57 protein-coding genes and 1 pseudogene (1 of these 58 only partly in view) are annotated in these 57,671 nt (G+C 46.6%); 9 read left to right on the forward strand and 49 right to left on the reverse strand.

Annotated features, from left to right (window positions below):
* Both ABEA66_RS09110 and ABEA66_RS09115 read right to left on the reverse strand, forming a co-directional pair.
* Window positions 1-158 carry the beginning of a helicase C-terminal domain-containing protein gene (locus ABEA66_RS09110; RefSeq protein ID WP_345587305.1) on the reverse strand. The gene continues 2,119 nt to the left of window position 1, outside the view, so only the first 158 of its 2,277 coding nucleotides appear in the window; its start codon is at window positions 156-158; the stop codon falls past the left edge of the window.
* A 75-nt stretch (window positions 159-233) separates the two neighbouring features.
* Entirely contained in the window at window positions 234-488 is a 255-nt protein-coding gene (locus ABEA66_RS09115; protein ID WP_345587306.1) for a hypothetical protein, read from the reverse strand.
* Between ABEA66_RS09115 and ABEA66_RS09120 the strand changes: the two genes are divergently transcribed.
* The 5 genes and pseudogenes from ABEA66_RS09120 to ABEA66_RS09140 form a co-directional block, all read left to right on the forward strand.
* Window positions 482-1,297 carry a DUF6597 domain-containing transcriptional factor gene (locus ABEA66_RS09120; protein ID WP_345587307.1) on the forward strand — a complete coding sequence of 272 codons (816 nt, stop codon included), beginning with the start codon at window positions 482-484 and terminating at the stop codon, window positions 1,295-1,297. The genes ABEA66_RS09115 and ABEA66_RS09120 overlap by 7 nt on opposite strands.
* 99 nt (window positions 1,298-1,396) lie before the next feature.
* Complete coding sequence (locus ABEA66_RS09125) at window positions 1,397-2,530, forward strand: epoxide hydrolase family protein (protein WP_345587392.1); 1,134 nt, start codon at window positions 1,397-1,399, stop codon at window positions 2,528-2,530.
* The gene (locus ABEA66_RS09130; protein WP_345587308.1) at window positions 2,530-3,636 is read left to right on the forward strand and encodes a winged helix DNA-binding domain-containing protein; all 1,107 of its coding nucleotides are present in this window, start codon (window positions 2,530-2,532) and stop codon (window positions 3,634-3,636) included. The genes ABEA66_RS09125 and ABEA66_RS09130 overlap by 1 nt, the downstream gene beginning before the upstream one ends.
* Window positions 3,637-4,290, forward strand: coding sequence for a DJ-1/PfpI family protein (locus ABEA66_RS09135; protein WP_345587309.1), 654 nt, complete (start codon window positions 3,637-3,639; stop codon window positions 4,288-4,290).
* A gap of 161 nt (window positions 4,291-4,451) precedes the next feature.
* Window positions 4,452-4,701, forward strand: a pseudogene (locus ABEA66_RS09140) (amidohydrolase family protein); the annotation flags it as partial.
* Here ABEA66_RS09140 and ABEA66_RS09145 read toward each other — a convergent pair.
* From ABEA66_RS09145 to ABEA66_RS09200, 12 genes are all read right to left on the reverse strand, one after another.
* Window positions 4,691-6,013, reverse strand: coding sequence for a WD40/YVTN/BNR-like repeat-containing protein (locus ABEA66_RS09145; protein WP_345587310.1), 1,323 nt, complete (start codon window positions 6,011-6,013; stop codon window positions 4,691-4,693). The pseudogene ABEA66_RS09140 and the gene ABEA66_RS09145 overlap by 11 nt on opposite strands.
* Window positions 6,006-6,551 carry an RNA polymerase sigma factor gene (locus tag ABEA66_RS09150; RefSeq protein ID WP_345587311.1) on the reverse strand — a complete coding sequence of 182 codons (546 nt, stop codon included), beginning with the start codon at window positions 6,549-6,551 and terminating at the stop codon, window positions 6,006-6,008. Before ABEA66_RS09150 ends, ABEA66_RS09145 begins: the two co-directional genes overlap by 8 nt.
* Window positions 6,552-6,711: 160 nt before the next feature.
* Complete coding sequence (locus ABEA66_RS09155) at window positions 6,712-6,840, reverse strand: histidine phosphatase family protein (protein WP_345587312.1); 129 nt, start codon at window positions 6,838-6,840, stop codon at window positions 6,712-6,714.
* A 478-nt stretch (window positions 6,841-7,318) separates the two neighbouring features.
* On the reverse strand, window positions 7,319-8,662 hold the full coding sequence (locus ABEA66_RS09160) for an FAD-dependent oxidoreductase (protein WP_345587313.1): 1,344 nt from the start codon (window positions 8,660-8,662) through the stop codon (window positions 7,319-7,321).
* 12 nt (window positions 8,663-8,674) lie between these two features.
* Complete coding sequence (locus tag ABEA66_RS09165; protein WP_192703922.1) at window positions 8,675-9,532, reverse strand: carbohydrate ABC transporter permease; 858 nt, start codon at window positions 9,530-9,532, stop codon at window positions 8,675-8,677.
* Complete coding sequence (locus ABEA66_RS09170; RefSeq protein WP_345587314.1) at window positions 9,522-10,439, reverse strand: carbohydrate ABC transporter permease; 918 nt, start codon at window positions 10,437-10,439, stop codon at window positions 9,522-9,524. Before ABEA66_RS09170 ends, ABEA66_RS09165 begins: the two co-directional genes overlap by 11 nt.
* Window positions 10,440-10,449: 10 nt before the next feature.
* The gene (locus tag ABEA66_RS09175) at window positions 10,450-11,139 is read right to left on the reverse strand and encodes a beta/alpha barrel domain-containing protein (protein ID WP_345587315.1); all 690 of its coding nucleotides are present in this window, start codon (window positions 11,137-11,139) and stop codon (window positions 10,450-10,452) included.
* 66 nt (window positions 11,140-11,205) lie between these two features.
* The gene (locus tag ABEA66_RS09180) at window positions 11,206-12,534 is read right to left on the reverse strand and encodes an ABC transporter substrate-binding protein (protein ID WP_225948364.1); all 1,329 of its coding nucleotides are present in this window, start codon (window positions 12,532-12,534) and stop codon (window positions 11,206-11,208) included.
* A 108-nt stretch (window positions 12,535-12,642) separates the two neighbouring features.
* Window positions 12,643-13,407, reverse strand: coding sequence for a response regulator transcription factor (locus ABEA66_RS09185; RefSeq protein ID WP_345587316.1), 765 nt, complete (start codon window positions 13,405-13,407; stop codon window positions 12,643-12,645).
* On the reverse strand, window positions 13,385-15,226 hold the full coding sequence (locus tag ABEA66_RS09190; RefSeq protein WP_345587317.1) for a cache domain-containing sensor histidine kinase: 1,842 nt from the start codon (window positions 15,224-15,226) through the stop codon (window positions 13,385-13,387). Before ABEA66_RS09190 ends, ABEA66_RS09185 begins: the two co-directional genes overlap by 23 nt.
* 252 nt (window positions 15,227-15,478) lie before the next feature.
* Window positions 15,479-15,652 (reverse strand): hypothetical protein, encoded by a 174-nt coding sequence (locus ABEA66_RS09195; RefSeq protein WP_345587318.1) that lies wholly within the window; start codon window positions 15,650-15,652, stop codon window positions 15,479-15,481.
* Window positions 15,653-16,043: 391 nt separating this feature from the next.
* On the reverse strand, window positions 16,044-17,225 hold the full coding sequence (locus ABEA66_RS09200; RefSeq protein WP_345587319.1) for an MFS transporter: 1,182 nt from the start codon (window positions 17,223-17,225) through the stop codon (window positions 16,044-16,046).
* Window positions 17,226-17,538: 313 nt separating this feature from the next.
* Between ABEA66_RS09200 and ABEA66_RS09205 the strand changes: the two genes are divergently transcribed.
* The gene (locus tag ABEA66_RS09205) at window positions 17,539-18,129 is read left to right on the forward strand and encodes a TetR/AcrR family transcriptional regulator (protein ID WP_345587320.1); all 591 of its coding nucleotides are present in this window, start codon (window positions 17,539-17,541) and stop codon (window positions 18,127-18,129) included.
* Between the two features lie 335 nt (window positions 18,130-18,464).
* Here ABEA66_RS09205 and ABEA66_RS09210 read toward each other — a convergent pair whose 3' ends face one another.
* From ABEA66_RS09210 to ABEA66_RS09230, 5 genes are all read right to left on the reverse strand, one after another.
* Complete coding sequence (locus tag ABEA66_RS09210; protein WP_345587321.1) at window positions 18,465-20,996, reverse strand: right-handed parallel beta-helix repeat-containing protein; 2,532 nt, start codon at window positions 20,994-20,996, stop codon at window positions 18,465-18,467.
* Window positions 20,997-21,247: 251 nt separating this feature from the next.
* Window positions 21,248-21,643 carry a hypothetical protein gene (locus ABEA66_RS09215; protein ID WP_345587322.1) on the reverse strand — a complete coding sequence of 132 codons (396 nt, stop codon included), beginning with the start codon at window positions 21,641-21,643 and terminating at the stop codon, window positions 21,248-21,250.
* A gap of 118 nt (window positions 21,644-21,761) precedes the next feature.
* The gene (locus ABEA66_RS09220) at window positions 21,762-22,100 is read right to left on the reverse strand and encodes a VOC family protein (RefSeq protein WP_079912006.1); all 339 of its coding nucleotides are present in this window, start codon (window positions 22,098-22,100) and stop codon (window positions 21,762-21,764) included.
* 330 nt (window positions 22,101-22,430) lie between these two features.
* Window positions 22,431-22,955: a GNAT family N-acetyltransferase gene (locus tag ABEA66_RS09225; protein WP_345587323.1), complete on the reverse strand. Its 525-nt coding sequence runs from the start codon at window positions 22,953-22,955 to the stop codon at window positions 22,431-22,433.
* Between the two features lie 54 nt (window positions 22,956-23,009).
* Entirely contained in the window at window positions 23,010-23,444 is a 435-nt protein-coding gene (locus ABEA66_RS09230; RefSeq protein ID WP_079912004.1) for a GNAT family N-acetyltransferase, read from the reverse strand.
* 125 nt (window positions 23,445-23,569) lie between these two features.
* On the opposite strand from ABEA66_RS09230, the gene ABEA66_RS09235 reads away from it, so the two are divergent.
* Window positions 23,570-24,499 (forward strand): LysR family transcriptional regulator, encoded by a 930-nt coding sequence (locus ABEA66_RS09235; protein ID WP_179136089.1) that lies wholly within the window; start codon window positions 23,570-23,572, stop codon window positions 24,497-24,499.
* 177 nt (window positions 24,500-24,676) lie between these two features.
* Here the strand turns inward: ABEA66_RS09235 and ABEA66_RS09240 are convergent, their stop codons facing one another.
* The gene (locus tag ABEA66_RS09240; RefSeq protein WP_079912002.1) at window positions 24,677-25,159 is read right to left on the reverse strand and encodes a hypothetical protein; all 483 of its coding nucleotides are present in this window, start codon (window positions 25,157-25,159) and stop codon (window positions 24,677-24,679) included.
* Window positions 25,160-25,328: 169 nt separating this feature from the next.
* Window positions 25,329-26,294: an aldo/keto reductase gene (locus ABEA66_RS09245; RefSeq protein WP_192703931.1), complete on the reverse strand. Its 966-nt coding sequence runs from the start codon at window positions 26,292-26,294 to the stop codon at window positions 25,329-25,331.
* A 242-nt stretch (window positions 26,295-26,536) separates the two neighbouring features.
* Between ABEA66_RS09245 and ABEA66_RS09250 the strand changes: the two genes are divergently transcribed.
* Complete coding sequence (locus tag ABEA66_RS09250) at window positions 26,537-27,943, forward strand: hypothetical protein (protein ID WP_345587324.1); 1,407 nt, start codon at window positions 26,537-26,539, stop codon at window positions 27,941-27,943.
* Window positions 27,944-28,058: 115 nt separating this feature from the next.
* On the opposite strand, the gene ABEA66_RS09255 is transcribed toward ABEA66_RS09250, so the two are convergent.
* Window positions 28,059-28,565, reverse strand: coding sequence for a hypothetical protein (locus ABEA66_RS09255; RefSeq protein ID WP_345587325.1), 507 nt, complete (start codon window positions 28,563-28,565; stop codon window positions 28,059-28,061).
* 81 nt (window positions 28,566-28,646) lie between these two features.
* Between ABEA66_RS09255 and ABEA66_RS09260 the strand changes: the two genes are divergently transcribed.
* A complete protein-coding gene (locus tag ABEA66_RS09260) occupies window positions 28,647-28,868 on the forward strand; it encodes a helix-turn-helix domain-containing protein (protein WP_345587326.1) in 222 nt (73 codons plus the stop codon).
* Between the two features lie 96 nt (window positions 28,869-28,964).
* Here the strand turns inward: ABEA66_RS09260 and ABEA66_RS09265 are convergent, their stop codons facing one another.
* The 27 genes from ABEA66_RS09265 to ABEA66_RS09395 form a co-directional block, all read right to left on the reverse strand.
* Window positions 28,965-31,991 (reverse strand): NACHT domain-containing protein, encoded by a 3,027-nt coding sequence (locus ABEA66_RS09265; protein WP_345587327.1) that lies wholly within the window; start codon window positions 31,989-31,991, stop codon window positions 28,965-28,967.
* 62 nt (window positions 31,992-32,053) lie between these two features.
* Window positions 32,054-34,480 (reverse strand): DUF2357 domain-containing protein, encoded by a 2,427-nt coding sequence (locus tag ABEA66_RS09270; RefSeq protein WP_345587328.1) that lies wholly within the window; start codon window positions 34,478-34,480, stop codon window positions 32,054-32,056.
* Window positions 34,452-36,671, reverse strand: coding sequence for an MrcB family domain-containing protein (locus tag ABEA66_RS09275; protein ID WP_345587329.1), 2,220 nt, complete (start codon window positions 36,669-36,671; stop codon window positions 34,452-34,454). Before ABEA66_RS09275 ends, ABEA66_RS09270 begins: the two co-directional genes overlap by 29 nt.
* An 18-nt stretch (window positions 36,672-36,689) precedes the next feature.
* Window positions 36,690-37,082: a hypothetical protein gene (locus ABEA66_RS09280; protein ID WP_345587330.1), complete on the reverse strand. Its 393-nt coding sequence runs from the start codon at window positions 37,080-37,082 to the stop codon at window positions 36,690-36,692.
* Window positions 37,083-37,101: 19 nt separating this feature from the next.
* Entirely contained in the window at window positions 37,102-37,776 is a 675-nt protein-coding gene (locus ABEA66_RS09285) for a restriction endonuclease (protein ID WP_345587331.1), read from the reverse strand.
* 393 nt (window positions 37,777-38,169) lie between these two features.
* Window positions 38,170-38,739, reverse strand: a complete 570-nt coding sequence (locus ABEA66_RS09290; RefSeq protein ID WP_345587332.1) for a Swt1 family HEPN domain-containing protein — start codon at window positions 38,737-38,739, stop codon at window positions 38,170-38,172.
* 10 nt (window positions 38,740-38,749) lie between these two features.
* Window positions 38,750-39,412: a DUF5343 domain-containing protein gene (locus ABEA66_RS09295; protein ID WP_345587333.1), complete on the reverse strand. Its 663-nt coding sequence runs from the start codon at window positions 39,410-39,412 to the stop codon at window positions 38,750-38,752.
* A 356-nt stretch (window positions 39,413-39,768) separates the two neighbouring features.
* Window positions 39,769-40,068 (reverse strand): PfkB family carbohydrate kinase, encoded by a 300-nt coding sequence (locus tag ABEA66_RS09300; protein WP_345587334.1) that lies wholly within the window; start codon window positions 40,066-40,068, stop codon window positions 39,769-39,771.
* A 227-nt stretch (window positions 40,069-40,295) separates the two neighbouring features.
* Complete coding sequence (locus ABEA66_RS09305; protein WP_345587335.1) at window positions 40,296-40,523, reverse strand: hypothetical protein; 228 nt, start codon at window positions 40,521-40,523, stop codon at window positions 40,296-40,298.
* Window positions 40,524-40,547: 24 nt separating this feature from the next.
* The gene (locus ABEA66_RS09310) at window positions 40,548-42,653 is read right to left on the reverse strand and encodes an ADP-ribosylglycohydrolase family protein (protein ID WP_345587336.1); all 2,106 of its coding nucleotides are present in this window, start codon (window positions 42,651-42,653) and stop codon (window positions 40,548-40,550) included.
* 16 nt (window positions 42,654-42,669) lie between these two features.
* Window positions 42,670-43,830, reverse strand: coding sequence for an ADP-ribosylglycohydrolase family protein (locus ABEA66_RS09315; RefSeq protein WP_345587337.1), 1,161 nt, complete (start codon window positions 43,828-43,830; stop codon window positions 42,670-42,672).
* A gap of 105 nt (window positions 43,831-43,935) precedes the next feature.
* Window positions 43,936-45,393: an extracellular solute-binding protein gene (locus ABEA66_RS09320; protein WP_345587338.1), complete on the reverse strand. Its 1,458-nt coding sequence runs from the start codon at window positions 45,391-45,393 to the stop codon at window positions 43,936-43,938.
* A gap of 33 nt (window positions 45,394-45,426) precedes the next feature.
* Entirely contained in the window at window positions 45,427-46,311 is an 885-nt protein-coding gene (locus ABEA66_RS09325; RefSeq protein WP_345587339.1) for a carbohydrate ABC transporter permease, read from the reverse strand.
* 15 nt (window positions 46,312-46,326) lie between these two features.
* Window positions 46,327-47,211 carry an ABC transporter permease gene (locus ABEA66_RS09330; protein ID WP_079911990.1) on the reverse strand — a complete coding sequence of 295 codons (885 nt, stop codon included), beginning with the start codon at window positions 47,209-47,211 and terminating at the stop codon, window positions 46,327-46,329.
* Window positions 47,212-47,383: 172 nt separating this feature from the next.
* Complete coding sequence (locus ABEA66_RS09335) at window positions 47,384-48,292, reverse strand: helix-turn-helix domain-containing protein (RefSeq protein ID WP_345587340.1); 909 nt, start codon at window positions 48,290-48,292, stop codon at window positions 47,384-47,386.
* On the reverse strand, window positions 48,289-48,600 hold the full coding sequence (locus ABEA66_RS09340; protein ID WP_345587341.1) for a DUF4387 domain-containing protein: 312 nt from the start codon (window positions 48,598-48,600) through the stop codon (window positions 48,289-48,291). Before ABEA66_RS09340 ends, ABEA66_RS09335 begins: the two co-directional genes overlap by 4 nt.
* Window positions 48,597-49,970, reverse strand: coding sequence for an acyclic terpene utilization AtuA family protein (locus tag ABEA66_RS09345; protein WP_079911987.1), 1,374 nt, complete (start codon window positions 49,968-49,970; stop codon window positions 48,597-48,599). The genes ABEA66_RS09340 and ABEA66_RS09345 overlap by 4 nt, the downstream gene beginning before the upstream one ends.
* A gap of 265 nt (window positions 49,971-50,235) precedes the next feature.
* Window positions 50,236-50,940: a FadR/GntR family transcriptional regulator gene (locus tag ABEA66_RS09350; protein ID WP_079911986.1), complete on the reverse strand. Its 705-nt coding sequence runs from the start codon at window positions 50,938-50,940 to the stop codon at window positions 50,236-50,238.
* 132 nt (window positions 50,941-51,072) lie between these two features.
* Window positions 51,073-51,495, reverse strand: a complete 423-nt coding sequence (locus ABEA66_RS09355; RefSeq protein WP_345587342.1) for a DUF3995 domain-containing protein — start codon at window positions 51,493-51,495, stop codon at window positions 51,073-51,075.
* Window positions 51,496-51,638: 143 nt separating this feature from the next.
* Window positions 51,639-52,151, reverse strand: a complete 513-nt coding sequence (locus ABEA66_RS09360; protein ID WP_345587343.1) for a TetR/AcrR family transcriptional regulator — start codon at window positions 52,149-52,151, stop codon at window positions 51,639-51,641.
* Window positions 52,152-52,266: 115 nt separating this feature from the next.
* On the reverse strand, window positions 52,267-52,632 hold the full coding sequence (locus tag ABEA66_RS09365) for a hypothetical protein (RefSeq protein ID WP_345587344.1): 366 nt from the start codon (window positions 52,630-52,632) through the stop codon (window positions 52,267-52,269).
* A 170-nt stretch (window positions 52,633-52,802) separates the two neighbouring features.
* Window positions 52,803-53,435 (reverse strand): TraX family protein, encoded by a 633-nt coding sequence (locus tag ABEA66_RS09370; RefSeq protein ID WP_345587345.1) that lies wholly within the window; start codon window positions 53,433-53,435, stop codon window positions 52,803-52,805.
* A 124-nt stretch (window positions 53,436-53,559) separates the two neighbouring features.
* Entirely contained in the window at window positions 53,560-54,879 is a 1,320-nt protein-coding gene (gene hisD / locus ABEA66_RS09375) for a histidinol dehydrogenase (protein WP_345587346.1), read from the reverse strand.
* Between the two features lie 312 nt (window positions 54,880-55,191).
* Window positions 55,192-55,929, reverse strand: a complete 738-nt coding sequence (locus ABEA66_RS09380; RefSeq protein ID WP_345587347.1) for a sporulation initiation factor Spo0A C-terminal domain-containing protein — start codon at window positions 55,927-55,929, stop codon at window positions 55,192-55,194.
* Window positions 55,930-56,028: 99 nt separating this feature from the next.
* The gene (locus ABEA66_RS09385) at window positions 56,029-56,160 is read right to left on the reverse strand and encodes a hypothetical protein (RefSeq protein WP_256865421.1); all 132 of its coding nucleotides are present in this window, start codon (window positions 56,158-56,160) and stop codon (window positions 56,029-56,031) included.
* Between the two features lie 129 nt (window positions 56,161-56,289).
* The gene (locus ABEA66_RS09390) at window positions 56,290-56,844 is read right to left on the reverse strand and encodes a hypothetical protein (protein WP_345587348.1); all 555 of its coding nucleotides are present in this window, start codon (window positions 56,842-56,844) and stop codon (window positions 56,290-56,292) included.
* Window positions 56,845-57,026: 182 nt separating this feature from the next.
* Window positions 57,027-57,599 carry an RNA polymerase sigma factor gene (locus ABEA66_RS09395; RefSeq protein WP_345587349.1) on the reverse strand — a complete coding sequence of 191 codons (573 nt, stop codon included), beginning with the start codon at window positions 57,597-57,599 and terminating at the stop codon, window positions 57,027-57,029.
* Window positions 57,600-57,671: the final 72 nt, after the last annotated feature.

Below are 57,671 nucleotides of genomic sequence, written 5' to 3' on the forward strand. Positions count from 1 at the left end.
TCCTTGAGGTCCGAATCTCCATACGTCTTTTGCAGCTTCTGATGCGCAAGCGTCCCTTCTGAGAACGTAGGTGCTGCATGAAAGCCTGACTCCAGACTGCCTCTGCGAAACGCGTATTCGACCAGTGCACGTACGGAAATGCGAATAATCGGTAGCATTGCTCTCACCCGAAATCATGTTAATTTACACATTAGCATACCATGTTTTGTACCGAATGCAAACAAATGTTCCTACTAATGGTTATGATAATCGGATTCTCCGAACTTCCGGGCAGCAATGTGCCCCTTCATCGGCAGCTGGGAAGCATTGACTCCTACAAGCACATTCGATATGGCTACCGCGGCTGTGAGAATACCTGCAACCTCTTGATCTCGATCATTGCGCTGCTCGCACTCGCTGTGCGGCATTCTTTTATGGGATCTTACAACGATCTGGTATAATGGAACGGAAGAAACAATGAGACAGAAAGGACTGAACAGCAATGCCATTTCAGACCTATTTCCCCCGGCCTCCTTTGTCTTCCTTCATCGCATACTTCTGGTCCTATACAGGAAAAAATCCGCCGCACTCGAGAAGGCTCACCCTACCGGACGGCTCGATCGATCTCGTCATTGATCTGTATGATCGTAAAACCCGTATACACAATCGATATGACAGCGAGACGACACTAGCAGCTTCCGTGATTAGCGGGCCTCACACCGATTATTATATAACGGATTCTTCAAGCGAACGGTCCATGATTGGCGTACATATCAAGCCCGGCGGTGCTAGGCCGCTTCTAAAGCTGCCTTCTATTGCGTTAAAGGATACGCATGTCTCGTTGGATGATTTATGGGGGATAGCGGCTGCAGATCTGCGCGATGAGCTGCTTTATTCCAACACGGTAGAGGATCGATTTCGTATCCTTGAAAAATACTTTCTGTTACGAAGCGATTGGTCAAGGCCATCGCATTCAGCCGTTCAGTTTGCGATTGCCTCCTTTCAGCAGCCGCAATACACCGAATCCATTACGAACATGGTTGAACAGGTTAACATGAGCGCCAAACGATTCATTCAAATTTTCAAGGATGAAGTGGGACTAACACCCAAAAGGTTTAGTCGTTTAATGCGGTTTCAAAAGGCGGTACGTCTAATCAGACAGAGCAATGATATCGATTGGGCCGATCTTGCCATGTCTTGCGATTATTATGACCAGTCCCATTTCATTAAAGAATTTCAGTCCTTTTCCGGCCTCAATCCGACCGAGTATCGCGCTATAGAAAGCCTGCACCCCAATCACATTCCACTCACGGACTAGATCTCGGGAAAAAATATACAATACAGTGTCTCCTTCGTTCCCTTACAATGCAGAAAGCAGCTATTACATTCTGTAGATGGAAAGGGGAGATCAGCTATTATTACTCCATTTAAAATCAATGTTCCGCAATCAGATCTTGAAGACTTGAATACGCGGCTGGATCATACACGGTGGCCCGACGAAGCGGCCGGCGAAGGCTGGTGTATGGGTGCAGATCTCGGTTATATGAAGGAATTAATCGATTATTGGCGAACGCAGTATGACTGGCGTATTCATGAAGCCAGATTAAATGCCTTACCGCAATACAAGACGGTTATAGAGGGTACGAACCTTCATTTCGTGCATGTCAAAAGCAAAAATCCAAATGCGGTGCCGCTATTGCTCGTTCATGGCTGGCCCGACAGCTTCTACCGATTTCACAAGATGATCCCTCTGTTATCCGACTCCTTCGATCTTGTCGTGCCTTCGATTCCCGGTTTTGGATTTTCGGATCGAAAAACCACAGCACCGAAGCGAGTCGCCCACCTGTTTGCCAAGCTGATGACAGAAACACTTGGATACGAGGGCTTCGCGGCTTGCGGCGGGGATATCGGCACTGGCATCGTGACCATGCTATCCATACATCACTCCGACGTTGTGAAAGCGATCTTGTTGACGGACGCTGGTTATCCAACCGGAAAAGAGGATAGTACTGAAATGTCCCCTGCCGATCGGCAGTTTATGTTAGACACCCAGGCCTGGGTTCAGTCAGAAGGCGCCTATCTGAAGCTGCAAGCTACCAAACCGCAAACGCTTGCCTATTCACTTAACGATTCGCCGGTTGGCTTGGCATCTTGGATCGTCAGCATGATCCGTTCGGGAGCTGGCGACAAGACCGTAGATGATGCATTCGGCGGAAGGGACGAACTACTCACGAATATCATGATCTATTGGCTGACCGAGACGGCCGGATCTGCCGCACGCATGTATCGGCTAATTGTAATGGCCAATCAAGCGAATGAAGATAACGCTCCGCTGATCACAGCGACACGAAGCGTACCGGCAAGTATCGTGCTCTTCCCGCGCGAAATCCAGTTCCCCGCAAGCTGGGCTGAACGTTCGGTACATGTGAGAAGCTATAACAAAATGCCCCGTGGCGGTCATTTTGCAGCGCTGGAAGAACCCGAACTGCTGGCCAATGAACTGATACGATTTATCCCTATACATTATTCTGATTCGGGAGGAAGCTCATAATGGAATCCATGAGGGAACGAAGCATTTCCTATCGACGTATGCACAATCTGCTCATAGCTGGCAGGAAGATGGACAATTGCGAACATGTTGTCCAGCACCTCGGCGCCCTGCAGGCGCAAGATTATCATCAGGCCCTGTGGGCTGTTGGAATGCGTACGCAATCTGCTACTGTGGCGGATATTGAGCAATCCATCGAGGATCGTAAGATTGTTCTGACTTGGCCGATGCGCGGTACGATTCATTGCGTGCATCCGGAGAACTTAAGATGGATGCTCCAACATTTGGCTCCGCGTATTTTGGCACAGGATGGGCGAAGACAGGCTCAATTGGAGCTTAATCAGGAGATCATCGAGCGCTGCAGGCAGATCATTTATGATGCCCTGCAAGGGAACAAGCGGATATCTCGTCCCGATCTTATGCAATTGCTGGAAGATAACGGATTTCACACGAAAAACCAGCGAGGCTATCACCTTCTATGGTATCTTGCGCAGAGCGGCCACATTTGTCTCGGGCCGAGGGAAGGCAAGCAGCAAACCATTGTTTTGCTAGATGAGTGGGTGCCTGCCGCCAAGGAGTTATCCCGGAGCGAAGCGCTCGCCTTGCTTGCGGAACGATATTTTGCGAGTCATGGGCCGGCAACCGTACAAGATTTAGCCTGGTGGGCTGGGATCACACTCTCTGACGCAAGACAAGGCGTAGAAGCTGCGCAATCCCGGCTGGTGTCGGAGAAAATCGGCGGGCAGGAATATTGGACAACCGATAACGCCCCGGCATTCGTAATGGATGAAGAACCGAGTGTTTATCTGCTTCCGGGATTTGATGAATATTTGCTTGGCTTCAAAGACCGGAGTACGGTATTAAACGCCGCGCATGCCCGCCATGTTGTCCCGGGCAATAACGGCGTATTCATGCCTACCATCGTTATTGACGGCCAAATCTCCGGCCTATGGAAACGAACCATTAAGAGTAAAGGGATCGACATCGAATTTCATCTATTCGCACCTCTAAAGGAGAGAGAAGAGCGCGTAATCGAGGCTGCCGGGCGATATTGCAAGTTTATAGGACTGCCTCTAGCAACAACATCCTTTCAACTGGTGGAATCATAGATGACCAAGGAGGAAGTTATGAAATACGCTTATGTTTATGTACTGGATACGATGGCGGACTGGGAGCTTGGCTTGGTTACTGCAGAGCTCAACTCCGGTCAATATTTCAAACATCGCGGGAGTCGCCTTCCCGTACGAACAGTCGGAGCTTCCAACCGTCCTATCACGACAAAGGGCGGGTTGACAATCGTGCCGGAACTGACAGTAGATGAGATCACTCATGAAACATCGGCGATATTGCTTTTGCCGGGTGCTGACAATTGGAAAGATCCCATAAATGGGCCAATTATCGAAAAAGCAAAACAACTGCTGAACGCCGGTGGCAACGTTGCAGCCATATGCGGGGCGACACTTGCGCTTGGGGATGCCGGGTTGCTAGATGACCGTCAGCATACGAGCAATAGTCTGGAGTATTTGAATTTATTCAGCCCCTCGTACAAAGGCGCTGCTCGATATAAAGACGAGAAAATCGTGACCGATAGCAATCTGATCACAACCGGTTCAGCCGGCGCACTAGAATTAGCGCGCGAGGTTATCGCGCTGCTGGACCTGTTTGCGGAAGAGACGTTAGAAGCTTGGTATAACTACTTCACTTCTGGCGATCCTAAATATTTTTATGCGATGATGGAGACGCTGCAGGAGAGTAATTCATAACTTGAAGAGGGTGACTAAGACGTTGGTCTTGGGTCACCCTGTTTCTATACTGCACATTGTCATGAGATAGATAAAATGACGCAGACTGGACGCCTCTGTTTGCTGAGGGCCATCGTTCCACGACACTTCCCCGAACTGGCCTCAGCTAGGTTCAAACCTACGTGCCGACTCTTGGCGGCCTTGCTCATGGAGCCAGCGTACATCATGAATTGCAATTGCTGGTTAAGGCCGGATTCACTCCGATAGAAACTCTTCGGTCGGCTACACTCGAAACCTGCCCGTCGGTTCGGTCTTAATGATCGTGGCCGTATTGCCGAAGGTGCACGCGCTGACTTGGTATAGGTCCATGGCGATCCGACAATCAATATCTCGGACACCCTTTCCATTAAAGCCGTATGGTTCAAAGTTGTAGCGAGGCCGTCGATTGAACCTCTTTCCATGACCTTCCGCCGTCTTCCGATTGTAAAAAAGACTCTTCTCCCCGAACCCAGCCAATCTTTTCATCTACAAATTTTAATTCTGCAGCATTCCGCAATTGAGGCGACCTATTCAGTACTTGCCAATGTCCCCCGCCATCCGATGTCCCGTAAAGAATTCCTGCTTCTGAATCAATCATCCAAAAATGTTTAAGATCCGAAGCCGTGCTTGGACGAAAACCTTGCGGGGCGCTGCCGTCTTTTGCAGTAACGATAGGGGCACCATCTTGGGACACCGACGGGCTCCAGGTAGCTCCACCATTTTCAGTTGTGAACCAAACGATGCCAGCTTTTTCGTTATTAAGGGTCCTGTAAGAAACCGGCAGTACGCCTTCCTTCTTAGCATTTCCGAAGAACTGAGGAGGATGCTCGGCGATAAACGCAGCGTCTTTGATGTCTTTAGGCAAATCCAAGGCCAGTCGCTTCCAAGAGGTTCCGCCGTCAGATGTCGCGTAAATCTCCGGCTGGTTGTCCTTTGAATTAAAAAAGGAAATGAACCCATGCATCTTATCGGAAAAGGACATCCCTGATGGGGTGGAAACGAGAACGCCGTCCGGCGCGATTTTACTGAGGTACTTCCACGTCTGCCCACCGTCTGTTGTCTGATATAAAGCGGTTTTTACCGGCCCGCCCGCCGGGTCGGAAATAAAAGAAATGACCCCTGTCTTCTCGTCAGTAAAGTAGAGATTAAATGCCGTGTTTACCCCCGGAAAGGACCAAGTATCTTTTGTGGGAAGCGTGGTGGAGTTCCAAGAATTACCTCCTTCAGCCGTACGATATATAGTCCAATTCGATTCATTATCGGCAGGTCGGACAACGAACCAGGCCAATCGCTCGTTAAAAAGGAACGGTTCAAATCTTGAATTGTCGTACCCCTGCGGTGTCCGGTCTACCCATGTTTGACCTCCATCATTCGTACGTTTTACACTCGTTCCGAACGCCCAGCCGTTGTTCCGGTCAATCATTCGAATCAGTGCCGACGACTTTTCGATAATAGGGGTTGCCGCAAGAGATTGGCCAGGCGGCATGGAGGAGCTGTCCGATCCGGTGTTCGATAAGAGAGTTATTCCAACGACCAAAGTCCCCAGTGCCGCGGCTGCTACTCCGCCCAAATATCGCTTGCTCCTGGAAGGAGCTTGCTTCTCCATTCCAATCCTGCTTTTGGTATCGGCTGAAAGTTTGCCATGAAAGTGATTTCGCTTAAAGGGCTCTATTCCTGCTTGCTTATACCAATCCGGTTTACTCATGGCCCCCGACCTCCTGAAGCTTTTTAAAAACCTTAGTGCGAGCACGGTGCAGGCGAGACTTTACAGTTCCTTCCGATACCCCAAGCACCCCTGCCATCTCCCGAGTCGTCATTTCATGCCGAATATCCAGCAAGAGAACTTCCCGAAAATTTAATGGCATCTCCAAAATGATCCGCCAAATAACGTTCGCAGCTTCTCGATCCATAAACTCGTTTTCAGCTGATGTTACGGTTTCTTTGCGCCTTATCCATTCAAGTAGGATTACACGCCGCAGAAAGGCGGAATTTCGGTAATTATAGGACAGATTACGAGTGATTTTAAGCAGCCATGTTTTCACGGTGGACTCTCCTCGAAAGTCCTTTACACCGCGAAACGCCCGCAGAAATACTTCTTGAGAGATATCATCAGACGCATGGCGATCCCGAGTTAAAAAGTAGGCGTAGTTCCAAACATCCTTTCCAAAATCCCGCATCAAATGATCCAGTGTAAAGGACTCGATGTTGGATGATAAGTATTGTAGATACTCGTATTCCTCCACTAAGTTCCCCTCCTACTGAAACAGACAGGGCATCCCCATTCCGGGTTCCCGAATCGTAAAATATTTAGGACAAATGGGCAAAAGCAGCCGAGCGTTCCGGCCGGCTGCCTCCGTAATTTATTGAGCTCTCGTACCCGTTTATATTTTGTAATGACTTGTATCACCATGCTCTAAGCCAAAGAGCTTGCTGCACTCCTAATTCAGTCAAAGCAGAGCCTTGATGCCTTTGCATTCTGTGTTCAACATTCCAATCTGTTTCGTATTTGTTGTAACACTCAAGATACTTCACCTATCAACTTTTATTAAATACTTCGTTGGTAAAGTATCAAATCCCTTTGTTAATGACGTAAATCTGCCCGTTAGCGTAACGCGACTGCCGATCGATGCCGGCAGCCGGGTCTTAGTAGTTTTTTGATCTATCGTCTCCTATTAGGTGAGCCTCTTCCATCCTCTTCTGCTCATAAAATGAAAAAGCCGCATTACATGCGACTTCTAATGAAACTATGTTCTTATCACCTGACAATCGCCATTACTGGCAATATTAAATTATATTGCAATGTGAAGATCGTCAACCTAGACATTACGTTATGATCTACGTAATCTCTTGTTTGAATTTGTGTAGAATCTTCCCTCTAACTAATCCTTTTCCAGTAACAACTGCAAACCTAAATTGTAGCATTTTATCAACTTTTCACATTTGATAATCACCTCTTTGCTATCCTCTTTTTATCCTAGTCTGTTCAAAAGGACTCTTCTAATTATTCCAATTAGGCTAACACGACATTGGATTGAAGCAGGATCTGCTGCAGCTTCTTTACATCCACATCTGCGGCGGATAAGTTCTCTGCGCTGGCCAGAGCAGCGGCTGCTCCCGCAGCCTGGCCGGTGGCCATGCAGCTCGGAGTTAGCCTGGTTGTGGCTAGTGCCTCGTGAGAAGTAGAGATACAGCGCCCTGCTGCCAGAAGGTTTTGTATCTTTTGCGGTACAAGACAACGGTACGGAATATCGTAAGCTCCATCTCCGCCAATCCATGCGGCTGTAACCCCGCTGCCTTTGGGATCGTGAATATCGATCGGATACCCGCTTCTGGCGATTACATCATCAAACCGTTTTCCCGACACAACATCCTCAATGGTCAGACTATACTGCCCGTTAATGCGTCTCGTTTCCCGGATCCCGATTTGTGTTCCCACCGATGAGATGCTTGCCTTGGCGAAACCGGGAACCCAGTTTTGCAGAAACTGGGCCATCATCATCACCTGACGGCGGCCCTCCTCCTCGGCCTTCGTTAGATCCTCGATGTCCGTGCCGTCCAACCCCTGTACACGGGTGCAGTTCACCAATACCTCATCCTCTGCGGGGCCGGTAAAGAAAAGAACCTGGTCCCGATTAATAGGGACATTGGCAGCTTTCCACTGCGAATAAAACCCTTGAACTCCTGTCAATGGAATGTGATCCAGCTCATCAAAAGGAGTTTTCCGATAAAAATTGTCCGGGTTCTCTATCATATTGCGGCGAACGGCCTCTAGGTCCACTCCGCGCATCCGGAATTTCATCGTCATCGGCTGGGTGCCGTGATCTCCTTCACGCCCTTGCAGCGTAGGAGCCCCGGATAAATAGCTCACATCCGCATCTCCAGAGGTATCGACGAACATCTTCCCACGGATTTGATAGTGCCCCGATTTGCCCGTCACTTGTACGGATCGAATTCGGTTGTCTTCCACTTCAACTGCATCCACAAAGCTGTGCAGCAGCAGCCGCACGCCCGCTTCCTTGAGCATATCGATGGCAACCAGCTTGTAAATCTCGGGATGATACGGTGTTACCGTGTGAACGAATCCCACTGTGTCCCGAAGATGGCCGGGTGAGCCTCCTTGCGCCATTAACCGTTCGACCAGCTCTTGCGCAATTCCCTTAATGACCTGATTGCCTTGCTCGGTATGAAAGGTCATCCACGGATAGACGGAGGCGGCTGTCGACATCCCTCCCAAAAAACCATAGCGTTCGATTAAAATGGTGGATGCCCCTAGTCTTCCGGCAGCGATGGCTGCATTAATGCCGGCAGGCCCGCCTCCGACAACCACGACATCAGCTTCTAAAATGCGGTTCATCTCGTTCCTCCTCTATTCCTTTAACCCAGTCATTGCAATGCCTTGTATAAACTGCTTCTGAGCGAAGAAGAAAACCAGCAGCAGCGGCAGCGTTACCATAACGGAAGCGCTCATCAGCAGGTTCCACGCCGTGCCGGCCTCGTCTGTAAACAGGGAAAGCGCCAATGGCAGCGTCATCAAGTTCCGATTGTTGATAAAAATAAGCGGATTGAAGAAATCATTCCAGGTTGTTAAAAATGTAAAGATCGTCAGCGAAGCGATCGCCGGCTTGGCCATCGGAAGCATGATTTCGAAGAATGTGCGCATTCGCGAGCAGCCGTCGATCATAGCGGCTTCCTCCAGGTCCTTTGGCATGGCAATAAAATACTGCCGCATCACAAATACGCCGAAGGCTCCCTCCGCGCCGAAAATGGGCAGAGCGATCAAGGGAACATGCGTGTTGTTGAACCCTAAATCGCGCATGAACAAAAACATCGGGATCGCGGTTGCCTCGGCTGGAATCATCATGGTGCTAAGCAATAACAGGAACACGAGATCTCGCCCCTTAAATGGGATCCGGGCAAAGGAATACCCGGCCAGCGAAGCAAAAAAGGCGGTCCCAACGGTTACCACAACCGCAATATAGACACTGTTAAAATAATATAAGTGAAAAGGCGTGTTGTTCAGTACTTCCGTGTAGTTCGCCCAACGGATCGCAGATGGAATAAACTCCGGCGGGAATACGAATATTTTGGCCGGTTCCTTAAGCGAAGTCGACACCATCCATAAAAATGGGATCAGCATTACAACCGATATTAAGGTTAGCACCAGATAATGCAGCGCGCCGGCGATCCAATTCGATGATTTCAAGACTGCACCTTCAGCTTTCATGGAACACCCACCTTTTTCTAAGCTGCCACTGAATTAGTGTAAAGATCAGGATGATGAAAAAGAGAATATAAGCTAGAGCCGACGCATAACCGAACTCGAAGAGCTTGAACGCTTTTTCCCAAATATAGTACACCAGCACTTTCGTGCTTCCGCTTGGTCCGCCTTGAGTCATCACGTAGATCTGGCCGAATACCTTCAACGAACCGATGACAGTCATGATGACCGTCAAAAATATCGTGGGCGTAATCATCGGTACCGTCACTTGGAAGAAAGCGGTCCGCCGGCCTGCCCCGTCGATTTTGGCCGCTTCGTAAAGCTGAGCCGGAACCTGCTGCAAAGCAGCGATAAACAGCACCATATTGAGCCCGACGTTCTTCAGCACGCTGGTGACAATAACGGCAGGCATAGCCAATTGTGCATTGTACAGCCAGGCAGGGCCTTGAACGCCAAAAAACAACTGAATCAGCTGGTTAATAAACCCTGTGTCCGTCGCAAACAGATACTTCCAGACGATCGCCCACACGATGAGCGAAGTCATGACCGGCACGAATATGGCGGTGCGGAATAGACCCATGCCAGGCTTTCCTTTTGCCAGAAGCAGCGCAAGCCCCAAAGCCAGAATAATATTCAGCGGCACCAGGCCCGCCGAGAAGTAAAATGTGTTACCTAATATTTTCCAAAATTCAGCATCTGCGACGATTGCTTTGTAATTAGCAAAACCAATAAATTGTGCATCGCCAAGTATCGGCCAGTCTGTCAAGCTCATGTAAAAAGCCATAACTAAAGGAGCAATAAGGAAGATGATAAAACCAAGAACCATCGGCGCTACAAACAGCCATCCGGTAATAGCAGCTTCCCGCGATAAAGGATGTTTCCTCTTGATAGCTGCAGCTAGTTCGCCACTCATATTCGTCCCCCTATCTGTCGATCGCATTGCGGAACGCGTGAACCATGCGCCGGATTTCGTCCTCATGTTTTCCTATTGCGACAGCTCCAACCAGCAGGACTTGAATACCGCAATCTTTTAGAGCAGGAATATCCTGGGGAACAATTTTACGTTGGGAAGGAACGATGACAGGCAAACCGGCATTCTCTACCAACCAGCGGTATTTTAACAAATCGGCAAAACTAAGCGGTGATCCGTACTCCTCTCCCGGGACGATGGACGCTTCCAAAGCTTCCAGCATGGGAAAGGATTTGGCCGCATCCAGAAAGCGGAGGTCAAATCGGTTATCAATAGCAAAAGTGGACGCCAGCTTGCTTGATTTCAGCAAAAAGGACGGCAGGTGCCAAGCATAAATGGAGTAGAAGTCAATCCCAAGCTCGGGTAGCTCCTCTATTTCATCGGGAAGAATGGCCTCTATAGATCCTCCAGGCACTATACCTAAAGGACCATGGAACAAGGAACGAATCTCCCTGAACGTGTCCCTGTACTCCGATAGCGCTCCAAAGCTGGTCCCGCTGGCACGGTGACCCACATTCATATGCACCTTCAGCCCGTCCGCACCTTCTTCGATTGCTGCTTTCGCCAATCTCGCATCATTCTCCGGAAGGCTGACGAACAATTGTAATTTGGTTTGATGGAGAGAAGTCTTCAAACGGTTCATCTGCGGGTTCTCCTTTTCTTTTTGTACAACCGCGGTCCGCTTACAACGAACCGCGTCGCACGTTACCTATTTCAAAAGTGGGGTGATCTTGGTTTCCATCGTTTTTACGATTTGTTCCGGCGTTGCCGTTTGGCTGAAAAGCTGATCGAAGCCTGCAAGCAATTCGTTATCGATTTTCTCCCAATTGACGTGCCCCGGTTGAACGATGGCCTTCGGCATTTCATCAATTACGGCTTGCTTAATGTCTGCCGCATCAGGGTTTCCTGGCTGCTTCAGAAAATCATCGGAGCCTAGCACGCTCTTGCGCGGAGGTACGAAGAACGTTTGGGTTGCCTTGATACCTTCCTCACTCGCCAGGAATTTCATGAATTCTTCGGATTCTTTAGGATACTTGCTGCCTTTGAACATGACATATCCGGCTTGGCCGAGCATCGGTACAGCGCCTTTCGGACCGGACGGCATCGGAGCGATGCTCCATTTGAAATCTTTAATCGTCCTTGCTTTGGACACATAGCTGTATACATCGAAGAACATGCCGATTTTACCGGATTCGAAACTGACCTGTTCACCTGCTTTAGGGTGGGATTGATCGACGAACATCATGGTTTGCAGCATTTTCAGCGTCTCAATTCCGTATTGATCATTCCATGTAAATTTGGTCATGCCTTTATCGAACGGGCCGCTTCCGTTGGACCAGGAGTAGCTGGACAGCAAAATATATGTTTTCCAATCGCGGAAGAAGTTCGCTCCATAGATTTTGTTAGCCCCTGTGCCACTTGAAAGTGCCTTAGCGTCTTTTACGAATTCATCCCAAGTCCATTTGCCTTGTTTGGCAAGATCATTAGGGGAAGCCAGTCCTGCTTTGGCGAACAGGTCCTTGTTATAGAACATAACGCTAGGCGGCGTCGAGAATGGCAATCCATACAATTTCCCGTCTTTGGTGAACAAATCCAGAGTGGACGGGATAATATCATCCATCTTAAAGGAAGCATCCTGCTTCACACTGGAAATGTCCTGCAGAATCCCATTGGCCATAAACTGCGGAACCATACGCTCGGATAACCAAGCGACATCAGGAAGCTCGCGTCCTGCTGCCAATACCGAAATCTTCTGCTGATAATCCGGAAAAGGGACAGATTGCAGGTCCACCGTAATGTTCGGATGGGTTTGTCTGTACTTATCGATTAAAGTCTTGTACAGATCGAGGTGGGCCTGATTTCCCCAAGTTAAAAATTTGAGCTGAATAGGCTTGCTTGTGTCAGGTGTCGCACTGCTGCCGGTTGGCGCTGCACTTGGTTGCGTTCCTGAACCGGAATTGCTGCAGCCGGCAACCAGAACCGCGAGTATGGCCGATATACTGAGCATGATATTGGCCTTACGTTTCGATGCGTTCATTCTGTTTCCCCCCATTTAGTGATGATCTTGATAGTCCTATTATATTGAAAGCGCTTTTACAAAATAAATCACTTCACATTTGGGTTTGGTACGTTTTGTATAGAAGATCTAAAATTCTCCTTCTTCCCTATATGCGCCAGGAGTCTTGCCCACCTGTTGTTTGAAGAGCAGCATAAAATGCTTCGGGCTTTGGTAGCCGGAGAGCCGAGCCACATCGTAAATCTTCAGGTCGGAATTCAAAAGCAAATATTTCGCACGCTGCATTCGGATATCCGTGATAAAATCGGACAAATGGATTTTGGCTTCTTGTTTAAACAATTGGCTGAGGTAAGCCGGATTCAGATTCACGTACTCTGCAAGAACCTGAAGCCGCAGGTCTTTATCGGGATTTCCTTGAATGTACTCTTTGACCTTGCGGATTAGTCGTCGGCTGTCATTTTTCAGAGGGAGCTCATCCTTATCCGCTGCTTCCCCAGGCAAAGACGCATTTCCCTCCTTGGGCACCAAGCCCCGCCGTATTTGATCCAATACCGAAACCAGGGCCAAGCGGTCAATCGGCTTCAATAAATAATCGGTGACTCCGTATCGGAGCGCTTGTCTGGCATATTCAAAGTCGCCGTATCCGCTAATGATCAGGATCGGCATCTGAGGATAACGTTCCCGTACTTTGGCGGTTAGCGTCAAGCCGTCCATTTCACGCATCCGAATATCCGTGATGATGAAATCCGGTACTTCCTTTTGCAAATAATCCAGCGCTTCCCGCCCATTTGCAGCTTCCTTGGTGATCTGGAAATCCGCGGACACTTGGGCGATTAAGTTTTTCAATCCGTTCCGGATAATTTCTTCATCTTCAACCAGCAGAATTTTGATCATATCCATTCACCCTTTCCATAACAGGTATTGTAATAGTAAATGCGGAGCCTTTTCCTGGACTTGCATCAATGTCGAGCTCGTATTCCTCCCCGAACATCAGAATCAAACGATGATAAATATTCCGCAAAGCGAGCCCGTGTTCTCCGGATTCCAAAGGCAATGTCGAGGCAAGCGATGAGCGAAGATGCTCCAGCTGTTCATCTGTCATACCGACCCCATCATCCTTGACCGTAACCAGCAGATAATGTTCAAAGCGAAGAGCGGTGATCCAGATCGTACCTCCTTGCTCCTGTTCGCCGATTCCGTGATAGATCGCATTTTCAACTAAAGGCTGTAGCAGCAGCTTCGGAATGGAATAACGCTCAATCCCTTCTTCCAAGTCAAATACGACACGAAGCCGGTCCCCGTAACGCATCTTTTGGATTTTGACATACGACGCAACGGAGTCCAATTCCTCTTTTAACAGGACCATCCGATCGTACTTATCTACGGTGTAGCGAAGCATTTTGCCGAGTGCGGTCACCATATCGGATACCTCATAGTTCTGCTTTCCGATCGCGATCATGTTAATGGACTCCAGTGTATTATATATAAAATGAGGATTAATCTGACTTTGCAGCGCTGCGAGTTCAGCCTCCTTTTCCTTCAGTCCAATTTCATATACTTCTTTGACCAAGCGGTCGATCTCCTCCGTCATCCGGTTGAATCCTCTGCTTAATTGACCGATTTCGTCCTGTGATTCCACAGGGACAGTTTGCTGGAAGTCTCCCCGCTGCACGAGCATCATCTTTTTCTTGAGCCTGTCTAGCGGTCGGCTGATGTGGTATGAAAAATAGATAGCAAGCAGCCCGGCAGCTACCAAAAACACTATGGCCAGCAGGACCGTAAAATTACGTAATGTTATCGTATCCTTGAGAAGCGAGCTTACTGGTATAAAACTGATCACTTTGAGTCCAGTAAAATCGGAATAATCGACCACAGTCAAGAAACGTTTGCCCTGAACTGTAACGTCCTTGGCAAAGCTTTCATTAGGCAGCTTCGTTTCGAGCAAGATTTGCTCCATAGTTGGGTCCTGCGTACAGCTTCTTTCATTGTAAAATAGCTCATTGTTGCTATCCATTACGGAGAGGCTGCATTTCTCCTCAAATTTCACGTTCGATAAAATCTGCTTGAATACGTCCATCTTCATATCAATTTTAATCAGCCCGAGCAAGCGATTCGTATTCGGCTCACGGATCAAGCGGGCGACGGAGAAATACTGCTGCGGGTTGTTCTCCATGTAGTAATCCGGATTATGCGGAGGAATGATGGCCCAGGCGCCATCCGCTTGACTGACTTTGGTGTACCACGCTTCCTTCCGCACATCCACGGAGAATTGCATTCGGGTCGAATCCACATTGGTAAAAATAAAGCCATTATTGGCAATGACCTGTATCCCTCTCACCTCAGAACGGTTATAAGCCAACCCTGATATATAGAGAAACATTTTTTCCATTTCTTCTAGCGTGGGACGCGTTTGCTGATACGCTGGCATGCTGTATTTGTCCAAAATAGACAATACCTTTTGGTCATAGAGAGGCATCAGGGAAAGACGCTGCATTTCTACTAAGGTCCGATCCAGGTTGCGATTGATTTGGCCGGCAATCTGAATCGTCGAGTCAGCGGTCCTCCTCTCGATGGTGCTGGAGAACTCGTAATAGGAGATCAATCCCTGTAAGGTCAATGGTATCGTGATAAGCAGGATGAAGATAGTTACTATCTTTTTACGTAAATTCATTCGGGCAAAAAAGGGGTGGAACGTTCGCCATTTCCTGTTCATTGCTGCATCTCCTCATCCATACCATGGTCCTATTATTTTAATCGTTGCCCTATTGTTCGAAAATAGCTATTTTTATGAGTGACATGAACTTAAAGCAAGTTGGGCAAAAAATAGAGATATCCGAAAAACAAAAGGGTCTGACATACGCCAAATCGATCTACATAATAGGAAAGCTGCCCGTTACATCAATGAAAAAGGCAGCTGATCGTTTGACCGGCTGCCGCTATATCATGATTCAACTATCGTTATCCGTCATTGCGCGCTGCCCTTGCCCTGCAATCGAGACAACCAGACTCGTTCCGCGACCGCGACGTGCTGAACCAGCTTCAGAAGGTCCTTGTTCTTCGTCTCACTCTCCTCGAGCGCATCCAAGATGCGTCCGTCCGCCCAGTGCAGGTGGTCCATCATGCACTTGATCGTCTTCATTTCGGTTTCCCCCTCTTCGTCTCATCGATTACTTGAACCTACTGTGCCCGTTAGCTTAACCCCGAAATCCATCGGGTGGACCGAGGGCTCCGCTAGGAGCCGCAGCGTGAATACGACGTTATCTGATGTTCGTCTCTTCATTGAGATTCCCTAAAAGTTACTTATTCCAAAACATTGTGTAGCTTCCTTCGCTTGCGTTGCTTGTCAAAACTATATCGTACTTTCCTTCCTTTTATGCCTTAAATTCTATGTTTCCATCCATCTTGTTATTTGTTTCCATTGCCCACTCAATAGTTTTGTCTTCATTTAAAATTTGAATTTTCAGATCGCCCGAACTAAGTCAACACTATAATCTGCATTAAATACTTGATTTTCTTTGAACCTAACATGGTTAGCATACCCTATCCGCTGATTGAACCATCGAATGCCGTGATGCCATGCTGGACAATACAACCACGGCAATGATAGCGATGAGTACTCCGAGTACCCCGAACCAGGTAATGGATGCCAAAGAAACACGGTTAACGATCAGCCCGCCGATTCCTGCGCCGACAGCCATGGCCAGCTGCATCATGGAACTGTTCAAGCTCAGCATGACGCCCGAGGATTCAGGAACAAGCGAAACCAGGTTAAATTGCTGTGCGGGGGCGGATGACCAAGCGGCAAAAGACCAGAGGATCAAAATGGCGAATACGGCAATGACAGAATGTCCGACTAAGGATAGCAAAATCAACGAAATGACGTGAAGCACCATCCCTGAAACGAGCGTGGATTTGATGCCCCGTTTATCCGCACTATAGCCGCCGACTTTCGAGCCAATCAAACTGGCAATGCCGAACATGAACAGAGCTGCGCTAATCAATGATTCATTTAAATGAGTCACCTCTAGCAGAAAAGGGGATAAGTAAGTATAGGCGAGGGAATATCCTCCCAACCAGAAAAAAGTAATCGCTAAAGCAACCAATACCTGAGGTTTTTTTAACAAAGCAAATTGTTTGATCAAAGGGACAGGCTTGTCTCCCTGCATACGCGGTATAACCGCAGCAATGACAAGCATAGCCAAGCCCCCGACAATTGCGATAGCGAGAAATACCGCTTTCCAGCCAAAAGCCGAGGCTACCATTCTGCCGAGCGGGACGCCGATGATGAGCGATGCGGTAATGCCCATGGTGACGTTGGCGATGGCGCTGGCCTGCTTACCTGGCAGAGCGATTTTGGCGGCGATGCTGAGCGCGTTAACGGTGACCACCCCGGCGCCTAAAGCCGTAATGATTCTCGCAGCAATGAAGAAACCGAAGCCGGACAGTATAAATGTCAGCAGATTTGCAGCAATAAAGAGGCCTAGCGAATAAAGTAGGAGCTTACGCCGGTCCATTTTGGCTGTCAGTGCCATCAAAATAGGAGTCCCGACCGCATAGGCAAGGGAATAAACCGTAATGAGCTGGCCTGCTGCCGCAACGCTTGTTCCCAACGTCTCTGCGATTCGGTCTAATATCCCGGAAACGATGTAATTGGATGTTCCAACTAAAAAGCTGATCAAGGCTAGAACGTAAACTTTCCACGTGCTCTTCATAATTCACTCTCCTGTTGTGTTTTTTAGAACTATATTTTTGTCGATAACAAAACCGCCATGGCTGCATGTTAGCAGCTGAAGGAGCCAGCGCGGGGCTTGCCGTGCTCCCTTATTCGCGACGGTTGTGATACCGACATGGTTCTCTCCTCCTTTTGGAAAAAACTGTTTCAATGCAACATTAGTTGCTTGAACAACACTTGTTGTATTTGTATGTTATAATAACAACCAAATGGTAAGCAATCGTCAATAACCATAAACCGTTGTATAGACAACACCATTTCTATAATGTCGTATTACTAGGGGGATTTTAACCATGACAATTAAAAAGAATGAAGCTGATCCTCGTGTGTTACGTACACGGCGACTTCTTCAAGACGCTTTTGCTTCACTAATTCAAGAAAAAGACTTTGAATCAATAACCGTTAGGGATATTGCAGAGCGGGCTACTGTTAACAGAGCGACTTTTTATGCGCACTTTTTAGATAAATACGAAATTCTTGAGGCCAGACTAATGGAATCATTTATGACAATCATAAATGGTAGAATAAGCGGGCACGAAGTATTGAATGAAGAAACAATTCAGAGTATTTTTCTGGGGATATGCGAATTTCACAAGAGTCTAAGCACTATGTGCAAAAGAAGAAATCCATCGCTTGCATCTGTATTCGAAATTCAAATAAAGGAAAAAATTCAAACGATACTTCTTTCCTTTATTGACAAAGACAAGATGCTATCGAATCCAAACGCGCAATTCTCAATAAATACAGCTACTATCTTGTTAAGTTGGGGGATGTATGGGGCGGCTTACGTTTGGAACAAAGAGGGGTGTCTAATAAGTGCGGAATCATTCGTTAAACAGTCTTTGCCCTTAGTGATGAACGGAGCCAAAGAACTACTGGGATAGTTCCTGTCGCTATTGCTCTATCTGCCCTTTATTTGAGCGATTCATCTACTGCTTTGATTGGATCACGCTGAAACGTACAACTACATGCAAGACATGAACTGCCGTCACTTATCATACGGTTCATCGCAACAATTAAAAGGAAAAATGAAAAGGGCGCCGCTGCAGGACGCCCTTAATTTAATCTATGTGTTTGCTGTCATGACCAATTGTATCCAATCTTTAACCGCGGACGACTGAAAAGAGAATCGCCCCTGTCATCGGAGGCCGTTTATCCGTTCTAAATTCTTGACGCCATTCTCTTATCCGGTTGCAAGTCCTGTTTGCCTATGCCCGACTTAGTTAGCGTCGGCAATAACGATCTCATCCAGGTAAAGACTATCACCCGGAACTCCTGACGGGCTATATATCTCGAGATGGACATTTGCAGTCCCGTTCGGCGCGGTAATGTTAGCGGCAGCCTGCTGCCAGTTCGTCGATAAACCACTCAGCGGTATAAGATCGGTTTGCATTAGTGTCTGGCTTCTATCAAACCATTTAACCCTGAGCGTCACCTCGGATATTGATCCGGTACCTTGCTTGGCCCAATAACTCACCCGCTTATTGCCAGCGCTCGACGTAAACCCTGGCCAATTTGCGGCTACTATGCCCCAACCCCATGGATCCGTTACGTCTACTCGAAGGCTGCCGTTCCCACGATGCGCTTCGTATGTCGATGCCGTAACAGAAGCGGAATACCAGGACTGCCACTGACCGCCCGAGGCTTCACCGCCAGCTGTGTCGGCATCAAGCACATTAGGCGCATCGCCTACTACCATGTCATCCAGGTAAAAATAATCCCCTGGTTCCCCCAATCCGATAAAAGAAACGAGCACGGTCGATGCTCCTTCAGGTGCATCAACTAATGCAGACGATTGCTGCCACGCGGTCGTCAGAGCAGGTGATTTGAGTTCGTTCGTTTGCAGTACCTTCTTGTTACTACCCAGCCATTTTACAATCATCTTGGGTTGTATGCTTGTCCCCGAACCAAGCTTTCCCCTGAAGCTGAGTTTCTTCAATCCTGCTGTCGTTGAAAATCCAGGCCAATTCGAAAGCACTCCCCAGCCCCATGGGTCGGTAACATCGATACGAAGACTGTGCTTACCGCTATTCATCTCATAAGCAGACTGCGAGACTGTTGCAGAGTACCAGTTCTGCCACCCTCCGATAGAACCTTCTAGAGTAGCCGTATCCGCGTCCAGATCATTTGCAGCAGGTGCAGCAGGCGGAGTGCCGCCGCTTGAACCGCCAAAGTCAGGATCGCCGTTGAATGTGCTATTCATATCTTGGCTGAACGGCGCAGATCTCCAAGCATTAAACGACACGGCCTCTCCGTATCCTGTGGCAAAGCGCCAATTGCCAAAGTATTGATTATCATGGAAACGATTATTGTTCCCGAACATCACATCATTCTGAACACCGGCAACGGTATAGGGCGACCACGGTATATTATCGGCTCCTGTCGCAATCAAAGCCTGTACACCGCAGTAAGTCCCCGCGCAAGGCACAACATTCTCATCAAAATGAAACTCGTTGTTATTTACCTCAATCTCGCTTGCATGCCAGCGGCAGTCGGTCCTGTATGATTCGGCGGCAATATCGGTATAGCAAGGATGCGTGCCGTTAATCGGATTCGGGTAATCATAGTTGTGGGAGTCGGGAATAATCGTTGGAATCACGAATGGCGTACAGTATCCCTTACTTGTATTGCCGTTTGAATTACAGAACCGGTTTGCATTTTCATAGATAGAAACGCCCGAGAAATTATTGATGAACGAATTATTGTAGATTCGGATCTTTGGCGCCCCGCTTACAGTCGAAGCAAGACGTGCATCACCGCCCGATTCGGATAGGTAAATGGCTGGGCCGGGCGATCCTTGATTGTTATTTCCGCTTGCCCATGCATTGCGGCTGATCGTATTGTTTCGGATCGTAGCGTTGTAACTAATTTCGTACCAAATGCCTTCACCGTCGTTATGGTCAATCCAATTCCCTTCAATCAGGAAATCGATGTTATTCGTATCTGCCCACAGACCGGTTCCTTTGTTATCGTGTATGTAGTTGTTGGTAATCTTCGCGCCTTTCACATCCCAAAATTTGCCACCGCCTGTACAGCCGCAGCCGGGAATCTGAGCTTCCCAATTATCCGTATTATTGCCGGCAATTTCGTTATGGTCGAGCACGATATTTTTAATGGCAGAGTCCCCTTCAATCGGAGGTTTATACATACTAAAGCCATACTGACCGTTATCCTTCAAGCAATTGTAACGGACAACATTATCAGTGCCTAGAAATACGCCTGCGCCGTCATTATTGAAAATCGTATTATATTGAATAGTCCAACCGGTACCGGCATCGTGGTTGACGACGCCTTCGTTATTGTTATCATTGCCCCGGCCAAAGTTTGTGATGGTGAGATGCTGAATGGTTACGTTCGGCACGTCGCCCGTGAATGCATACAAATTCATATTCCGTCCATCGAGAATTGCGCCTGGAGCTCCAATATAGGTCGTGTTGGCCTTCGCATTAATTTGACCATAAATATCATCTGCAAGCGTGTGTGTTCCTGACTCAAACCAGAACGTAGCCCCTGGCCGATTGAAATCGAAGTCGCTGTTATCCCCTGCCGGCACTATCACAGCCCCATCAGGAGCGACGCTTGGACCACTTAATAAACTTGTATCGCTACATACAGCCGCTGGCGGAGAAGTGGGCCAAGAAACATCAGCATAGGCATCATTGGCGAAGGATGGCATAATGGTTCCGGTGAAAAGAAGCGTCAACAGCACGACAATGAACATAGTGCTATGACGATGACGAATGGCTTGCATTTGGCACTCTACCTTTCTTGGTCATAGTTTCCTTTCATAGTGCCTTTCTTTGACACAATTCGTCAATGATTATAAAGCCTCATTCGTTGGGCGGGTTTATTGGTCCTATAGGGAATCAACAAACGCAGGTCGTAGCTGGAAGGTGATCCCAATCGATATTTAAGGGTAATCCATTCGCTAGAACTTTTCCAAGTACTGAGCAGCGCAGCCGCGCATTACCGTTACTTATGATACGGTTCACCCGAATTATTTCATCGAAGATCAATTGGAGTGTTTTCGTCAAACTTTCTTAAATCGCAGTAAACCTGTTCATTTTCTTTAGTACTTTTAATTAATATCATTGATAACGGATTGATACTGCTGTCAGAAATTAGAGCATTACAATTCAAATAACTGCAAACTTCTTTAATTAAATCATGCGTTTCTCTTTCTGGCTCATTCTTGAGAAATATGCTTAGTATTAATGGGTAATCGGCCTCGCATTTTCTCGTTTCGCACACAATATCCTTAATACCCACACCCAACGAATGCTCAATATTTGATGTTATATCTACTTTAGCACCATCTACCTGAAACACCTTGCTAAATGCATCAGAAAGCTCTGCTTTAGTGAGAATTCGATCTACGATTACATCTTGCCAAAACATAATCTTTTCACCTGGCCTTCAGGTCATCCTTATTTTCCCTTTACTTCAACAATTAGCAAAAGGTTTCCGTGGCGCTTGTTCCAGACATAATTTCGCTATCGTACCCTAGCATAATCAATTAACTCAGAACCTCGACAGTAAATCCACCAGGCGCCTGTACATAGAACGTCCATGCGTGTGATCGTTGTGGTGGCTCCACATCAAACCCATCATCCTTCATACGTTGATTGATTTCGTTCACCCGATCCTCGCTTTCTTGAATGAAGCCGATATGAAAGGTGTTGGGATAGCTGACTTGATTACCTTTCATCAAAGTAAGTACTAACCCGCTATCGTCAAATAGTACAGCGAATGTATTGCCGCGTGTGTTCCCAATTTGCAATCCGAAATATTTCACCAAAAAATCAATTGTAGCTTTAACATCGCTGACCGTTAGATTGAGATGGTTTAATTTCACAAGAACACTTCCTCTTCTATAAAGAATTTATTCGTTCAATAACCACACTTTAACACAATATCTGCTAATCTGCCCTTTCGTATTATGAGTTCAGCCAGTTGAACTCTTTTTCCTTAAGGGGTTTAGTAGAAGGATTCTGATGTCGGTCTGAGGGCAGGTAAAGAGAAAATATCGGAGAAGATTGCATCTAAATGTATGCGCCGGGAGAGCGATGGGCAATGGATAAGCTACAAGGAGCAAGATCCACGGCGATCTTACTCCTGTTTGTTGTGTTTTGGTGTTTTGGCATTTGTCCGGGGATTATCCTCAGCAGGAAATTTTTCAGCTATATTACAAAACAAGTTCATAAAGCTGAAATTGCCTTGGAATACCTATATCAATATAAGTAATATCTACGGTGTCCACATACTCAAATCCATACGACATATACATTTTCGCAGGTATATCGTTGCCCTTGAGACAATCTAATCTTATAGCTTTTTGCTTTTTGTCCTTTGCGGTCTTAATTGCATGCTCAACAAGTCTCTTTGAATATCCACGACCACCATATTCCGGCAAAACACGCAGTGCGTGAATAATCATCACTTCATCTTTTGATGCATTAATATGCCAATGTACTGATTGATATGCGTCATCACAATCATGGCTTAAGATATACGCTGCGACAATTTTTTTATCCTCTATACCAATGAACTGACAACCTTCCTTTATCGCAGCTTCAACCATGGCTTGTGATGGGAACCCACCTTTATTTCCATCAGGCAAAAAACTTTTCTGCCCAAGCACTTCACACATCTCATTGTAAAATAACATGATTTCCGTCAAGTTATCTTTTGTAGCTTCTACTATTTTCATTCTCTACCTCACTTTCAAATGTTAATAACTCCGCAAGCTCTGACTTTGAAAGCTTCATATACCGTCTCCGGATCTAGTGTCTTTTGAATAAACGAAGAAGCCGCTTCTCTTTTCCCATCCTGCAGCAGACCAGAAAAGATTGCCCGTAAAATTGTTGTCTATTACGAAAATATGGCACTTATCAATTCCTTGCTCTGCTAAACTCTGTAAGCTTTTGCTCACTAATTTAAGTCCGAGTTTTCGCTTGCGAAAATCTGGATCAACTGCTAAATGGTAAATAAATCCTCTTCGCCCATCATGTCCTGCGAGTATCGTACCGATTACCTTGCCGTCAGTTTCAGCTATATAGCTTAGCCCTGCGTTCCGTTTTAAGTAAGAATCAATACTTGATCTTGAATCGGCCTCGCTTAAAGCAAGACCTTCAATTTCGCTCCATAAACGGTATGCCTGATCGTAATCACTAATGGTCATTTCTCTTACATCAATCATTTTTTTGCCCCCCATGTTAGCCTTGATTCAATTGTATAAAAAAAGTATAAAATAGAACTGTAGATTTATCGAATGAATAATTTTCGCTTAATACATGAATTGTATTCATGTGGAAAAGAGGTTCTATGCTTAACCATCTTCAACTCGAAGTTTTTCTGAAAATCGTTGAGACCGGGAGTTTTACAAAAGCAGGTGAAAACCTGAACATGACGCAATCAGCAGTAAGCCACTCCATAGCTTCATTAGAAAAAAACTTAGGAGTGAAGTTATTTGAACGGGTCAATCGAACAATGAGATTAACCTCAGCCGGCAACGTGATCCTACCTCATGTCAGAGAGATATTTAATCAGGATTCCATTATCCTACAAAAAGCAAACAAGTTGCTGAATGTTGAGTTCGGTACAATTAAAATTGCTTGCTTTCCAAGTTTTATGACTAAATGGCTCCCAAATCTAATGAGATTGTATAACCGAAGATTTCCTAAAATTGATTTTCAAATTATAGAGGGAGATTATAACGAGATTACGGACTGGGTTAAAGACGGAAAAGTTGATATTGGATTTTCAATCGAGTCGGCAGACTTATGTTTTGAAGCATTTGTACGTGATTCTATGCTGGTCGTTTTGCCTGAAAATAGTCCGTTAAGTCATCTGTCTGACGTAAAATTAGAGGATATCGCCAAACTTCCTTATATCAATGTAAAAGGATACGAAAAACTATTGGATGAAATTTTGATGGGTACGGGGGTACGACTTAATGTGAAATACAATTTACACAACACTTATTCTATCATATCAATGGTTGAAGAAGGATTTGGTGTAACCATCTTGCCTGAGCTGGCTCTTCCGCGTTATCAAGCAAAAATTCATGTAAAACCTTTACAGCCGGCTTTCATTCGAACGATTGGATGTATATTTAGATCAGCTGAAACGTTATCGCCCGCAGTTAAGGCTTTTCTATCGTTTATTACTGAACAACTCAATTCGGGAGAAAATGACAAATCAGATGAGACGAATCTTAACAACAATCAGACTACTGCCGAAAAAACACCTTAGTTTTTACTGCGCTATGATGGTTGGTTTATGTTGACTACGCTGCATATTAGCACAACGAGGCTGTCCAAAAGGCAACCGAACATATTGATCAGCGCTATTATAATACCTGCTATGAATGCTCCGCAGCGTGAATACAGTGTTAGCTAATGTTGCTGACTTTATCAAGTTGCTAAGACTTCAAAACGAGCTATTCCCGCATGCCAGTGAGTTCCATGCCGCAATCTGGGCAATGGAACCGCCCTGCATCCCCGAGGGTGTAATTGCGCATATTTGTTTCGGCCTTGCACCAGCTCCAAACGTAATCACAGCTCTAACCTGCACAGGGCTTCCATTCACCTCGAATACAAGATCCGCATGGCCCGTGCAATAGCAACCGTCATCATATTCGGCACGAACGTTACTGAAGGATAGTAGTCGAACCCCTTCTTCTTCAGCCAGCTGCTTCCAAGCGCTTTCCTTACTGCCCGCGGTCTTCTGCCCTTCCCAGCCAAACAGTTCCGCAGCTCTGTCGTAGTTTTGCTCCTGGACTGCTTTCAGGAATGAAACGGTTTGCTTTTGTATAGCTATTGGGTTCCAAAACAAGGTTACTTTGTATAGCAAAAACATGATGCACAACAACAATCCCAAATAACCTACCGATTTCACAAGTAGTGGATTCATCTCTGTCCTCCCTCCATTCTATACTGTAGACGAAACGTACAGGGAAAGCGTTACGCTAATCTGCCCGGATTTTGGATATATACGTGTCATGGGGACCGGACCTATTTAGGAAAAAACGAAAGCTGGCTCCGTCGGGGGCCAGCTTATATGTAATTCCGCTAGTAATCTATTATTTGAATCGATTCGCTTCAGGATCTTCCGTATCATATTCGATCTCGGCTATCGCGGACCACAGCTCGGCAGGAATCGGGAATTGGGCCAGCTCTAACGTCTGAGCGACCCGCTCCGGCTTCGACATGCCTACGACCGTACTCGTGACACGAGGATCACGCATAGAGAACTGAAGCGCCGCGGCCGCCAGAGGAACATTGTATTCCTGGCAGATCTTCGCAAACGACCGTGCACGCTCAACCAGTAAAGGAGGTGCATCACTATAGGCATAGCGGGAATAGGCATCCGGACCTTTGGCCAGCATACCGCTGCCATAAGGTGCCGCGTTGATGACCGCAACACCCAGTCGATTGGCGACGTCAAGCAAAGGCTCAGCCGATCGATTGAGCAGCGTGTACCGGTTATGGGTCTCAACCGCGCTGAACTCTCCTGTTTCTACATAACGAATCAGCATGTCAACGGGACCGCCAGACATCCCAATGTGCTCGATGACTCCTTGATCCTTGAAGCTTTTCAATACCTCAAGGGGGCCGCCCGGTCCCATAACATTTTCAAAAGTCGTATGTTCGGGATCATGGATGTACACATATTGCAGACGATCTAGTCCTAGGCGCTCGAGGCTTCCTTCGATGGAACGTTTGATTTGCTCACCGCTGAAGTCACCTGTCTTTAAGCAGCGGTCCGCTTTGGTTGCAAGCACATAACCCGCCGGGAGTCCGCCATTCTCTTTAATGACCTTACCGATACGACGCTCACTCTCGCCATCCCCATAGGCCGCAGCCGTATCAAGGAAATTGATGGGACTAGCAAAAGCAGCACGAATCGTTGCTAACGCAGTCTCTTCTGGCGCGCTAAAAGCAAAGGTTTCAGGCATATCTCCAAGTGGAGCCCCACCTACACAAAGCGGAGAGACAAGCAGCCCCGTTGTGCCAAGTGGCCGATTTGAAAGCAACTGTTCCGACATAGAATGATTCCCGCTTCCTTTTATAAATTTGAAATCCTTTACAATTCAATAAGTATAGATTACCTAATCTTATTCAATTTCGTCAATTATTGAAAAGAAATATTCCTTGCGCATTCATTTGTGGTATAAACAAACACGAAATCCATTCAGCTGCTTATATATTGTATATTCACTGAATCAAAATAAAACATCTTCACCTAAATTGCGTCTAAATGGTATACAAGTATAAGGGAGGAACCAACATGAGGATGATGAGGAAAGTCATCGCCCTTGCAATAGCTGGAAGTTTATCTATTTTATCCTCAACAGTTGCCGCTGCGACAAGTCCCTTACCGGTGACCAAAGCTCCCTTTCCGGTTCAATTTAATGGCGTTTCCATTAACAACCAAACTGCGCAATACCCCCTACTGCTTTATAAGGACATTACGTATGTTCCAATGACCTGGGATTACTGCCAATCGCTCGCGCTGCAAGTTTACTGGAACCAAGAAAGCGGTCTTGCGATTACCAAATTACCTCCAAAAGGGATTGCCGTCAAACCAGAGGCTGCTTCTCATGTTGAAAAATTACAAAATGCCTCTTTACCCGCTTTCCCTATCACAGTAAACGGTAAGCCCATCAACAATTCTAATGAACCTTACCCCATATTGGTGTACAAAGATATTACCTACTTCCCGCTGACCTGGAGATTCGTTCATGACGAATTTGGATGGGTAACGCAATGGGACAGCACCGAAGGACTGCGAATTGAAACGGATCAAGAACAGATTCTTACCAATATTTTTTATGAGGATGATTCCTATCTCTACCTGGATACAACAACTTCGGGATTTATCAAAATCGCCAAGGCCCTGCAAGCGGATCCGATCCTGCTTAACAACAACGAAGTCGAGACAATAAGAAAGCTTGCTGATACATCATCGGGAGTAATAATCAATACCTTTGAAGGCGATAAGGATAAAACAATAGAGCGGGTTGAAAACATGGTCCGGTACCGTGGTATCGACATCATGGATCTTGCAGCTGTTCATTCTGTTCAAAACAAACCACTAGGGTTTGTGACTTCTATTGGAGCAGATACCGAACTAATTGTAATCGGTGCCCGAAAAGACGACGCAAATTCCGAAAAGTGGTGGCAAATGTACCCGGTGTTTTACAGCTTTATTCTTACTAAGGGCCAATCACCCAAGCAAATTCCCGGTATGACACAGCTTCCAAGTCGAATTATGAATAAGAAGGATGGATCTATTTGGATTGTTAGCGACGCCGATCCTCTGAAGACCTTTAGGCCAACGAATACAGCATCACAAGTTGGTCTAATTGAACCTAATGGGGATATTCGTGGATTCAATGCTGAATTAAATAGTAACGATGTCGAGATCGTCTCACTTCAAGAGAATCGAGTCATCCTAAAAGCATTTAGCAATCGGTTTAGTCCAGATTTAGTTAAAGAAACCAACGGTTTTTATTCCGTGGAAAAGAATTTCAACACGAATAAACTAGCTGATCTCTCTATACATTCTGCTTATATAGATTCGAAAGGTAACCTATACTACATCAATAAAGGAAACGCCATTACATCTGTCAATGCGAATGTAACATGGCGTAGGTATGATTATGAATTGAAAAAATTATTAAGTGTTGAGTGATCGCATGTTCGGAAACACCGGGAGCCTGACTTTGAAACACTTATCACTTTGGCAAATTAAAGCTGGCTCTGTTGGGGCCAGTTTTTTAGTGTACCAAATTCACCTATTAAGTCATTTAGCAGTTTGTAGGCAGACTTCCGTAGACCACTAAATAGAACAGCATCCTTTCGTATTTCCTCAGATCCTTCTTCTCTTCAGCTATATGCCTCCTCAACATTTCACCACGGCTAGGAACAGATACGGTGTAGTAAGGAGTCAGACTCCTATGCACCCATCGTTTAGCAAGCTCCTCTTCTGGCAATCCTAGTAATTGTTCCTCATAGATTCGGATGTCTCGCCTGGTGTCGTTAATCAGATGCAGCAGCAGTGATTTCAGTGTATCTGTATTCTCTATGTACTCTAACAGTGAGCCATACCAAATATCCAGCTCCTTGTAAGGGCCTGTTTCTCCGTGAGGTCGGTAAAGGACATAGCTGCCTGTTCCATCGGCTTCTATGGTTATGAAGAGATCGAAGAATTCGGTATTAGGTTCTATGTCTATGCATTTCTCGATGGCTTGTAGAGGTATCTTTGAAATGAAATATTTCAGGGGGATCACCTCGCACAGAGTAATGTTACGCATTTGCGTACCAATAATAGTTTTATTATATGGTACGTTTTTGCGTATAGCAATACCTAAACCTATGCACGGTTGGTGATCCTTTTGGGCAAAAAAGTCATTGTTAACTTATCCAAACTAACGCAGAAGCACAATATTTCTCTACGGGAGCTTTCTAGGCTATCTGATGTTCGTCACGCTGCATTAAGCGAGCTTTCTACTGGCAAGAGGGAAAATATTAACTTTAGTCATATTGAAAGAATTGCCGACGCATTAAATATTGAGGATATTAGGGAGATTATAGATTTGATTGAGGTTGAGGATTAAGAAATTTGAATTGGGCAAGAAAGGGGAATAACTGACCTCTGATCCAGTTATTCCCCTTTTATAATTGTGCTCCACAAGGAGAAAAGTCTAATAATTTTAGGCTCTATCCAACCCTAACCATTTTTCTTCCATTATAGCCAGAAGTGTACTGGCTTTGTCGAAATTATGATTAGGCATTTGTTCTTGAGGCCAGTTCCCTATTGCGTGTAGTCTATTAAAGTATAACCATTTAACAAATCTTAATCTACCCGAGTTAGACTTAAACATTACAAAATACTCTGCAATAGTTTCACGTCTAATTTCAGATTCCTTAAAATGTGGTTTTACTTTTTTTAAAAGTTTTATATCTTGTATTAATCGATAACTTGCTTTAATCAAATTAAAAATAATAAATAATGATATTAATCCGAGGGCCATAGAAATAACCAAGTTTTTCACATCATTTGACATCGAACTTAAGAAAAAAGAAATAAAATATATTGGAATGGAAAAAATAAGTATAAAAGTGACTATTGTTAGTAAGTTTATAAAGTACCTTTTTTCCCAATTAATAATTATATATGGAATATAATAAAAAGATTTACTCCATGGAAGCAGAAAAAAAAGCAAAATAACTACTACTATATTAACAATAATTTGACCTGAGATCTGCATATCAAATGAAAAAAAGTTTTGCAAGAAATAATTTTTATCTAATAAGTTAGAAGCAAACAATAAAATATACCCGGAGCGTAGAACAAACAAGATGTTGATATTTCGAACTGTTTGCGAGTTGCTACTGGTATTTATGAGGCTTATCAAGCCCCAAATCAAAGTAAACAAAATAACTAGGAGTGAAGTTACGACTAAACTTATCTTAAAAAAGAGGACATGGCAAAGTGCTATTGAGGTTATGCATCCCAAAGTTTCAATGTAACGCAATAATCCATATCGATAGATGGATTTAAAGCCATTTGATAATCCTAGAGAAAATTTTAGTTCGTGCCATTTTTTTAAAAACTCAAAATAGTGAATACTATCTACATATCGAATCATCCTATGTTTTAATTCTTTACTAATATTTGTTAAGTGACGACAAGATCTTAAGGCTGTCTCATTAATCCACTCATTATTTTTTAGAAATGATTTGACAATGGCCTCATCAACCTGAGCTTCATTTATTAACCCCACAGCTTCAACGGCTAATTTAACATTCAAAAGATTTTTAGCATTTGTAATCTGAGTTGAGATTAATCTTGATAATTCATTTTGGAATGAAGTTATACAATTCTTTCTGCTTCTGAATGCTTCTTTTAAGAAACGAAGACAATGTATAGCGCGGAGAGTAAACTCATTACTGGTACTCATAGAATTTGATATTTCTTGCCAACAACGTTTCGAAATATTTATAGCTTCATTATCACTAGTTAATTCACAATATAAAATAAGCGCATCTCTCCAACGAGAATCTGAAGGAATGTAATCAAAAAGCTCACTTGCATGCTTCTCCCTTAGTAATTTCGTCGAAATAAAGAACTCGTTAAATCTACGATGTACAAAACTAAATCTCTTAATATGGCCTGATCCAATCCTACCAAGTTTAGCATTAACCAATATATCAACAATACATTCTATATCCCATTGAGGCAGGGAACTTTTTAAAATTTCAATTGGTGCTTCTAACCCAAGTTGAGGTGTCTTAAACATAACTTCTGCGATGTCAGCTGCAGCTTCTGTAATTTGGTCAGGTGTTAAATGATACTTCTCCATTCTATCAGCACATTTTTTAAGTCTTTTCAATAAATAATTAGAATAAAGTTCCGATTGATTCTGAGGTAACAAATTATGCTCTTTGTAAAAACTTGATATTAATATACAGTGAAATGGATTCATTGCGAGTGGTATAAGCTCTTGTCTCTCCGTAAAAATTTTTTTAGTTACTTTTTCCGCATCTGCATGCAAAAACTTATCCAAGCAATAAATTATTTTCCTTTCATGAAAGGAACGTATCTCAAGAACAGTATCTGCTTGATATTTTGGTGAAGGGCGTCTAAATATTCTTGATGCTAAGATCCCCCTAGATTCGTGTACACCTGAGAATAATATATTTATAGCTTCCGAAAGCACATCAATGACTTTAGAAGATTCATCAACGTCCATAAGAGCAGAAATTTCATCAAACGAATCTAGAATGAGGAATACGTTCCCATTCTCTAACATAGGTTTATAAAAATCATTTAGAAATTCATTACCATACGAATCAAATCTATCACTTAAGTTCTGTAATATAAACTTATTTAAAGATCTATATAATTCTTGTGCTGAGGGAAAATTTTTTTCTGAAAAGTCGTTTTCTATAGTCCAATCTTTTAAATTTATATAGAAAGGTACTTTCTTAGTCTTTTCTATTTCCTTTAGAAGTTCTAATACAAGCATTCGAAGAGCAATACTTTTTCCTGAACCGGGGTCCCCTAGAAGCAAGAAAGACTTACTATTATTTTCTTTACGCAGAGCTGCTAGCAAATTTAATACTTTCTTTTTTACGATTCCATCATTTCTAATTTCAACATCAGCATCCAGAGGAGTGTAATATTGTTCGCTCCAATTAGTATCCGAATCCAGGTTGGTTATATCTTTGAACAAAGTACGCTTTAGTAACTTCAAACTTTTATTAAAATCTTTTTTAGGAAAATCGGTGCTAGCCACATGATCTTTCTCTTTCATTACTGTTCGATCACTAGCAAAGTAATTTACAAAAAACATTACTATTAGCATAAATACTAGAACTGAGTACACTGATATTGGAGAAGAATAAGGATAATCTTTAATTGGAAGTGTGGTATTATTTTGCACAAATAAAAAAATCGGTTTAATTACTAAATCCAATTTTTTCCCCCACAACCAAGAAGAACCTGATATTATAAGTGCAATTTGAAGGGTATACATATGTACTCTAGTGCGCCCATTTCGCTGAACTGTCCAAATGTTTTTTGTTATCAGTAGTAGTGTCAGTATAAAGAAAATCATTAATATCGTCGCTAGCCAACCTTTGAGTATAAATGTAATTACTACGGAAACCAATGATATAAGAAATACACTCAAAAACAATCGTTGTCTTCCATCAAAATTCATAAAAAAGCTCATACATTCCACCTTTACTCTTTTCATTTTTTATGTGTTTCATAGGTGATCAACGATTAAGTATTCTACTCCTCCACCCTCATCCCCAACACCCGCTTCGCCACATCCACATGCTCATGATCCAACTGAACCTTCACACGGCCTTGACGGCGTTTCTCCCGCCATTCCTTCAGCTGCTCGTCTGTCTCTAACTTCAGCTCAGCCAGCTCCGCGGCGCGGTCGAACATATACTTCGAGGTGTAGAGGCTTGTTCGCACACCTTGTCCGCCCGAGAGGATCGGTCGTTCCCGCTCCAGCCATTCCGCTACGCTGAATTTAACATACAGCTTATTCTCCATCCCGCGCCTCGCGGGGCGTTCGGTAATTTGGCCGCGTCGGACCACCTGCCAGCCAATAATCTTTCCATAGAGGAAAATCCCTTGGTGCCCGGGGTCGAACAATGCTTTCGATTGGTACACGGCAATATACTCGAGCTGAGTCAGCACCTTGTGGTCAGTAATATTTTCAAGCGGCATATGGTAGTAGAGGTTCTGCTTCATAAGCTCCAGCTGCGATCGTTCTCTCATCGATCCGATGATGACGTTTTTCCCGCTGAACTTGTTCTGATAGTAATCCGATGTGCCTCGCGGGCGAGTCGAGCGTTCGTAGGCTTTTTCAGGGCTGTCCAGGATCAGCTCATCTAGGAATTTCTCCATCAAACTCGTCGAATTCGGTAGGAACGGGAAAGCGCCTATGTTGATCAACTCAATACTTTTGTAAAACCGATGCTTCTTAAACTGCTCCTCATCCCCATAGGGAAAAAGCACATAAGCCCCAAACATGCTGCGCTGGAACTCGCTAGAGCCCTCCTCTTGGTACACGATCGCATCCCGATAACGGTGCATCGTATTAATATCGTCCTCCTCCGGCCCGGGAAGTCCATTATATTTTTCATGGTAAAGCGTGCCCTCATAGGCTGGGTTCAGCCGATACTTCGCATCGAATACATACTTATACACCCGCTGCTGCTCATCCGCGTCATGCTTGCGCAAAGTAAGTACATTATCTGGTCGCTGCGACAAAGTCGGGATTTCTTTCTTATCCTCAGAAGGGAGGGAATTGTAATGCAGAGTAAACCGTTCGCCATTACGAGGATTCTCATAGACCATACTGGCTTTCTGCGATTTGTCGAGTGTGACGAACAAGCCACTTTGATTAATCCGGATCACATCCTGCTTCACCAGCTTATATTTCTTGCTTAGCAGATCATGGATCTTAAGGAAGCACCAGTATTCATACAGCTGCGCCATATCCTTCATCGATAACCGGAACAAATCTCCCTGAATAGACAGCCCCTTCATCAGCATCAAGTAAATCCGATACACATCCCGATAGCCCGCAGCCATCTGCAATACCAACGACACCGACATCTGCCTCATACTACCGACTCCACGCAGGAAGTCCGCCTGCAGCAGCCTAAGAAGCTGAGTCTGCATTCTTGCTATTTTTTCCAAGAGTAACGGATCGACCTTACGATCCTTGCTAGACAACCGGCTGCGCACCTGCTTCAGCTTGCTATCGATCCGCTCCAGCATCCATCTCAAAAATCGGTTCTCACCGGTATCGTAATCCAGCTTACCCTTAGACTCCATCAGCTTCGTTGGGGAATAGGGACGCCCTCCGATATGCAGAGCACCATGTGCCTCATCAGGAAGCAAATACTGCGGGTTACGGGTTAGAAAAGCAATGTTTTCCTTACCTGAACGTTTCACTCTGGCCGCGTCCATGACCCTGTGCTCTTTATATAATCGATGATGCGGAGCATTCTGAATGCGTTCGAACGATACAACCAACTGCTGGAATACATGCTGCAAAATCGTAAAAAACTCTGTCAAGCTCTGGTTCTGGGTCTCTCGTAGCCCAGTCATTTGGTAGGTTTTGCGCAAGAAGTCGAAAGACAAATTATAAATCTGCTGATTCACATCGTTCAGAATCGCTTGGTAATCGCTCTTGTAATCCAGCTTGGACGGAAAAATCTCCAATCGAACGCTAAGCCCAGGCTCCCCATCCACCCAGACCTCCAGATCGGTATAACCGACCTCATTCTGAAAATTCAACATCCCGGATAAAATCTGACTCCGATGCTGCTTAATCGCATTTCGCAAATAAATATTTTCGTGGTGGAACTGGAGCCGATGCTCCCCTTTGTTGTAGATGACCAGCTCATACGTCTGCGTCTCGTAAAAGCAAGGCGTCACCTTCTCCTTCAGCGCATCGATCATCCTTCCTTGCTCAGGTGAGTACACTTGAACCGATTGAACTTGAACCACCGAAGACCGCGGCACCGCTTCTAATGTAGCTTCAATCCAATCCTGCGATTCCGTCCGATGCAAGCCCAAGGTCTCTACCGTAGGATGAAAAGGCCTGCCCTGAATGTACAGATCGAATAAGTTCGTCTCAATACTCAGCAGCTCTACCGTCTGATTAGGAAAGCCAGAACGAGGTGAATCCATCTTCTTCTAACCTCCGCAGCATATACGCTAGTTTCCGCGCACTTTGAGGATAGACGGCCGGCGGTGCTTCCGCATAGCGTCTCCATGGTTTGTACAGTTCGGATGCGTCGTTCATCATCTCTTCGGTGCTTTTTCTCTGATTCGTACATAGCAGCATGAGCTCGATCAGGACCCGCTTAATAGACTGGCTGCTGCCCTGGATGCGCGGCAAAATCTTTTGCAGCAATTGCAAATCGAACGCCTGCTCCTTCGACATGAGACCAAACCGCTGGTTATATACCATGTAAAAGCACACCGCATCCCGAACACGGAATCCAATATGTGCATGAATTTCTTCTAGAATCCGGTTGATCCTGACCAGCTTCTCGGTCGTGTTTTTGATCAAGTCCGTGTGGTCTCCGTAAGCATCCTGCAATTGCAAATAATCCATCCGGATAAAAGACGAAGGTACCGCTTCCGCCGCGGCACGCTCAGTAACCTCTTCCATCCCCGGGAAATCTTGCAGTTCTATGTAGTTGAACTCTATCGTATTCGCTCGGTCCAGCACCTTTTTACTGAATGGATGCGTCGTTTCGTCCATATTGACCGTTCCAATAATGAACACATTGTCAGGAATATTTAAGTTCCGAGTAAAATGTCCCAAACCACTCGCATTCAGTAAGTCTTGAGCAACCAGCGCATCCGTCTGAATCCGATCATTCTGCCAAGTTTGGGTCTCGAGAATACTGAGAATATCGCTAAAATAATGCTCCACCCGTGCGAGGTTCATTTCATCCAAGCATATGAAGAACGGCTTGTTCCGGTTCTCCGGTTTCGTAGCTTCAATCAAAATCTCAGTAAGTCTTCCAGGACGGAACACTCCAGACAGGTCCTTGTACCCGAGCAAATCTGAAGGATCACTCCAATCCGGCCTTACCGGAATCAGCGAGAACTGTCCATTATCCCCTGTCGCACCAACCGCCTCGGCAAAAAGCTTAACCAGCTTCGTCTTCCCTGTACCCGAGATCCCAGCCAAAATGACGAAAGGCTTTGTCTTCAACGACAGATAGAAATTCTCCAGCAGCAGCGTAGGGTAAGAAAAGCCCTTTCGCTCAATATACCCTTTGATCTGAGCTAGCCGATTCGATACTGGCAAGTGATCCAATTCGAGCTGCACCTCTTCCTCCTCCATGTCCTCTTCCATCGGTGTTTGTTCTCCTTCGGCTACAGCTTCTACGTAGGCTTCGTAGTTTTCCAGCATATTTCGCAAATCTGCTACGAGATCCTCATTATTGGGAAGCTGCGTAGCTTCATATCTAGCATAGGCTACGGTTGAAACCTGGTATGCTTCACCTATACCCTTGGTAGTGAGCTGAATATTCTCATCCTTTTGGAAACGGTCCAGAGGCACCATCCCGCGAATTTCTTGAACCTTATCTCTCAGCAGTTGGTACCCGATCTTTTTGCCTTCTTTTAATGGTTCCGTAACGCCTTGTGCTAGAGTCAAATACACAGAACTCATATCGTCCGAAAACAAATATACGACATAGACTCCAAATTGAGTCGTGCTTGTAATGCGCGGATCCATAATGGCAATCCAAGGAATGTCAGCCCAGTTCCCCTGTCCAACAGAGCCTTGCACCTTATACTGCTCACCTATGAAAGATAACGCTCTTAGTTGGTTTGGAATTGTCTGCCGAACAAACTCTCCCAAGGGATGCTTTGCAAACGGTTGGCTCTTGGAAGTTAAGTATTCAGCAAGCACTCTAGAGAGAAGTTGAGATAAAGGCACATGATTAGTCATTTTGCTATAAAAATCCTCGATCTCTCGTTCTGCATACTCTCGAAGCTCCTGGATCACATCGGATCTCATCTCTCCCCAAATCTCCGGCCTAAAACCAATGGATTGTCCATTATCTATAATGGTTAGCACCGAAGATAAAGCATCTATTGGAGTATGAATTAATAGATTCAATTGTGCTAAAGTCATTTGCCCCCAAGAATTCGATGACTTCACAGGTGGCTTCTCTACTACAAGCCCTTCTTGCTCCCGCTTCTGGTAAAATGCCAAAAACCGCTCCTTCACATCCTTGAGCGGCACGACAGAAGCTTGTTGTTTGGATAGTTCATCTAATAAGGATAGGACGAGTACCATTTTGTATGATTTCTGCTTATTTCTGAAAATCCCGGATAACATTTCTGGTAATGACATGGTAATCCTCCGTATTTTTTATCTATGGTTGGATTGGTGATCGAAACAATAGATTTGACCATGGAAACGATCTGGTTTACTCAAGCAGAATTGCTTTACTTTGTCGCTTACGGTTTTGCCGCATGTTACGCACATATTAAGATCATTTACGCTGGATGAGCCTGTAGAGTTTGAGACATTCTCTACTCGTTCAATAGCCACCTTCTTCTTACGCTGTGCTATCCATACAACAAATCCAACTCGCAGTAACAATGCAATAACTACAGCAATGATGGCATAATTCAGCTCGGGCATGTTTGTTGTTGCATGAAATTTTTCCTCGAATAACCACAGTAAGATTTTGCAGGTCACTAAAAATCCTAATGCACTAAATAACATTGTTGAGATTGATTGTTTCTTTCTTCTAGCCATATGTCAAACCTCCAATGAATTAAGAAACTCCTCTTTTGGCCTTCCATCTCTTAAGCCGATCATCCAGCATCAGTCCGTTGATTAGTTGGATATTCAGCTTATCCGCAGCTTCTCTAGCCGCTTTAGTGAAGTTACTTGTCGTAACAATCCAGGCATCGTAGCATCCATGCACCTGTTTGCCAGATTTAAGCCTTAGTACAATATCATTGCCTACATCCTGCTTCCAGCGTTTGCATTGCACGGCTATTTTGTAGCCCTCTTTTCCCTTTAAGATCAGATCCACTTCGTGGTCACCTGAGCCACCTACACGCTGTACTTGATAGCCTTGGTCTTTGTAATAAAGCTCCATTAATCTTTCAAAATCTGTGCCGGATAACGTATGTACGTTGGCTTTCATAAGATCAAAATCAGACAGTTGGGCTCTACCCGATGAGGCTGATTTCGTTTGCTTAGTCTTAGCTGTTGAAGGATTCCTTTTTTTGGAGGTAGAGACTTTTTTCTCGCTTCTTCGTTTCCTTGTCCATAGTGCTCCGCAAATTTCTGCAATAAAGAAGCTCACTATTAAAATTGCAGGGAGAGCCCACCATACATTTCTAAGGCCAGTATAGTAATACACCGCCAGGCCTATGAGAGCTAAAAAGCCTCGTAACAAATAGGCCAATTGTCTTCCTTCCGCTCGATACGTCCGTGCCATTAGTCACACTCCATTTTGGTATTGTTTATATGCATTTCGACATGGATGGATAAATTCCTACAATTATCCAGAAAATGAGCAAAAAAAAAGAACCCAGCAAACGGGGCACAGGTTCCGAGATTTTGGTGATTTTTTAGGGGGTGAGAGGTAAGGAATATCTGGGTATAAAACCTTGTGTGGTAAGGGTTTGGGCGATTTTCTGAAAATGAAGTGAATACATTTTCAATTCGCCGCGGAAAGGCGAATCGCTCATTCCCTATCAGAAATCTTACCGTTTCACGTAACTCCAATTACTATTCAGCGTAGTTTAAAAGCACATTTTCAAGGGGGTATAGATTTATGTTCTCAAAAACATAAAGGACGCCCGAACTGGAGCGTCCTTACAATCCCCTTTTATCCAACTTGTCTAACCCAGTCACGAATAGAGGTTCCGATCCTTTCTATATCCTCATTTTGTAACTCTCCGCTATGCATAATTACATTTCTGGATCTCTCAAGAGTATTTATTAACTGTCGTACCCACTCGATTGAATGCAGATGGGGTTCAAAGATTGTCCAATTCTGATGAATGATCGATGTTAGATCACCGAAATCCGTATAATTTATATAGGAGTCTCCTCTTGGGGTATGCCACCTAATTTTATTCTCCTCCTCCCTTCTTGAATGTGCCCTTGTTCTAATCTTCTCTGAGACTGAGGTTTCCCACCAGGACTCACCTACTGACTCTAATAATAATTTAGATATAAAGTCTCGCACCGTATTTTCAAATGCAGCAATAACAGTATATACCGTTGCCATTCTTTTAGCCCTCGCCACAAAAACTTCATCCAGCAAGTCCACCGATAATCTTTCAGCTACTATAGGATCAAGTTCATTATAATTATGCTTTACTCTACCCGTCCGATCCAGCGCTGACTCAGTAAGCAGTCCCTTGAAGACAAAAGAATATAGTTCCTTTTCCATAGATTGCCCCCTAATAGAGATGCTCCTTCAAACTTCTAAAAATAGCATCATACACTTGAGGATCCCTTGTTTCTGGCAAGATTATTTGAATATTGTAATGTAATTCTGGCTGTACTCCACCTTTACTAACAGCACCTCTAGGGGCTGCTTTTGGAGTTGGCTGATGTTGAGCGCTTTCTGCATACCCGACGTCATTTTGGGTTTCATCCTCCTGCTTTTGTTCCTTAACTGAATTTTCAGAAACAGGAGCACTAAAATCTGCATACTCACATAAGCCCTTAAAAGTATTGGACATAAACCGAATTACATCAGCTGATTTCTGACCCTGCGTTAGGGTTTTCAGTTTATTCGTTACTTCTTCTATGGACATTAGGTGGGCACGTTTGTTAATTGCAAACAAGTCCGAGTATGCATCTTTTATAGCCTCTGCTAGAACAACTCCTGACTGGGTTTGATCAAGAAAATCATAGTAACGTTGCGTTGGAACTCCGCTTTCATCAATGAACTGTAATGCTTTTAATACGCCAATAAATAATCTATCATTTGAACTTGAAAACTCTAGCTGTTGGAGGAACTTTTGGGTAAATCGCTCAGGTGCCTTTGCCGAAATAATGGCATTAAATAGAGCGCTCAGATTCTTAGTTGTCATTAAATAGGCTTGCGGTAAAGACATATTTATGCCCCCTTATTAACAATCCATAGCCTAATAATAACAAAATTTTCAATACGTTAGTATACTCCAAATATCTGAGCAATAAAAAACTTGCCGTACTTGCGGTAGGGTTCACCTCACTTAATCCTAAAAACGACTCTACAGCCTGTTAACAAAGCGCCAACTTCGATCGCTTATCACTCTATCTAATCTCCAAAACAAAAAAATACTTGGAGCCTCCACAACAAAAGCCATCCCCCCACAACAACGAAGAATGGCTTCCCTTATCTCTCTACTTCCCAATCTCCCAACCCCAGGAATCGCCTCCTGAGACCCCTAGTCGGGTCAAGTCACTGCAATAGCCGGGGCCCTCAGCTCTAAGTCCACGGCTTCATCCAACTCTTACCTGCGATAATCATCTCGGCCAGCGTCCCAGAGAACGTATCCCCCGCCGCGGCGGTGCCAACAGCCGCCACCTTGCGAGCCTCTTTATACGCATGCTCCGTCCCGTTAAAGTACTCGATCCTCTTCTCGCCCAGCGTAATGAGAGGGTCCAATATCCCCTTGCTCTGCAAAACATTCAAAGCGCGTAGAGTGTCGTCCGTACTCCGAATTTCTACACCCGTGTAAAGGCGGCACTCAATTTCATTCGGCGTGAAATAATTCACGCCACGCAAAATCTCGTTATCTAACAGTACAGCTGGCGCAGGCAGGATTCAGGAAGATCGGCACCTTGCCCTTCAGCATACGGACCGCTTCATATACCGTCTTCATCGGTATCTCCAGCTGAAGCATGACAGCGGCAGGGAGAGAAGCTCCTGCTGGCAGCCGCGGATGTAATCCGGCGTGACTCGATGGTTAGCACCGCAGTCCAGGATGATGCTGTTATTGCCGTTACAGACCGTTAATAGCGGCGACACCTGTAGCAACGTTCGGCACACGCATCATGTAATCGATGTGACGCGTAGCCCGAAAGGCCGTCCAGCAAAGACTGGCCGAAGAGGTCATCGCCGACTTTGCCCATGAACCGGGTGTCGGCCTGGTTGGCTCCCTTGCCATCAGCGGAGAGGAAGAAGCCCTCTCCCTGCATCGTCTCCCCAATATCGGGGATGCGGCTCGTGCGCATCACCATATCGCTGCCCAGGACAGCATTGGCCTATAACTCTCTCACTCTAATATCGCTATAATAAGCTCTCGCAACACCTAGCGTACTTACCCCATACATGCCATATCCCCATGTATCGTCCGTATGCGTCAGCACTTGCTCGCCGTTAATGCTGAGCGTAATTGTATTCCCTTGAGCTGTTACCTTCAAATCATACTCCTGATTGAACTGCCAAGCATAGCTGGCGGATACGAGCTTCTTGTAGCCGAAGTCGTTGATATAGATCGCGACTTGGTCCTTCCCGTCGAAGCCTGCGTGGTAACCGCGCATAGCGCCCTGGGCGCGGATGGCTACGAGATGGGAGTCGCCGATCTGCGGGTTGATCTTCACCGACACGGAGTAATCCCGTGCGAAGTAGCTGCCTGTATACGCCTCGCTAGGCTCAGCGGTCATCAGGTACATCGTGCCGTCGACCAGGCTCCAGGCGCCGTGGTTGTGGGCGAATGGCGTCACGCAGCCGAAGTCCATCGACTGCTTGCCGAAGTCGATGCGGTAGTCCGCTTTGCCGTAGATGCGGAACTCGTCGATGAAGACGCGGCCAAGGCTCTTCGGCTTGCGGGTCGAATAGGCTTCGAGAACGATGCCGACTTCGTCGATCAGCTCGCCTTCGGAATCCGGGATGTCGAACTCCACATGAATCCATTCCTGATTCACGAGCTTGATGTAGCCTTGGACGAGCTCCTTCTTGCTCTTGGCCAAGCGGACGTAAGGGGCGATGCCCATCGTTTCATTGCCGCTCCATTGATCGAGGTAGATGTTCATCGACACTTTCTGGCCGGAATAGGCACGCGGCGCGAAGGTCGGCGAGTACCGCTCGTCGCTGAAGTCGTCGCGGGTATAGAACGGCTTGTAGAATACTTTGGATTTCTCCCCGCGGACCATACGGTCGAAAACGACTTCGAGGGAGCCGGTCCCCTTGAACGCTTTTTCCGTAGAATGGCGCGCTTGGCAGAAGAACGGATCGGACACGCGAATGTTATGGGTCGAGCCCGGCAGCTCGAAGTCGAAGTAGACTTCGTCCTCCTTGAAGCTGTCCAGAAGCTCTTGCGGGCAAGGCTCTTTCGCCAGACGGTAACCTAGAATGGTAAGCTCTTTGGCATAGCTCGGAATGTCCAGAATGTTGAGATAACCGGAAATACCAGACATAACGATAGAGTCGTTGATTGGCTTGCGGTATTTGTCCGCGATGCCTTCCAGTCCGACGGCTACGCCGAGCACAGTGCCGACATTGCCTGCGTTGCAGTCGGTATCCCAGCCGCACATGGTCGCGATCTCGACGGTGCGGTTGAAGTCGCCTTGGCCGTAGATCATCGCGAGAACGCAGACACCTGCGTTCGGGATGATATGGCAAACGCCTTTGTATTTATCGTAGCCCCAGTCTCTTTCCAGCATATCCCGGCAGGCGCGGAAGTCGTCCGGATGCTCGGCGTGGAACGCCAGCACGGCTCTAGCCACCTGCGCGTAGAGTGAGTCCGCAGGAATCTGCGCAAGCCCCGCTTCCATAATCTCGTTAATATCCGAGGTTAAGAACGCTTGGGCAATCGCCGCGCAGAAGAATCTCGCGCCCAGCACGCCTTCGCCGTCATGGGATACACGGGCTGCGGCTTCGCCGAAGTCGGCGGCCTTCTTAGGGTTGCCTGGATTCACCAGTCCCCAGGTATCAATAAAAATTTGCCCGCCGATCTGCTCGGCAATGATGAGTCCGTTCTGCTCGATGGAGCCGGATTGCGGCGCCGGGATGCCGTTCTTCAAGTTAATGAAGGCGGTATGCTCGGTGCTGACGCCGTAGCCGCCCCACCAGAACATCCCTATGCCTTCACGGGCATAGTTCAGCCATGCGCGAGCAACATCGTTCGGGGTCACATCCCGATCTACAGCATCGTCATAGAGTGCGCGCAGGAAGTAGTAAGGGCCGTTCGCGTCGTCGTCGGCCGCGAAGTTTTTGAATTCCTTAACGTAATCGGTAATCTCACCGTAAGTATTTCGAATACGTTCATAAGTCCAGATGGTCGGCTCAACCGGGGCACCCAATCGGATGCCTATATTCATGCCGAGGTAGCCGGAGTATACTTTTTCCAAATAATTGGTAGGAGTCATGATAAGTCCACCGCCTTTATTGTATTGAACGAAGCAGCTGTTGCCTGCGCTCGTTAAACTGCACATCTTCTTGAAGGATGGCCGAAGCCGCTTCGACGAATCGGTTGCACTGCGTCTCGAAATCCTGCTTACTCGCTTCCTCCAGCGCAGCGATCTCGTCACCTGGAATCGCCTGCACACCCTGCATCGCTCCGAGAATCGCGCCGATCATGACGCCGATGGAGTCCGTGTCGCGCCCGGAGCTGACGCCGTCCTTGACCGCTTCCAGCAGATCGCCGTCGTGCAGCACGATGTAGCCGAGCGCGAGCGGCAGCTCCTCAATGGAGAACAGCCGGCTTGGCGTGTAATGGTTCGACGGGATGCCGAGCTTGTCGATGCTGCGGTTGACGTCGTCACCCATCGGGGAGTACGGAGCGATCGCTTCGTGCAAAGCCTGCACGACCTTGCTCCGCTCCTGCTTCACTGCCCGAAGCTCCAGCGCCTTCGCGCATACATCGTGAATCGCCCGCTTCGTCCCGTCCTTCGCATAGCGAAGCGCCGTATCCACGATGTCCTGCACGGTCGCGCCCGGCTCGAATGCCTTGGCGACACAGGCCGCCAGCACCCCCGCCGCTTCCAGCCCATAGCTCAGCTGATGGCCGGAGGCGAACAAAATCGCTTCATCGTAAGCCGCCTTCGGATTGCATGCATTCACCATGCCTATCGGAGCTATGTACATAGCCGCTCCGCAATTGACCATATTGCCGTAGCCGCCCTCGCGCGGCTCGCAGTTCGCCAGCACATGGCGGTTAAAAATATGCTTCTCCGGATAAAACAACCGATCCAGAATCAGCGCTTCCCGCCCGAATTCGGGAATATATCTCGGGCGGAACGCGATTTCTTTGACGAATTCATTGGCCATGTCGTACGCGTCCAGATGGCGGCGCTCCGTGCAGTACACATTCATCAGCGCCAGCGTCATGAGCGTATCGTCCGTCACGATGCCCTGCCCCCTCATTCTGCCGAGCCTTGACGTCTCCGGCCAATCCGCCTTCCACCACTTGGTCTTGACCGTCTCAATCCGGCCGTATTGCTCCTTAATCTGGGCATGGGTCATTTTCTCCACAACCGCCCCCATCGCATCGCCGAAGGCGGTACCGAAGACGACTCCTTTGACCCGGTCTGCAAAAAAAATCATGAGCCTGCTCTCCCATCCATACCGGGAGTGCGAAGCCGGCAGCCCCTCACTCCGCAGCTTTTTTATCTGATTCTGCCTTGCCGCTTCTAAGCTAAGCCAACGGTTTTACTTGATCGTTTTGTTGGCATACTCGGTCATTTCCTTGCCGCCAGCCGCGTTCCAATCCTGTACGAATTTATCGAAATCGGCGATCGATTTCTTGCCTGTAACGACGTTCGCGGCGAATTCCTTATACAACGCGTTGCAGGCATCCCACTTGGCAGCCAGCTCGGCAGGGATGATGAAGCTGTTGTCCTTGGAGGACATGGATGCCATCATCTCCAGCGACTTGGCAGCCGGCTCGGACAAGTACGGTGTCGATGGATCGAATTCTTTGTCCGGCTTGAAGTTCACCGTCGACTCGACAAAGCGCGCATACCATTCGGCGAATTTATCCGTTAATTTGATTTTGTTATCTACAATCTTGTACTGCTCGCCTTCTACGCCGAGCTTATCGAGCATTTGTCCTTTGGGGCTAGCCAGGAACTCCAGTACGGCGAAGGCCATTTCCTTGTTCTTGGACGTTTTGCCGATAGCGAAGCCGCGGCTTTCCTTGCTGACGTCAACCGGCGTATAGCCTTGGCCCTTGCCTTTGGCTGGAGGAAGCGGCATGATTTTCGCGTTCGCGCCATTTTGGGACATGGTTTTATTATTGTAAATATCGATAACCTTCCCCTGCGTACCGGCGATTAAGGCTGCTTGACCGTCGTAGAACGCTTTTTCCTTCGTATCCCATTTCTTCGTCAGGAACTCCGGATCGAGCAGGCCTTCTTTATACAGCTTCGCGTAAAATTCCAGTTTGTCTTTTTCGAACGAGGTCGTTTTGCCGAAAGCATATTTGCCGTCGGAGCCTTTGATCCACGTCGAAGTCAGACCGAACGCTTGGCCGAAGGTCGCATCGAGCTCATCCAAGGTGCCTGCGGTTGTGTAGGCGAACTTGGCTCCGTTCTTGTCCTTCACTTCCTTGAGGAAGGTATAGTAGTTGTCGATCGTCGGATTCGCGAGCAGATCTTTGCCGGAAGCGGTTTTGTTCAGCCAATCCTGACGAACCACCGGAACCGAGTTACTGGTCGGAGACAGCCAGACTAGATACGGATAGTTCTTCGTTCTTTCCTTGTTGTACTCATTCATGGATGCTTTGACATAGGTGGATTTCTCGATGTACGGTGTCAAATCCTCAAGAATTTTTTGCGTCACCGCGAACTGGTAATCCCCGCCCTGGAAGTAGATCAAGTCGGGAATGTTGCCGCTTTGCAGCAGCAGCCCCAGCTTCTCGGAGTAGGTACCGCTCTGTACGGGAACGATCTGCAGCTTCACATTTTTCCCTTCGGCCTTCATGCCCTCTTCAATGCTTTTGAGCAGCTTGTCGTCCGGGGTCAAATCTTTATCGACAATCGTAATGGTCACAGGCTGCTGTCCGGATGCACCTTGTGCCGAATCGGCCGGAGCCTTCGTATCGCCGGAGCTGCAGGCGGTCGTTACCACCATTAAGCCGGCTGCCATTAGGGTGAACATTTTTTTCATTTCTGTCTTCCTCCCCATTGATCTGAATTGGAATTATTCTTTGACGCCGCCATCCATGACCCCTTTGGTGTAATATTTCAGGATGATCGGATACAGCATGAGAATCGGAACCATCGCGATAATGATTGTAGCCGCTTTCAACGATGAGAAATCGAGCTGGGCAATGTTGTTGTTCTTCAATAGATCGGCCGCACCGACCAGGGTTGTCGTGTCCCGCTCAACGACGAATTGTCTCAGGAGCACCTGCAGCACCGTATTTTCCCGGCTGGACAAGAAAATGCTCGATTTGAAAAACTCATTCCATTTGGCAATCGCATAGAACATCCCTATCGTTAACAGCGGAATGCGCGCCAGCGGCATGACGATTCTCATGAACAGGGTCATATGCCCCGCTCCGTCGATCTTGGCTGCTTCGATTAAAGAATCCGGGATTTCCTCCAGAAACCGCATCATAATGATCAGATAATAGACGTTAATCATCCGGTACAGCACCATCGCCCACAAGCTATCCAGCAAATGCAGGTCCTTGACGACCATGTACTCCTGCACAATCCCCGGCTCAAAAATCATAATGATGATAAGAAAGACCATGATCGGCGTTTTGAAGGCCAGATGTTTGCGGGTCAATACATAAGCAGCAATCGTCGTAAAAAAGATACTCAAGCACGTGCCGACCACCGTAATAAACACCGAATTGAGCAGCGCTCTCCCGACAATCGGGTTGCTGAGAACGACTTGAAAGTTAATGAACGAGAAGCCTCTCGGCCATATTTCGTAACCATGCAGCAGATATACCTTGGCCGGATGGGATAAAGCTCTCGCCAGCAGGTTTATGATCGGGACGAACATCGTTAACGTAATCAGCGTCAGAACCAGCCCGATGATCACTTTGGGAACGGTAAGCCTTCTTTCAAGCATGATCTATCCACCTCCTTACCATGCGCCTTTGTTCGTTAGTTTCTTCGAGATAAAATGCGTGGACAGCACGAGCACGACGCCGATCAAGCTTTTGAACAGGTTGGCTGCCGTTGCGAACGAATATTGCCCGTTGATCAGACCGACGCGGTATACGTACGTATCGATAATATCGATTTGGCTGTTGACGGAATCGTTCGTGAAGTTAAGTACCTGATCCAGCCCGGCATTCATAATAAAGCCGACATTCAGGATAAAGATAGTCACCATCGGCACATACAAGTGCGGCAGCACGATTCTCGTCACGATATGCCAGCGGCTTGCTCCATCGACGTAAGCGGCTTCATATAGACTGGGGCTGACACCCATAATGGCGGCTAAGAAAATGATCGAGTCCCAGCCGATACTGCGCCAGGCTTCACTTGCAAGCAGTACCCAGCGGATGCTGTCTTTGTCGGTGAGAAAATCTTTGGCCGGCATGCCGAGCGCCTTCACGAATTCATTGACCGCCCCGGTCGACGGAGACAGGAACTCGAACCAGATGCCTGCAATAACGACCCACGATAAAAAATGCGGCAAATACGACACGACCTGCACCGCTTTACGGAACTTCCCGTTGGCGAACTCATTCAGCATCAAGGCAAAGCAGATCGGGATCGGGAAAATAAGGAACATTTTCATCGCGCTTATGATTAAGGTGTTCTGCAAGACATTAGCGAAAACCGGAGTGCTGAACAGCTCCTTGAAATATTTAAGACCGACGTACTCGTGATCGCCGAGAATGCGGTAATCGTAGAAGGCCAGCTTCATGCCGATAATCGGCCATACGTGGAACAGCACGAAATAGATGATGCAGGGAAGCAGCATAAGATACAGTGTTTTATCTGCCCACATTCGCTTCATTCTAGTGTTCACTTGGTCATTCTCACCTCTTGTCTGGTAAAATTCTAAGCTGATTGTTAAGCTGCCTTAACGCTCAACATGAAAGCGCTTATTTCCACTCATTAAATTGTAATGAATTACGGCGATTGAGTCCTCTTCAATTCACTTTAATTCTTCTCAAAAATAGCTATTCTCACAAAGTGAGTATATATTTTCTGAATTCTTTTGGCGTCATTCCTACAATTTGTTTAAACGATCTGTAGAAGGAAGCATGGCCCTGAAAGCCGCATGACAGGTACACTTCGGTAATCGATACATTGGGATCGCTCAATTTCTTTTTCGACTCGTGAATGCGAATTTTGGTTAAATATTCTTTGAAGCCCTCTCCCATCGTTTCTTTAAATAAATGATAAGCCCGGGACGTACTCAAAGATAAACTGGCTGCCAGATCCTTCAGCTGAATATTTTCATGATATTGATGGTGAATCAACCCAAGAGCCGGCTGCAATTTCTTATAGGCCTGCAACGAGCGGTTCCACTCTTCCGCAGGTATCTCTTTGGCATAATGGCGGAACAGATGAGTGCATACTTGGATCAATAATCCTCGAACCATGCTCGTGTACGCCCGGTCCTGCTCCTGCATTTCGCTCCAAATGTCTCTCAGAAGCGCTCCAATCTGTACGGCTGTCTGCTGATTCCCATCGATTTTATTCACAAAATACGGCGACTTCATAAAGAACGGGGCTAACAGTTCATTCTCCCCTCCATCTATCAAAGAACCGTCAAACTTCAAGAAGTGAAACTGGCATGGCTTCAAGGGATCGGATTGCGCCCGATGCTGTTCCATATGACTCACAACGAACACATCGCCTGTGTTGATCTCATATCTCTTATCCTCAAAGTGAAAAAGTCCCTTCCCCTCCATGCAATATCCAACCTCAAACGAGGTGTGCCAGTGGAACGGTTCCATAAAAATACTCGGCATCCAGCGTGAAATATGAATGGGGAAATTTTTGTTCAGATTATAATCCCGCTTCACTATAAAGCCGGGTGCGGCAGCGCTCGTGCGAACAGATGGGTCTGCTGCCTCGTTCACTTTCATAGGTTCACTTCCAGTTCCATCAGCGGCGCGTGCTGCTGGGCTCCGTAGACGTCGCGGTCGAGGAACGTACCGGACGATACTTTGCGGGAGAACGTAATCTTGAACCCGAGCGCCTGATCGAAAAATACGATATGTGTAATGCTCTCCTCCGGAATGTTGTAGAGCCGGGATACGAGCGGCTTGGTAATCAGCTCCTGCTCCTTGACTCGGTAGTACATAGCGGGATCGGTGAACAGCACATCGACCGTAATTTCAAAAGGCCCGCTGTTCTTGCTGCGCATAACGGCTGCTGCGTCATACAGCTTCATGGCTGCACCTCCGTATATTCGATAGGGAACATTTCCAATCCATCGGCAACCTCCATCAAGTGGTAGACGGAAAATTCATACACGGCGCCGAACGGCACATCGCTTGGGGCAAAAGGAAACGCCAGATTGCCTGCCGTCGCTTTGCGTCCTTCATAGCCGTAGTGCAGGAAGGTCGATCTCACCGAGCTGCAGATCGCATTCGCCAGCTCCTGCGTCTTCGCCACAACCTCGAATACAACGCCCAACTCATGGGCGGGAGTACGCTGCGGCTCCAGCTCGCCGAGCACGCCGTTCAATCCATAATTGATAAAATGAATGCGGTAATCGTCCGGCGCAATCTCGCTGTAGTAGTCTCTGACCTGCTGCTTCACAAGCTCCTCTACCTCTTCAATTCGGGAGATCAGCAGAGGATCGCGCACTCCCGCTACGACGAATGTCCGGTAAGCCACCTTCATGGCGCCTTCCAGCTTGATCTTGTACACCGGCGTCTCTTCGATCCGGCTGCCTCTCACTTCGACGCTGCCATCACCCAGCTCGGTGAAGGTGCACTGCTCAAGGTTCAGTATCATTCCCGGCCCGTGCAAAATGTACGGGTGATCCTTCTCGTAGAACGTATGGGCGGCGACCGATACGGCTGTGCATTTGCGGGCGTCGCTCAGCGGCTGGACGATGAAGGAATCTCGCTTGAGCGTTCCGAGCATGCTGTCCTTCGTCGTCCCCGGCTCTGCCGATAAGGCGGCGCATTCGAGGATTTTGCCGAGATGATAGGCGAGCGCCGTATCGAAGCCGTGGTACATCGCGACCGCCGCGAACGGCGAAGGATCATAAGCGCGGCCACAGACGATGATATCTGCTCCGGCTGCAAGAGCTTCGATGATCGGCTCGTGGCCCATCTGCGCGACGATGCGGCTGGTCGCCTCCAGTCTTTCCTGCGTCAGCGGCGCTACCGACAAGCCAAGCGGCTCGCACTGTCCGGCTTGCTGCTTCGCTGCCACAACCTCATGGGGGATATCCGCCCATATGGTGGCGAGCTTGACTCCGCCGATCGCGTGCTCCTGCAGGATCTCCATAATGATCGACTGTGTCCATTCCACATGGACCTTCGCCCCGCTTCCTCCGGCAGAGCCAATGATGACCGGGATGCCTGCCTTAACGCCTTCCGTAATAATGATCTCCAGGTCCTTCTTGCAGGCCTGCCTGCTGACAATGGCCGTTCCCGCGCCCAGCTTGTGAGGCCCTGCGTCGGTGGAACCGGCATCCACTACGATCGCATCCGGCTCATGCGCCATGCCTTTCAGGAAGGACGCCTTGGGAAAACCGTACCCCAGCATGCCGCAAGGGGCCAGTATTTTGAATTGTTCTTTTGTCATATATTCCCTCCATTTGTCCAAGCTGCATCGATGTTGTGTTTGGTGTTATTGCTGCTCTGCATACTGCTAAGCTTCTGCTGAGGAACGAAGGCTTGCTCCAGCAGGAGCTCATGCTCGAAGCGTGCATCGCTGTTGTAATCGGTTACAACAAGGCCTTTAGAAGCTGTTGCTAACGGAAAGAAAGCTCTAATGCAGATTAGTCCGATGGAGAAAAAGGTATTTTTGGATAATTGGGTGACCCAATTAAATGATCAAAAGGATGCGGTCATCCGTTTGATTCCACTTTATTCAACATAATATTTTGCTTCACTTGGCCGATATGGAACAGCAGCGCTTCCTTCGCCTTCTGAGGGTCCTTCTCTTTAATCGCTTGGAGAATTTGAAAATGCTCTTTATAGACTTCCGCTTTCCGGCCAGGGATATCGACGGTCTTCGTCGCTGTCTTCTGCAGGAGATCCATATGCAGCTCGATCAAATTGACCAGCACGACATTGTGCGTCGCCTTGGCAATGGATAGATGAAACGCCTGGTCAGGACTCATCGGATCGTCCGAATCGCTGTCGATGGTGCCCCATCGTTCAAGAGCGCTTTCTATTTCCTGAATATCTTGCTCCGTCGCCCGCTTTGCCGCCAGCTCCACAATGCCGGTCTCGAAAATTTCCCGCGCTTCCAGCAGCTCGATAATCGTCGCTCTCTCGATGTTCTCGATAATCCGTTTCTGGTCTTCGGCTTTGCTGAGATTTTTGCTAAGAAAGCGTCCTCCGCCCGGGCGGGTCTCGATCAGTCCTTCCCGCTCCAAGATGCGGAAGGCTTCGCGCAGAGTCCCTCTGCTGATGCCAAATGCTTGAGCCAGCTCCCTCTCCGTAGGCAGTACATCGCCCGGAGACAGATTGCCTTCGAGAATCAGGTTCTCGATCTGCTCGATGACGTCCTCGTACACCCTATGGTATTTAATCTTCTTAATGGTCATGGTCATTAACCTTTCTGTGTCATGATGACTCAACAGGGTAATTGGATCACCCAATTAACCACAACTTCATACTAATCAGGATCAGGGGATGTGTCAAGAGTTTTTTGTATACGCTTACTGAAGCAGCGCTGTTCAAAAGCATACAATCCCATAAGCTAACCCGAAGAAAAAGCATAGCGGGCTATAAAGCCAAGTATCATTTCTAGCGAAATTAGAATGGGTTATTTTCTTGAAAAATCCTATATAGTTGAAATCACCTATCGCTCGAAGAAAGAACACGATAGTACAAGCCATACAGCCCCAGCGTGTCCATACCATTGGCTTACAATAAGGCACATAGCCGCTCTGAATAAGAAGAACAGAGCACACGCCGAACAGAAGCACAGCGACAATCAATGTACCGACCTTGCCAGGAACAAAAACAGGCTTACCGGTTCCCGTTCGGGTAGGTATTGCCGCCGCGCTTCCCCACCGTCCCCCAAAGGCCCAGTAAACATGCAGGATGCCGATGCAGCTTAAAAGACTTAGTGCAGAAATAATCATGACAAATTTCATGGCAAAGTCCTCCTCATCCCGATTTTCTTGCAAAAAGTGTACAACCAATTCGCCGAAACATACGCTGGCGTATGTAATGCCATTTTTTATGTCCCTTCCGGGCTGCACAGCTGGCTGTACAACCGTATTAGGGACATCCATGATCATATTTTGGATAAAATCAGCAGTAGTCCTTTTGCATCCCAGTCTATGTTAGACTCAAACCGAACCATCCATCCCACATAGGCCATATAAGTGAGTCGAGCCCGTTCTATCGCTTCCGAGGCCTGCAGCCCTTTTCTTTGATACAGGATGGCAACATAGCGGATTCTTTGCTCTTCGATTCCAGCTAACCGGGCAGCCAGAGCAGGGTCATCCTTCGCCCATGCATAAATGGCCTTCTCCAATCGTTTATCGCTATCCATGCTAATATGAAGCAGCTGCTCCAATGTGATTTGATCTTGCTCCGAACTACGAATGATCCGTTGTGTCGCATTCTCTTCCCAATGATCCATTATAGAGTCCAGCAGCTCCTGGCGGTCTCGGAAATGGTGGTAAAAGCTCCCTTTACTAATTAGAAGCACTCGAGCGAGCGCCTCGACCCGAACGGCGTGGACACCAGCCTCAGCCAATGTACGGACCCCCGCTTGGACCCAATCTTCTCTCGTTAATTGCATAACTCACCTCAGGATACGGCAGCGTATGTTTTAACAATAGACCTAAATGTTTACGAAGTCAACAGCGACCCTTAGGTTAGGCGACCAAATACAAATCGGATATAGACAGGCAATCCTACTTCTTCACCACCGCAATCGTCTCCTCTTTTCCATCCCATTGAATACGGACTTTAAAGCTCTTTTCCTCCTCATAAGGCTTGGTCATCGTCCCTTTTCCCGTCATCACAAGGTGGTGCGATTGGGTATCGCTCTTCCCTTTGCTATTGAAATTTTTGCTGTTCTCAAAGGCATACTCTACTTTCGATATAGGCTGGCTTTCCTTTCCGATATACTCGATAGCGTAGGATTGAACTTTTGCGGATAGATCCACCGAGCAATCGACTTTCCATAACTCGCTATTCCCGCTAAATGCAATGGGCTGTGAGCAGCCTGCCAGTATGAATAAACCTGCAAGGATCAGACAAACCATCCATCGTTTCATCGTCATTCCCCCTTACTTATTGGAATTAGTTATGGTACTTAGTCTACCTTCCAAAACTTAACAGATTGTCATACGAATTCTTAATCCTTCCTTAAAATCTGATCTTCCCCGCCCGCAGCAAAAAAACCGACACGGCGGCATGGCCAGCGTCGGCTTTGTGACATTTATCTTTATGGCTTCATAGACAATATAAATTCCACTATCGCAAGCACCATCAAGTGTACAGGGTAAAAGCTTCTCCATACCCACTTGGGCATCCGAATTCCTTCCACCCGCTTCCATACGGCCGGAGCGTACACAATGGCTATCGTTGTAATGATGCTGTAGGCTTCGATAACCCATCCCTTCAGAAATAAAAACAAGACGTTCAATGCAAAATGGTACAACACCATCGAATGGCTTTTCATATATTTATAGATCAGCACCAGCAGCACGCCGTACAAGCCGTAGTCGAAGCTGAAAGCCTCCATACCGGCCGATAAGACCATTGCCGCGGGGACCCAGACCCATTTTGCCGTATGATCGATAAGATATAAAATGATGACGCACATCAGCAGCGTTCCTACCGCGTTCACTCCTCGGGTACCAAACGCCAGCATGAAGGGAACCTGCGAGATGAGAGCGATGAGAAAGAGACGAACCGTATACAGCTTCAAATTCCTTGTTCGGCTGTATCCCAGCACAATAAAGTAAGCATAGATGGGAAAAGCAATCCGCCCAATCATCCGCCATATCGCTTGATCTTGAAAGAAAACCAAACCGATATGATCAATTAGCATGGTCAGCATGGCAATAAGCTGCATCCGGGTTTCCCCCTTCAATAAGAGTCTCACATCTTAAGAATATACTGCCGACAGGCCATCTGTACAGCGGACTACTCCCGATGATGAAGGTGTATATGGACGGTTGCTCTCCTTGGGACACTTCTTACTTAGCCGCATCTCTCACACGGATTTCAGCCGCTTTCACGTGGCAAGGCAGCTGTTCGTAGGCACCCAGCTCACGAATCATCGGATACAGACCCCGAAGCGCTTCCCGGTTCAGCTTCCCGATCGTCGACACCTTCACCATATCTTTGGAGGTCACCCCTGAGAATGACCTGGCAAAATGATTCGTAGGCAGCACGGCTGTAATGCCTATCCCGTAATTAGCTGCGGAGAACGGCGTACTGCCGCCGATCAGAATTTCCCCTGCATGGCGCACCAGCTCCATGACCCGCTTCTCCTGCTCTTCTGCACAAACAATCATCAAGTGCTCGGGGGCAAATGCATTGATAAAATCACAAGCTTGCCCGATATCCGGCGCAACAATAATGGCTCCTTTGCCCTCAGGGCCGAATACTTGCCGTAAGTAAGTCTTTCTTGCTCCTTCCACTTCTTCGATGCATTCATAGAGCTGCTTCTCTACTTGGGATGCCAGCTCCGCAGAGGTCGTCACCAGAATGGAGGTGGAGTCGGGGCCATGCTCCGCCTCGTTGATGAGATCATAAGCGGTTAGCCGGGGATCGGCCGTTTCATCAGCAACAATGCTACTTTCCGTAGGACCGATGCCAAGCGCGCTCCTTTTGCCGCAGGTCATAGCTAGGCTCATGGCCGCTGCGATGCCGCCCGGACCCGGACCGAAAATACCGTCTGCCTCAGGGATCGACTCGGTTCCTTGGGCTAAGCCTGCGATGACAGCTACGCCATTGCCGATGACGAACCGGTCTGCTCCGGCCAGCTTCGCAGCCGCTACGGTACCCGGGTCGGCAGAGCCGTCCTTTAGCGGAGGCATGCCGACGATAATCTCAGGGACACCCGCTGCTTTTGCCGCGGCAACCAGCATGATGGAGGTGGATAGGAGCGGCCCCTTCCTGGCCGGAATCCATATGCCTACGCGGTCCAGTGGAGTCACCTTTTCACCGACTATCGTTCCGGGGCGAATTTCCCGCTCCCACGAGGAGGGCAGCAAAGCCCGATTTACCTCCTGCACATGCCGTATCGCCTGCTCCACCGCATTGAGCAAGGAAGAAGGCAAGGAAGTGATACACTCCTGAACATAGCTCTCCGTAAGCAATAACTGCTCTACTGTCACACCGTCAAACTTCTGCGTCAAATCTCGGATTGCTTCGTCCCCTTGTGCAGCAACCTCGTCAAAAATTTGCAGAACCCCATTTAATACCTCGCGGGTAAACAGCGTTTTGTGCGAGGCCAGCCTCTCCTTTATTAGCTCTTGGTCCTCTGGTAAAACATACATGATTCTCGACATCCTTCATCGACCTCCAATAATTTTAATGGCTTCGAAGCTGTTTCAGTAAAGCCCCAAACAATGCAAAAAAGAGCCATGCAGGATAATAAAAATACCCGCATGACTCTTATGCTTCAAGTCCGCAGGTATAACGCCAAGAAGCGTTTGCACCTACGGACTCGTTAATCCGTATTACAAACGCTTAACTATGATGATGGCTATAGGATTCGATGATATAACTATAAGAATTCATATTCATTTCGGTAATCCTCCTCAGCCATTTTGGATTATTATACCGGTGTCCTATCCGTTTGTAAATAGTTTCCACAACCTTTACTTTTTCATGTCTATTACTTGACACCAACGTGCAGACATCGTTATAAAATCCAGGTTGGTCGGCACGGACTTTCTTGTAGTACTCGTACTCCCAAAAACCTCTCGGATAACCTCCGGATCAATCCGAACCCAGCATACACCCACGGCATGACGAATGGCCCGTTCCACACGGCTTGGAGTGGTTCGATACTTCTCGGCAATGACCGGATAAACATGACGAGTTATCGCCAAATGAGCCTCAGAATCGCGTAACACGATTAGAATGGCGTCCTTTAAATAGGAAAACCCTTTGATATGATTGGGTACGCCTAAGTAACCCAATAGTTGAGTAACCCTTTTCTCTTCCTGAAAAGAATCCGGAGCCAGGCTTGCACGCGAAAGGATTGGTTTGGGACTGATATCTACCGCAGCTTGCTGGGAATCTACCGAAACATTCAGCACAACCGGCTTCCCTATCTCATCCAGCTTACTCAATTTCTGCATCAGCTTCTTGTCCAGTTGGCCGATCATTGATTTCAGACCTTGTATTTCAGTGACTATGGCGTTTATTTTAGGAGATTCGGAAGGACCTGACGATTGAGGCATCGAGGAGAACGGCGGCCTCATGTTAGACCATCTATCATTCATTTCGTTAAGCAGCTTCATCATATTCCGCTGGTTCGCTTCCAACTCATACACTTTGTTCGTTAACATCTTCAATTCCTTTAGCATTGCTTCTTCTAACGTTCCACCCATTCTTCTGCCTCTTCTCTATGTAAAAGTTCTGACTCCCTATTTTTCCATCATCTCACAATAAAATAGAAAAGACCACCATACAAGGTGGACTCTAGCCTCCTATCCATTCCGCTCACATTCTCGAATCTTCAGATTCAGAAAATATTCCTGAAGCCGGACCAGCTCCATCCGTGCTTCATATTCCGTCCCCACCCGGGTCAATCTCTTACTCCTGTAAAATACGGCGAACATCAGCGCTATCTCTCCTTTTGAAATTATAACTTTTCTCTAATTGTTTCTAATTCTTATATGTCCCGCCTGAAAACAAATCTTAAGAAGAAATAGAAAAAACCGCTGAAACACAGCGGTTTTTCCCTGGTATTATCTCAATAGTTGAAGCTCTTGAATAAGCAGATCTCTACTTGTCTCATGCTGCTCCCTATAGTTCCGGGCATAGTCAGACAAAGGCTCCTTAAAGCACATTTCTGTATTTCTTTTAAATTGGATTTTAATATCATTAATTTGATTCCAAAGAATAGGAGCAGGCGGAATTTGTAATAATCTCAATCCTTCAATAACTTCTTGAATATCTAATTTTAAATATTGAATAAGTTTAATAAATGAATGGTCGGGAAGCTCCCACGGCATTAAAGAATGATGAAATAATTGTTCAATAAGATCTTCTTTTATATCTGCATAAGCTGAAAGCTGTTTAATACTCATTTGACGGTCTTCCAAGGCAAATTGAATAAGCAATATACAATCCAGCGGATAAGATTCCAGATGAAATTCCGGTAATTCCTCATCTTTTTCGTGCATAGGATAGGCTTGTTGATCTGATTCATGTTGATGAAACGGGTATTCCTCCAGCATTTCTTCTAAAAAATGATGAAAATATTGTACGGAATCGATGTTATTGGATTTCCATTTATTCATACATCAACTCTCCAAAATATGAAATGATAAAATATTGAATATACAATGATTTATTAATCTATTATTTAATTATTATTAATATAATCTTATATCTAATTCTATTTATATCAATCATCCGGGAGCAGGTTAAAACCAATCTATGGTTCTAACCCTCCCATCAGAATCGTTTTCAAAATGAATGTTTATGATGACCTGCGCTTATTAAAATATTGGGCTAACCTTTCGTTCAAGTTTTTTCTTGCCAGAAAACACCATTGATTTACTTGATTTTCATTGCTGCCGAGAATCTCCGCGATTTCCTTGGCCGAATACTCTTGTACGTACTTTAGGATCAACGCTTTTCTCTGCTTCAGCGGCAGAAGTGCGATCGCTTCTTCCAGCATGTCCTGCTGCGTATCCGTTAAGATGGACGAATCCTTGGGCACCGTTAAGTTCAGAATGCCATCCTCCACTTCCGCGTACAGGATCGGCCTTTTTTTCCTCAAATGATTCTTGGTCGTATAAGCGGCCGCTTGGCAGACCCACGCGCGTAGCTTATCCGGTTCGATGCAGCCGATTTTCTGAAATACCAGATCCCGTACCTTATCTGTAATTTCCTCGTAATCACTCCTTCCCATGGACCGATTTTGTCCTATTGCCTCTTGTCTGGCTTGATGCTCTACGATCCTCGGCAGCCAGTCCTTAACAAAGACGGCCACCTCCGCATCATCTAACTGCTGATGTACAATGCAGTGATGAAGCCGACGCAAATCCATGCTGGACCCATCCCTTCCCTATGCTATAAAAAGAGGAAAATCCTACCTCTCTAGTATATCATGTCATAGGAA

The sequence above is a fragment of the Paenibacillus vulneris genome, assembly GCF_039543185.1.
In the GTDB taxonomy this organism is placed as follows: Bacteria; Bacillota; Bacilli; order Paenibacillales; family NBRC-103111; genus Paenibacillus_S; species Paenibacillus_S vulneris.

Coding starts and splice junctions, on each gene's coding strand:
- ABEA66_RS09120 (WP_345587307.1), top strand. CDS start 482: ATGCCATTTCAGACCTATTTCCCCCGGCCTCCTTTGTCTTCCTTCATC.
- ABEA66_RS09115 (WP_345587306.1), bottom strand. CDS start 488: ATGGCATTGCTGTTCAGTCCTTTCTGTCTCATTGTTTCTTCCGTTCCA.
- ABEA66_RS09130 (WP_345587308.1), top strand. CDS start 2,530: ATGGAATCCATGAGGGAACGAAGCATTTCCTATCGACGTATGCACAAT.
- ABEA66_RS09135 (WP_345587309.1), top strand. CDS start 3,637: ATGACCAAGGAGGAAGTTATGAAATACGCTTATGTTTATGTACTGGAT.
- ABEA66_RS09145 (WP_345587310.1), bottom strand. CDS start 6,013: ATGAGTAAACCGGATTGGTATAAGCAAGCAGGAATAGAGCCCTTTAAG.
- ABEA66_RS09160 (WP_345587313.1), bottom strand. CDS start 8,662: ATGAACCGCATTTTAGAAGCTGATGTCGTGGTTGTCGGAGGCGGGCCT.
- ABEA66_RS09165 (WP_192703922.1), bottom strand. CDS start 9,532: ATGAAAGCTGAAGGTGCAGTCTTGAAATCATCGAATTGGATCGCCGGC.
- ABEA66_RS09170 (WP_345587314.1), bottom strand. CDS start 10,439: ATGAGTGGCGAACTAGCTGCAGCTATCAAGAGGAAACATCCTTTATCG.
- ABEA66_RS09175 (WP_345587315.1), bottom strand. CDS start 11,139: ATGAACCGTTTGAAGACTTCTCTCCATCAAACCAAATTACAATTGTTC.
- ABEA66_RS09180 (WP_225948364.1), bottom strand. CDS start 12,534: ATGAACGCATCGAAACGTAAGGCCAATATCATGCTCAGTATATCGGCC.
- ABEA66_RS09185 (WP_345587316.1), bottom strand. CDS start 13,407: ATGATCAAAATTCTGCTGGTTGAAGATGAAGAAATTATCCGGAACGGA.
- ABEA66_RS09190 (WP_345587317.1), bottom strand. CDS start 15,226: ATGAACAGGAAATGGCGAACGTTCCACCCCTTTTTTGCCCGAATGAAT.
- ABEA66_RS09195 (WP_345587318.1), bottom strand. CDS start 15,652: ATGAAGACGATCAAGTGCATGATGGACCACCTGCACTGGGCGGACGGA.
- ABEA66_RS09200 (WP_345587319.1), bottom strand. CDS start 17,225: ATGAAGAGCACGTGGAAAGTTTACGTTCTAGCCTTGATCAGCTTTTTA.
- ABEA66_RS09205 (WP_345587320.1), top strand. CDS start 17,539: ATGACAATTAAAAAGAATGAAGCTGATCCTCGTGTGTTACGTACACGG.
- ABEA66_RS09210 (WP_345587321.1), bottom strand. CDS start 20,996: ATGCAAGCCATTCGTCATCGTCATAGCACTATGTTCATTGTCGTGCTG.
- ABEA66_RS09215 (WP_345587322.1), bottom strand. CDS start 21,643: ATGTTTTGGCAAGATGTAATCGTAGATCGAATTCTCACTAAAGCAGAG.
- ABEA66_RS09225 (WP_345587323.1), bottom strand. CDS start 22,955: ATGAAAATAGTAGAAGCTACAAAAGATAACTTGACGGAAATCATGTTA.
- ABEA66_RS09230 (WP_079912004.1), bottom strand. CDS start 23,444: ATGATTGATGTAAGAGAAATGACCATTAGTGATTACGATCAGGCATAC.
- ABEA66_RS09235 (WP_179136089.1), top strand. CDS start 23,570: ATGCTTAACCATCTTCAACTCGAAGTTTTTCTGAAAATCGTTGAGACC.
- ABEA66_RS09240 (WP_079912002.1), bottom strand. CDS start 25,159: ATGAATCCACTACTTGTGAAATCGGTAGGTTATTTGGGATTGTTGTTG.
- ABEA66_RS09245 (WP_192703931.1), bottom strand. CDS start 26,294: ATGTCGGAACAGTTGCTTTCAAATCGGCCACTTGGCACAACGGGGCTG.
- ABEA66_RS09250 (WP_345587324.1), top strand. CDS start 26,537: ATGAGGATGATGAGGAAAGTCATCGCCCTTGCAATAGCTGGAAGTTTA.
- ABEA66_RS09255 (WP_345587325.1), bottom strand. CDS start 28,565: ATGCGTAACATTACTCTGTGCGAGGTGATCCCCCTGAAATATTTCATT.
- ABEA66_RS09265 (WP_345587327.1), bottom strand. CDS start 31,991: ATGAGCTTTTTTATGAATTTTGATGGAAGACAACGATTGTTTTTGAGT.
- ABEA66_RS09270 (WP_345587328.1), bottom strand. CDS start 34,480: ATGGATTCACCTCGTTCTGGCTTTCCTAATCAGACGGTAGAGCTGCTG.
- ABEA66_RS09275 (WP_345587329.1), bottom strand. CDS start 36,671: ATGTCATTACCAGAAATGTTATCCGGGATTTTCAGAAATAAGCAGAAA.
- ABEA66_RS09280 (WP_345587330.1), bottom strand. CDS start 37,082: ATGGCTAGAAGAAAGAAACAATCAATCTCAACAATGTTATTTAGTGCA.
- ABEA66_RS09285 (WP_345587331.1), bottom strand. CDS start 37,776: ATGGCACGGACGTATCGAGCGGAAGGAAGACAATTGGCCTATTTGTTA.
- ABEA66_RS09290 (WP_345587332.1), bottom strand. CDS start 38,739: ATGGAAAAGGAACTATATTCTTTTGTCTTCAAGGGACTGCTTACTGAG.
- ABEA66_RS09295 (WP_345587333.1), bottom strand. CDS start 39,412: ATGTCTTTACCGCAAGCCTATTTAATGACAACTAAGAATCTGAGCGCT.
- ABEA66_RS09305 (WP_345587335.1), bottom strand. CDS start 40,523: ATGGTGATGCGCACGAGCCGCATCCCCGATATTGGGGAGACGATGCAG.
- ABEA66_RS09310 (WP_345587336.1), bottom strand. CDS start 42,653: ATGACTCCTACCAATTATTTGGAAAAAGTATACTCCGGCTACCTCGGC.
- ABEA66_RS09315 (WP_345587337.1), bottom strand. CDS start 43,830: ATGATTTTTTTTGCAGACCGGGTCAAAGGAGTCGTCTTCGGTACCGCC.
- ABEA66_RS09320 (WP_345587338.1), bottom strand. CDS start 45,393: ATGAAAAAAATGTTCACCCTAATGGCAGCCGGCTTAATGGTGGTAACG.
- ABEA66_RS09325 (WP_345587339.1), bottom strand. CDS start 46,311: ATGCTTGAAAGAAGGCTTACCGTTCCCAAAGTGATCATCGGGCTGGTT.
- ABEA66_RS09330 (WP_079911990.1), bottom strand. CDS start 47,211: ATGAAGCGAATGTGGGCAGATAAAACACTGTATCTTATGCTGCTTCCC.
- ABEA66_RS09335 (WP_345587340.1), bottom strand. CDS start 48,292: ATGAAAGTGAACGAGGCAGCAGACCCATCTGTTCGCACGAGCGCTGCC.
- ABEA66_RS09340 (WP_345587341.1), bottom strand. CDS start 48,600: ATGAAGCTGTATGACGCAGCAGCCGTTATGCGCAGCAAGAACAGCGGG.
- ABEA66_RS09345 (WP_079911987.1), bottom strand. CDS start 49,970: ATGACAAAAGAACAATTCAAAATACTGGCCCCTTGCGGCATGCTGGGG.
- ABEA66_RS09350 (WP_079911986.1), bottom strand. CDS start 50,940: ATGACCATTAAGAAGATTAAATACCATAGGGTGTACGAGGACGTCATC.
- ABEA66_RS09355 (WP_345587342.1), bottom strand. CDS start 51,495: ATGAAATTTGTCATGATTATTTCTGCACTAAGTCTTTTAAGCTGCATC.
- ABEA66_RS09360 (WP_345587343.1), bottom strand. CDS start 52,151: ATGCAATTAACGAGAGAAGATTGGGTCCAAGCGGGGGTCCGTACATTG.
- ABEA66_RS09365 (WP_345587344.1), bottom strand. CDS start 52,632: ATGAAACGATGGATGGTTTGTCTGATCCTTGCAGGTTTATTCATACTG.
- ABEA66_RS09370 (WP_345587345.1), bottom strand. CDS start 53,435: ATGCAGCTTATTGCCATGCTGACCATGCTAATTGATCATATCGGTTTG.
- hisD (WP_345587346.1), bottom strand. CDS start 54,879: ATGTCGAGAATCATGTATGTTTTACCAGAGGACCAAGAGCTAATAAAG.
- ABEA66_RS09380 (WP_345587347.1), bottom strand. CDS start 55,929: ATGGGTGGAACGTTAGAAGAAGCAATGCTAAAGGAATTGAAGATGTTA.
- ABEA66_RS09385 (WP_256865421.1), bottom strand. CDS start 56,160: ATGTTCGCCGTATTTTACAGGAGTAAGAGATTGACCCGGGTGGGGACG.
- ABEA66_RS09390 (WP_345587348.1), bottom strand. CDS start 56,844: ATGAATAAATGGAAATCCAATAACATCGATTCCGTACAATATTTTCAT.
- ABEA66_RS09395 (WP_345587349.1), bottom strand. CDS start 57,599: ATGGATTTGCGTCGGCTTCATCACTGCATTGTACATCAGCAGTTAGAT.